Consider the following 57671-nt stretch of genomic DNA (forward strand, 5'->3'; position numbering starts at 1 on the left):
ACCAGATCATGGTGCTCATTATATTCATGGTGCACTTCAAAGCCATCCGGGAATTTTTCCCGGATGCTTCTTCCATAGGCATCATACTCCCACTCTTTCCGGCTGCCCAGGCGGCTGATTTCTCCCACCTTTAAGTTGTCATCCGAATACTGATAGGTCTGAAACGAACCATCCTCATAAATTACCCGTTCCTTCAGGAACCGGTTGTTGTATTCATAGATCTCCGTCTTGCCCGTTTCGCTGTAATAAATGGTATTCCTGTGATGAATATCATCATAAGTAAAGGTCTGGTACACACCGCTTGAAAAATTCTGACGGGTGATCCGGCCCTTCACATCATACTCATTCTCCAGATAACAACTTCCGTTCTGATCCGTAACGGAAGAAATATGTCCGTTTTCATCATATTCGTAGTGGGTAATCCCCTCGTCCGTATGCACCACATCCACCAGAAGATCGCCCTCATAGCGATACTGGGTCCTGCGTCCGATCTCATCCGTAATCTGCAGAATACGCCCACCCCGGCACTCTACCTGAAGTACATTGCCCAAGGGCGTAACGATCCGTTCCAGCCCCTCTTCTCCATAGGCAAAGCTTAAGCGCTGCTGATTTGGATATTCCACAGACTGAAGCAGTCCTCTGGCATCATAAACACTCAGGGTATGGTCCACCACATCCGTAAGCACATACCGCTCCTGTCCGGTTATCTCTGCCTCCTGTACTTCCATCAGGAATCTGGATGCTCCCTTGCTCTGGTTCACCCAACGGCCATCCTGCTCCTCGTAGCACACAGAATGACCCGTGATGGTCTCCAGATGAACCCGGGTATGCTCCACATCCCTTGTATCCCGATATATCCTGCTGGCATATGGGAATTTCCATCCCAGCCCCAGTACAGAGACCGTATTATTGGTAGAATAATAGGACCGTTCCAGTTTCAGGGCAAAGGGCACGCTGGCCAGCAGGAAATCCGTAGCCTGAATGACATAGATTCCCGTGACTGCGTCCACAGGATCGCTGATAAAAGCGTCCAGTCCATTAAAGAAAAGATTCTGGATAAGGCTGCTCTTCAGATCAAAGTCCTGTTCACTCAGAGCAGAACCCACCCCATCTATGCCGGTGTCAATAAAACCGCCCAGAAATGTCTTAATGAGATGGTTTCCGAAGGAACATCCTTCAATACCTAATTTACTCAATAGTCCGTCACGGATGCCACTGCCGGTACTGCCCTGTGCAAATCCTATCCCGATATTCCATAGTGTCCTGGCAGGATTGATCTCTCCTGTCCGTGCCAGATCATCAAAAATACCATCCAGGACATTTCCCCCTATCTGCATGACTGCCTTCAGACATTTTGCTTCCTTAGCAAGATGTATGAATTTTTTTGCTGTCATCAATTTATTAAATGCACTACCTATTGCACAGCCGGATACAACACCGAAGGCAATCTCCGTACCCGCTCTCACCAGTTCATACAGGAGCTCGTTTCCACCGAATACGTCATCCCGCATGAAATTGTGTCCCTGACTTAAATCACCGCTTTGGGCCTTTTTGTAATTGTCTATTCCTTCTCCCACATCTGCTACAGCATATGCAGCCGTAGCTGCTCCCAACACCACGGTTGCAATAATAACTGCCGCAGCACCGCCGGTGGCTGCGGTCAGTGCTACCGCTACCGCCACAGTTGCAACTGTGGCAGCCACTTTTACGATCCCTTTCAGAATACTGGTTCTGCCTTCCTCGAATTTCTCCACCAGTTCATTGCTGACATCTTCATTGATATTTTTTCTGTTGGTCTCATCATTTGCTGTTACAGATGATCTGAGTTCTTCCAGAGACGGATTTGCAGCAGGCGACCGGTCCGATGCATCCATCTTTACAAAGGCTGCTATAATCCGTGCCTCATCCGTTAAGTTGATCTGAGAACCGTTCCCTCCGACCTGAACCGTCAGTTCCTCCGCCTCCAGCACCATTTGTCTGGAAGCCTGTCCGTCTTCCTCTGCAGGATCGCCCACAATCAGGTTCTTTTCCGCATGAAGACAAATCTTCTTCCCTGTGATAAGGGCATTTCCATCCGTATCCAAATAGACACAGGTCTGCTTTTCCTGATCGGCAGATACGATAGCCTTAGATGGAGTCATCAAAAGTTCCGCACCATTTACATTGGAAAAAGATTTGTTGTCCGGTATCTGTGCATAACCGGATGCGGAGGAACCGCCGGATGTCCGGATGGCATGAACTGCAATAGCATCTTTCTCATCATCCCCGGGGAAGTAAATATGTACCTGACTTCCCACCTCCGGCATACAGTAGATAAAGCTGCTCTCGATCGCATAAGTAAAGTATTTTACATTAGGGGAATTATCATATTCCGGATCAATATGGAAATGCACCCTGACACAATTTCCCGAACGCTCTTTTACCGTAGCGGGGATGCTCATACCGAAAATATGAGGATTCTTTTCAGGGGCACATAACACACCCTTTCTCCGGCTCAGTTCATAAGTCCGTACAAGTTCTCCTTCTACCGTCTGATACTGTATCCTTGTGACAATGGCACTGATCCCCCGGAAGCGTACCTTCTGTGCCAGACAGAAATCCTGCCTGGCAGTCACTTTCCATTTAAGGGTTTCCTGCGGAAGGATTTTCTGTTCTCTGCCCAGACGATAATACTGGTCCATATCCTTGATCTCTGTAAACTCTTCATCGCTCAGGACATATTCTTCCCCCAGATCCGGAATTCCAAAATAGGCCCGTCCATGCGCCGCACGGCAGTCCGGTACCATAAAGGTATGAAAATGACTGGCAAGACGCACGAGGAAATTCCAGTCGCTCTCCTCATACTGAAGCAGGAAATCAGGAATCACAGCTCCTTTGGTAGCACAGTCCAGAATTTCCGCATCCTTCTGATTCTTAAGGACCTTGTCCATAACCTGCCTGTATGTTGTGTCTAAGTTCAGAAAGCTCTGGCTTACCGGTGCAAGCCCCCATTCCATGGTATAAGAAGCTGCTTCCAGCTGCAAAAGGTGCAGGCTGCGATCCTGCTCCATTTTAGCGTCTGTAATCTTTCCGGCATATAAAAGCCCATCAGCCTCCGCCTTATATACCTCTATATCATCCCCATCCCCAATACCATGAATGAGAGCTTCTATCTTTTCTTCTTCCACCAGAAGTAACAGCCTTAATGTGACATGGTCATTAAATGACGCATTCATTTCAAATGCTTCTACTCCAACCGCACCTTCAAAGGGAAGTCGAATGAAAAGACCCTGATAAGCAAGCTCCATACCTTTTTCCTCCTATTCCGGCTGTCCCGAAAGCAAGATCGTTACACATCCTCCGTAACTGCACATGATACTGCATCTGCGCAACAGCAACGGTTCCCCATTAATAAATACCTTTTCATGCCCTTCCAGCCATTCTCCGTCCGCGGGGAACTGGGCCTTGCACTCACCAACAAAATCTGAACTCATTTCTTCCAGCTTTTCTTCTTCGGTCTTTTCTTTCTTTTTCATCCCTAATAGTTTTTTTGCAAGACCGATCCCTGCTTTTATGATTGTTACACGCTCATTCCATTTCTTTGTGAAATAGCCCACCACATCGTCCCGCCAGTCTTTTTTGGATTCTATGATGGCGTTGGTTTTTTCAATCTCCGCCTGAACATCAGGGTTCTCCCTGCTGTGGCATCCACCGAAGTTAATGATATTTGTATTCAGAATCATATCTTTTACCGTCATCTGCGGTATCTGGTGCGTCAGTACCCCATGGGTAGCATCCAGTGCCAGATAGCTTTCACGCATACCAAAAGGGCACTCGATCCGGGCACAATGTACCACATAAGCGGTGTCATTTACACGGCTGTCACGAAGTTCCTGTTTTTTGGCCTCCACCGCTTCCGCTGCCGCCTGCGCCCCCGCTGCCGCAGCTTCATAGTTCTCATTTGCCGCTGTCTCAGCCACTTGTGCATCGCTTAATTCCTGTAACGTTGCCTCCCACTCTTCCACACTGATTTCACTGTTCATATACTTTTTCTCTGCCAGACATACCGCTTCATCGGCGGCAGCAACTCTTTCCCCAGCCGCCGTAACAGCATCCCGCGCTGTGAAGAAATTCTCATAGGCAGTATTCTGTGCATCCTCCAGTTCTCCCAGACTTGGCTGTATCTCACTCATTTACTGCACCTCCACTTCTTCAAAGTGTATTCCCATCGGCCTGCGCCGCAGCAGGCTCTCTGCCAGAGGCAGACTGACAATCGGATCCTTTCTCTGGTTCCCTTTCAGCAGGAACAGGTTATGCTGTCCAATTTTCCCGCTGTCTAAAACCAGACGCTTTACCGTCCCGTTGGGATAATATTCCGTCTGACTTCCCACCGCATCCAGCTGATCCATTAACGTATGTACATACCGGTACTGCCGGGAACTCTCCTTGTGGATTAGAACTACCTCCTGGAAGAACAATCCCGGTTCATACGCATCCAGAATATTCCGGAATCTTCTGGAGAACATGGTTACCGGATGCTGTAGAAAATCCCATCTGGCCTCGTTGCCATCCCCTGCCAGATACAATGCCACAACACTGTCCAACTGGCTGCTGTCCTCTTTAGAAAACACATGACGGCTCCCATTGATATCAAAATCACGATACTGAATAGATCCCGGCAGATTTTTGTCCTGCGTAATAAAGAAATACCTCATGATTCTTCCTCCCTGTCCAGACGGATTACCTGAAGCTGCTCTGCACTGATTTCCAGAAACGGAACACTTTCTGCGGGGAACACAGCGGCAGTAAGTTCAGCTCCGGCAAAAGATGTCTGTTCAAACGTGCACTCCCGAAAATCTGCCCCCCACAGATTACACCCTTCAAAGCTGCATCCCGTCAGTCTGGTTCCGGGGAAACGGCTTCCTTCCAGATTGCAGTTCTGAAATACAATGTTTTGTACGGTGCTTTCCTCAAACGTAATAAAGCGCATATCCATGTCCCGGATCGTTCTGTCTGCATAGGTGCCTTTATACCAATAACTGAACACCATCTTTTCCGGCTCTCTGGCTGCCTTTGACAGTTCGGTCTTCCAGACGCCGGGATCCTTTTCCACCCGGTCCGTCTGAACCAGTATTTCGGTCTGATCACGATATTCCCCCCACCTCAGGACCCAATAGGGAGAACGGGTAACAGGCTCAAAGATTCCCTTTTTCTCCCAGTCCCGCAGACGATAGCGAAGCACCTGACAGATCATATTGTCCATAATGGTCAGTTCATCAAACAGCAGATTCTGAATGTCATATTCATTGACAGAGACACCATATCCCTGATTGGCACAAACTAACTCATTCCAAAGTTCATCCAAAGGTGTAAGCAATTCCTTTACATCCACATACACCTCAACCGGTTCCTTATCCATATACCAGCTCATATCGAGACCGTGAAGCTGAACCCGATAGTTTCTGTTGATCGTATCTGACTTCAACAGAGAAAAATACAAAAAACATACATACTCCTTTCCCTGTTTTTCCATCTGCTCTCCCAGAAGCTTCATGGCTTTTTCTACCACAGCCTCCCAATCCTCGGCATGTTCCAGAACAGAATCCCCCATATGGCTGCGGAATGCTGCTATTTTTCTCGATACCGCTTCTCTGTAATTCTGCAAAGCCGTTTCTCTGTCCATCTGTCTCTCCTTCAAAACATGTTAATCCACGATTACTTCTGTTCCCTGCATAATAACGTTGCCTTTGCTGGATACAATCTGTCCGCCGCTCAGACTATGCATAATAAATTGTTCCGATACATGAAGCGTCACCTGCTCCTCCGCATGAATCGCAATCTCTTCCTGTGCCATTGCCTTCACCATAGACTGAGATTGTATTTTGACCTTTCCATCCGTCTGAATTGTCACTGCGGATGCTGCTTTTCCACAGGAAAGCTTTATATACCCCGGGGCCAGTGCAAGCTCCTGCCCGGATTTGGTGCGCAGATACCGGTTGTCCGGATCGCTCATCCGATCTTCTCCACTCTGCGGTGCATCGTAATTACTTACAGCACTCAGTGCAATTGCCTCAGATTCTGCCTTGGAAGGAAAATATATCCGCACATCATCTCCCACCTCCGGCATGCAATACCATCCGCTGCCATCTGAGGATGCAGACAGGGTGGAATAGGGGAACCAGTACAATGCACGTTTCCTGCTGTTTCCATCAATTGCCATTGCTACCTGCACTTTTGTACCTGATACGTTCACCACATTGCCATTCAGCGCTACCCCGATCAAATGCATGGGATAGATCACAGGCCTTGTAAGCCCCTTTGCACTTTGTAATTTATAAGTTCCCTGCATCTCCTGATCTTCAAAGGAATATCTGCATGCATAAACCACAAAAGGATTTCCCTGTATCCGGACCGGATCAAAGATTCCCATAAGCTGTTCTGAAACGACCGTATAGCGGGTAAAATCCGATGCATGCACCTCTCTGCCGTTTGCCTTCAGCTCATAATATCCGTCCATATCCTTTTCCATATCCAGAATATGACAGGGAAATGCTGACTCCATAAGCTCCGGAACTCCCGCATATAATTTTAAGCCGGGCTGTCGGCAGTCCGGAGTGATCATAATACCTTCCCTGGAAAGCACTCTCTGCAGGAATTCCCAATCCGTCTCCTCATACTGAACGATCAGACTTCCAACCGCCTTTCCCGCAGCAGCATAGATCAGATCAGCATCCTTATAATTTGCCAGTATTTCCTGTGCTAACTCCTGAAAAGTCATCTTAGCGTTCTGGAAAGAACGGGAATGTTTCTCCCGATCCATAAGCCAGCTGCGGCTCTTTCCTTCTATTCGTACAGTCTTCACCTGACCGCTTTCCGTTATCTGAATATCCGTCAGGATGCCGGAGAACAGGATCTTCCTGCCTTCTCCTTCGCGCAGAAGTACTTCAAGATCCTGACAATCTGAGATTTCAAATACAAACTCTTCTTCTGTCACACGGGCAAGGATCACCAGCGTACTATGCTCTCCTGCCCGGGATTCTATTTCACACTCCAACACCTCTGCCAGATCCAGCCCGTTTACTTCTATATCATGCAAACTGTACATAATATCCCTCCGCTAATTGTTGATAATCATAGCAGCATCGATTTTCACTGTTTCGTCTGTTACGGTAATATTTCCCCCCGCATCATTGATAAACTGTATCCGGGATCCCGCTGTCACACTCATCATTCCATCCGTGCTGAAACACACTGCCTCCGCCGCGCTGATTTCAATGTCATCATCGGTAACAATTTCGGCGTTTCCATCATTTGTCAGAGTGACAGTTCCTTTATTTCCGCCAACGGCCAGTTGTATTCCGCCTTCTATAAACCGGACAGCCTTTCCATCCGGCATGGTAATATCCTTCAGATCAGGCCTGCTCATCGGACTGTCAGATGCAGGCGACGAATCTCCCTGAATATTTGCAATCGCATAGCTTTCCTTCTCATCTGCGGTGGGGAAGAAAATCCTTACCTGATCCCCCGGTCTGGGCATGCAATACCATCCACTTCCATCCGGAGATGCTGCCACTGTAGAAAAGGGGAAAAAATACTTTTTCCTGTAATTTGCCAAAGCATCCGTCTCTAATTGTGCCTGAAGCCGATTCCTGCTGGCGGCCGTAACCACCCCGTTTATGGATACTCCACCGAGGAACGGATTGTAATATTTCAGTTTCCTCAGTCCCTCTGCAAAATACAGATAATATCTGCTGACAAAAAGTCCCTGCCGGAAAAATCTTTCGATTTTTCCGATATACAGTTCTTTCCCTTTGAAAAGCACTTTTTCTCCCAATGGAAGAATGTCATATGTCTCTATCTGATAGCAGATCTGCCCTTTCAGTCCTTTTTTTGTCTCTCTGGGCGCAGCATTACGATGCAGAACATAGGGAAGCAGATCCCAGTCTGCATCCTCCTCTGTATCCATCAATCCTACTCTCAGATAAATCCCCGGTTCATTGCCTGCAATATACGCACTGGCACCATACGCGGAAAGAACACGGTTCAGAAATTCCCAATCCGTTTCCTGATACTGCACCATAATCTGCCCTAATGCCTTATCTTCTATGGAGAACAGAATCTGACTTTGCGAATAAGGCTCCAATATCTTTTGAATTAACTGGTGGGAGGTCATGGCTACGTCCTGAAAAGATCGGTTCCTTACTGTAAGATCCATCTGATAGCTTTCCGTCAGTGCCTCCAGATGCAGCACACACCTTCCTCCCTGAGCCTTTACTTCCATACAGGTCACCGTGCCGTAAAACAACGGTTTTATGGTCTCTCCGAGCATTACAAATAATCCGATATGACCATCTTCCTCGTACAGAAGATAATCCTTCAGTTCCTCCTGCGTCTCTGCATCTGCGGAAAGAAATCCGTGCTTCCCGGGATTTTCACTGATGCAGCATGTCAAAACCGACAGACGCGTACTTCCCAGTATCAGAAAAAGACTCCCATAGGTAATCGCATCCATACGCTGCTCCCTCCCTTCTAACGGTTCATTTCCTCAATCACATGCACCATTGCCTCCAGCAACAGTCCCATGCCTTTTTGCTCTTCCTCCGGGCAATTCAGGTTTCCCGCATATATCCTGCCGCCTTTTTTCAACCGAAAGACGATGTTAAAAAGACGTCCTCTGGATGTAGGCGCCGTATAGCAGAAATATTCCATATTTCCTACCACCGCCTTTTTCCCGGGCTTAATATATATGTGCATATCCTTCATGGCTTCTTTGGTCTGCTCGATCCATTTATTCAGAGGCATCTTCACTTTTGTGCAAGGTGCATCAGATACATTAAAAACAACCTTGCGTGCATTGCTTGCCAAAAGAATCATTCCGGCTTCATTTTGCTCCACATCATAGAAATTTTTAATAAAAGGAACCGTCAACCGTCCTTCCAACAGGTCCTTCGGTTCAAACTCCAGCAACAATGTATAGAGATACTGTCGTCCGCTTCGTATCCCCTCTATCATCTCCTCCAGCGTATAAGTAATCCGCTCCCTGGGATCATACTGTTTCCGCAGGCGTTCTCTTTCCTCCTGTTCTTCCCGTTCCCGCTGCTCTCTGATAAACCGTGCTATGGACAAATCCATTTCGTTTTCCATGCCTGCCGCCTCCTTTTCCCTCACACCGTTAAAGCATGAGCAATGTTCCCTCTTTCTTTCGGGTCTGTCCGGGAATCTCTTCCCTTCCGCCCGCTTCACCCAGAATTCTCTTCAATGCGCCATACATCTGCATATTTGTGTATTCCTTATTCTGCCCCAGCCTTGCATGAAGATAGGCACGGACCGCCTCATAAGGCATGGCTTCCTTCCTTTGCAGACATTGGAGACAGAATGCACAATCCCACGGATCTGTCACAGCATACTTTAATAATTCTCTTGCAAAACTCTTTAAAATCTGCGGCCAGATGCCGGGATGATCCAGTGCGGCATAAGGCACGTAAATACGATTCACCGTATCAAATTCGGTCTCGTAATCATAAAAGTCCACATAGTCTGAGCGAAGTCTTGCTCCCGCCTGAAGTTTAAACCGTGCCAGCTCCAGTTCCTGTTCTGCATCCGGCTCCTGTTCATCCACAATGATTTGTGACAAATACTCTTCACCGCCGCTGCCGATGGTCTTATCCCAGAAATGTACCTTTACATATGCCATTTTTCCTTCTGCTTTACACGTAACAGGATATGGTCTCTCCAGAAAATAGGGCACACCTTTGTAACACAATATTCCCGGCAGAAGAATCATCCCTGTCTCCGTTCCCGTAATGTCACATCCATACAGAATTCCATCGCTGTAATTCTGATACTGCAATCCAAACAGGCTTCTGGGAAAATCCCTGAGATTTTCCAACATCTCTTTTTTTAAAAGTCTTTTGGGTTCAAACACAGGATAAATATTCTGAAACATTTTCTCTCCCTTCAGCAGATCGCGATCTCCCCGATCCGCATCGTCTCCTCTACTCCGATTATCCCGAAATGATATTCATAAAAGATTTCCACCCGATACCGGATGTCCAGAAACGTATCGATCAGGAATCGGATCCTCTGCTCCAGGTTCCGCTCTCTCTTCCATCCGGTATAGATCAGAATCTCATCCGGATAGGCGTTGTTGTGATAGACGATGCTATCCGCCACCAGACCATGAACCATATCCAGAAAAACCGGCAGGACACTGCCTGTCCGGAAGCTGTTCAGCCATCCGCCCAGCAATATCTCCTGCTCTTTGCTGCTCATTGACCGGAATACGTTTCCTGCTATTTCTCCGAAGTTTCCGTCCAGAATCTCTTTTGCAAGAAGTCTCTTGTGGTAATCTTCCCTTGTCATGCCCATCCTGATATCATTCTGTGCCAGCATATGCAGGCATAAATTTGTCAGACTTTCCCGCAGTGAGGGGAACTCTGCCTCATCCGGTGGAAACATTTCACAGAATATGTCATAAAAGCGATAATAGGTATTCACCTCTATGTTGATGTCTTCCGGCTGCTCCTCTTCTCCCAGCCAGGTCTGGTTGAGACAGGGCAGGGACAGTTCCATATACCCGCTGCCCTGTGGCGCATGGACAAACCGAAGTCTCTCTTCCGGAATCTGTTCCTTTTTCGCTTCCAATAGTACTTCCCAGAGGTACCTCATACCAATATTCCCCCACAGTCATATTCCGGATAGATCCGCTGTACCTCAGATACCAGAAAACTCAGAATATCTCTCTGCAGCCACCTCTCCTGTTTTCCCGGTTGGAAATAGAGAACCAGTTTCTTCTGCGTTGATCTGAGCCGGATCTCATCCGGAATAAAGCAGTTCACCGCGTATGTCTCCCTATTGCCCGGAAAGTCGTCCTCTACCTGACAGTCCTGATAACGTACATAATCCTCCAGCCCGAATCCCTTTATGAAATGCGCCAGCTCTGTTTTGGTCCTGATCTGCTGGTTCCACTTTCTCTGGTATTTCTCTGCAAAGTTTTCTTCCCGGCCGTTTCCCATGATGGGAAAGGTATAGCGGTCTATCTTCTGCTCCTGGGAAGAACGGATCTGATAGATCCCCCATTTTTTTGCTTCACCGGTTTTGCATACGATTCTTAATCTTTCCCCTTCCTGACTGACACTCTGCACATTCCTGTCATCCTCCACCAGATATGCATGATTTATTCCATGCTTCTTCAGGGAAACGCTGTGTTCATAATTCTGATGGTCTCCGCAGGGTATGGGGAAACCGATGCTGTCCAGCTCAAGTCTCTGAATATTCCATACCGGAATGACATCTTCTTGAATCATACTGCTGTATTCTCCAAACTGGATGGTTACCCGCCTGATTTTCTCTTTGCCGGTAATTCCTTCCGGGAGCCCGGTCACGATCATGTCCGCCATCTTATACAGATAGGGTGCATTGGCGGTCTGCCAGGGTATGCCGTTTCTGGTAAACAACAGATACAGGTATTCTATTTTTTTCAGATACTCCCGATTTTCCCGCAGACGGATCTCCACCTTCCATTCCTTCTCCGGTTCTTCGGTCTCGATGACGCCTTCAAACACAGGCTGCAATGCCAGCAGTTTCTGCTGTTCCAGAAAATCGCAGCGTAACATGACTTTCATCAGCCGGAACGCTCCCTCTTCTTCCACCGCCCGCAGAATTTCCTTCATATCATACAGTTTTTCTGCCAGATCACTTTCATCCATTGGTGACAGCAGATGGTGGGAGGCATCGAAAAATTCCCTCTCCACAATGCCTGTCTTTACATAATAGCGGTTTTTGTCATAGTCCAATTCTTCTTTGATGCGGCGCTCCAATCCCTCGTACATCTCCCGATTCGTGTCATACAGGGATAAAAAGACTCCTTCCATCAGATTCTTGAAGATCACCCTTTCTTCCAGACTGCTTATGGATTGTATCTCCTTCTGGATTATCTCTTTCATTACGTCCATGCCGTCTTCCTGACCTGACCACCCCATAATGCACACCTACTTCCTTCCGTCAAAGAAATTCAGTTCCCAGGTATCGTCTTCAAAATCGAAGAAGGTTTCTGCACCTTTATATAGTTCCTCTTGATCTCTCAGGATGGGCAGCACCACAAATCCCCAACGTTCCTTGGAAACCCATACAAAGAACTTCATCTCTCCCTCTAAAATGATATCTGTTTCTTCCTGAATCACCGTACCCGCATAATCCTCGTCGATCTCCTTCTGGGTAGTCTTCTCAAATTTAGAAGTGTCATAGGCAAAATGGTATGTCCTGAGCCATTCCCCCTGTTCATCATTAAGATACAGATCCAATTGATTTCCGATGTGGAAACGGGAAATGTATCCGATCACATTCTGCGTATCCTGACTCTTAATCAGGGTTTTCTCTTCCTTTTCATGGGTATACGCCATAATCTCATAGGGCAGGCTGCCTACTCTATAGTTCTCGTTTACCTTCATGTATCCCAGCTTGCAGTTCATAAAGTAAGCAAGTGCTCCCTCCAGACAGCACATTTTCAGTTCCGTCCCTGCATCGTCCCGCCGGACACCCTGTATCCGCTTTCCCGGAACATACTGTTTGAGCGCTTCCAGAAACAGTCTCGATTTGCAGGACTGCCCCGTCAGCTTGATCATCTCATATTCCGCAAGCTGTCCTTTTTCAAATTTCTGATCGAGAAAACGCTCCATCAGTCCATATATTTCCGGTCTCAATAGTTCCTCTATTTCATGTAAATACAGACAGATTTCCAAAGGTCCGGAAATCGTTTCCAGCTGCTCTGCAGCGGATCCGCCATCTCCTTTTCCACAGAAGGAAAGCTTCCATTTATCTAAGAAGAGATCCTCTCCCTTATTCGTGGATATTTTCAGCCTGTAACAGAATCCAGCTTGAAAAAACAGCTTTTTCACCTGTTCTGCCAGTTCAAAAAGGTAGTAGTAATTATTCTTGACGTAGAAATACTGCTCCCTGCTCCTGCCCTCATACTCCTTAAACCGGGTAGGCAGCCACTTTTCTGCCTGAAGGTATCGTCTCTCCAGTTCCTCGTAAGCGGATTTGCCTTCCTCTGCGCCCCCTATGAATAAGGCTTCTTTCGTCTGAAATCCCAGTTCTTCCGTCAGACGCAGCTTTAAAAGCTGAAGAATACGGTAGGTCAGGTTATTTCCGCCCAGATTTGTGTCGCCGTTTTCATAGCGTGTTTCCAGATCAATGATATAGGACACCCTGTTATTCTCAATCCGGAACCGCCCGGAAGTTAAATCTGTGGTTCCGCCGCCACAGTCAATCACAAGGGCGTGATACCATCTGCGTTCCTCATATGCCTTTGCCCGGATCATGCTGTGAATGCTGTGGAACAATACGGCCATTCCCTCGTCCAGCTCGCAGTTCACGGTATATTCCGGAAGCAGTTCCTTGAACACCCGCCGGAACTTCTCTTTCTGCCGGATCGGTGCCAATAGCTGAATATTGGTAAAGCTGCACTTAAACTGCTGACGCGCCATTTCCAGAAGATGATCCAGATAGGCACGGAGCATCTCTTTTCTCGGAAACTGGTATTTATATCCACTCTTTAATATGACGCTCTCCACCCGGTCTGCATCGCTGATCCACCGCTTGATATCATAAAATACAGCTGCATCCTCATCCCGATAGTTCTGCCTGTTCATCTCCTGTGCATCATAGCCAAACAAAAATTCCGTTTCTCCGCCCGCTTTTTCCTGCACACCGATCACACTGGGAATAATCGTTTTTCCCTTCGCCGTCGCGATCCGCATACTTCCATCCGACAGACAGATTCCCATGGTGGTATTGGAGCTTCCAAAGTCGATCACCAGCGGCAGATCGGCCTGGGGAATCTGTCTTTCCTGAACATCCAGAAGCGGAATGCGAACAGCCTCCGTATGTCCGGGCGTGAAGACATGATTTCCGTAATAACAGTCATACAGAAATTCCGAGATTGCTTCATTCGGGAAATACAGAATGGAATACTGATGCTTCTCCAACGGACATACCGGCATCCCTTTTCCCTTAAACAGATACGCCACATCCTCTATTTCCTCTATGTAGAAACAGGTATATATTTTAAATGCCTCATCCACCAGCAGGAGATTTCCGGCGAAAAGCTTTTCCTCAGATTTGATCCGGTAGCCGTCCAGTTCATTCATTTCCGTATCATGGAAAATCGTAATGGTACCGGGTATATCCACTTCCGGAGTCTCCAGAAAACGGATGACCTGATGCTTCAAAAACTCCTGTATGCGTTCCATTCCGCCTTCACAGAATTCTCTGATATGTCGGTATTCCTTCTGTCCCCTGAACCGCATAATCAAACGGATCAGCCCATCCTTGTCGTCATTTTTGGCAGAAGAAACCACCAGACGCTCTTTTCTGCATATTTCACGCAGGTGAAATGTCGTCATCTTTTCCAGTTCACTCTGTCTGTAGGTATGTTTCTCCGTCACTCCCTGACTGGGATTCAGGGTATAAGTATACCGGCTCATGCTTTCTCCCATCTGTTTCCCCTTCCACACATCCTTATTCTGATTTCTGCTTCTCCGCCTCTGCCGCCTGCGCTTCCTTTGCTGCAATTCCGGCCTGGGCAGCTTCCATCTTTTTATCAATTCCGTCGGCCAGCTCCGTCAGACCCAGCTGCTTATAGGAGGCCTGGGCCACACGATAAAAGGTAATGGCACTTTCATAACTGCCTTGGGCCAACAGTTCATTTCCCTGATTCTCCATATTTATGGCGTTCTGCTGGTCATTTGTCTTCTGATCCTGATCCAGTGCCCGGCTGACCGCCTCTGCTTCGATCTGTTCCTGCAGGCGTTTCTCCGCCGCTAACTGTTCCTTTTCCAGCGTTTCTTCCGCTGCCATCTGTAACTCCAGTGCTTCCTTCTTTCCATCCATGAAGTAAAGCGCTGCAGCCTTTTCCTTTGCTTCCTGATAGAGTGCAATGGCGCCTGTCAGATTGTCATACTCCTCTTTTCTCTCTCCCTGAGCAATCAGATCAAACACTTCTATGTACCCTTCCGTCCGGTTAAGCTGTCCCTCAATATAGGAAAGTCCCACATTTCCGTTTTCCACCGCCATCTGTCTGGCTGCAAGATACAGTTCCTGTGCTTTCTGATATTCCGCTGCGCTCAATGCTTCATCCGCTAAGATCACCTGCTCTGCCAGTTTCGTATAGGAATCGGCCTCCCGATATTCCTGCTCCTTATGCAGGCTGTCGGCCAGCTTTTTCGCTGCCTCATATTCTTCCGCCACTTTCTGGAAGTTACTGCAGGCAAGGTACTCCTCACCGCTTTCCATATACTGCAACAGGGACTGCGTTTTGTTCTGAATACTGCGGTACCGCAGAAACAGGGTCACGCCGACGGTAATCACCACCAACAGAACAGGCAGGACGATCATCAGAACCTTTTTGACGGAAACCGGTTTTTTCGGAGACTGATACACCTTGTTTACAGCAGTCACAGCCATGGAGTAATTGTCGATACTTCTACTGTTCTGCTCCATCAGGATACAGTCTTCCACCTGATCCAGAATATCCTTTGTCTCTTTGGCGTCATTGACGATCCGCAGGAGTTCCTGCTCTCCACACTGTTCCCATACGCCTCTGGTAAGCTGTATCAGGAGATCTCCTGCTTCCAGCTTCTTTTTCCGGGAAATCTGTATCTCCGGCTTTCCTCTTTCCCCCAGAAAGGAATAAAGATTGTTGCGCTCTTCATGCCTTGCGGCCTCATCCAGCAGGATCCGTTCCTGTTCCAGCAGATTCTGCGTCAGCGACTGGTCCTTCGTCTGTTCCAGAATCCGGGCGTTCCGGATCAGGTACAGACGGCTGTTGCCCACATGACAATAGCGAAGCGTCCGGTAGTCGGTCACTGCCACCACCACAGCAACCTTTAAATGCATTCCCGCTCTTTGCTTCAGGAGCTCTGTATGTGCTCTGAGCAGATATCGCCGGAGAGTGCCCTTTCCCATCGTGGGTGCTTCCGTAAAGTCACGGATAATACTGTCTACTACCAATCTTGCACTGTTAACGGCCGGTTCGTCATCCAGACTGTCCGCCAATACATAGCAGGCAAAATCATCCATCTCCACATAACCGAAATAGTCTCGGTTAGAGAGCTTCTGTCCCTCTTCTGATATATGAAGCGTCTGAAAATCAGAATTGATTCGTCTCATTTAAGCCTCCAACCTTTGTATCAGTATGACACTTCCATTGTCCCTCTGGGGATTTCCCTTCTGCTCTGCTGCACGGATCAGGCAGTCTGCGGATTTCTGGGAATCATCCGTGTCGATCAGGATATCCTCTATTTCTCTCCAGGAAAGTTCCTCAAAGATCCCTTTGCTCATCAATAACACTTTATCTTCCGGCTTTAGCAGCACAGGCTTTTCACATACCTCTATCTCATGGAAGCCATCCTGTCCCAGATAACTCCAGACCTTTTTCTCCTCCATGCTCCAAAGCGTATCCTGTCTGGATATTTTACCGTCTTCATAGGCCTGCGCCGCCAGAACATCCAGCGTCTGCCCCTTGCTCAGCGGAATCATCTCCCCGCCCCGCATGACTGCGACACGGATATCTCCTGCCACCGCATAATACAGGTGGCTGCGATTTATAAACACTGCGCCGGTGCTGGCACCGCCTCTGCGCTCTCCTATCGTTCTCTGGATACGCTGGCTTGCCTCCAGAAACGATGTCCTGAAAAAATATATCGGATCGTTTAGCTCGCAATATGGCTCATAACGATCCAGAATCGCATCCGCTGCCACCTGTGCACACACTTTACCCGTATTGGCACTGCCGATTCCATCCGCTATGACCGCCATCAGCCCGGCACTGCTGTCCCATATCTGGGCAACGTCCGCCTGTACCTGCCGGCTGCCGGTAGTCTGCGCAATACCGATCCCCGGCCGCTTATCAGTTCCGCAGGATCCATCTCCCCATTTCAAAATGCAGCGGCAGAAGATCAAAATGATGTATACAAGCCCCAGACCTGACAACGCCTGCATACCCATCGTCATTTCAGATCCCCCCACGAGAAATTATTTCCGCACAGAGGAACAAACAGAAAACGGCTCTGCCCCAGATTGATGATATCGTAGGGATTCAGTTCTAGCGGTACATATACAGGCTTATCGTTCAAGTACGCAATACCGGAAGAATCTCCCGGAAGTATCATGGTATTTAGGTTCTTAGGATCATATACAATGATAGCGTGATTTCTGCGGTTGATCTCATTATCCCCCAGAATCTGGATATCCATTTCATCCCCCCGGCCTACAAAATTCTTACCTTCATGAATCTTGTAATCCATACCTACCTTTGCACCCTCAATGCAGATGATCCAGCCGCACACAGGACGCACCGTCTCCTCCAGTATTTCCACGGGAGGCTCAAATCCCAGCGGTTTTTCCGCAAATGCCTCGTCCTGCGTTTTCATATTGCAGTACGGGCAGATCTTCCCATAACGTCTGGGGTTATAAATGTGTCCATTCGGACATTTCGCCAAACCCATTTTCTCCCATCTCCTATCCTTTTTATCTCTACTTCACATTACGTCAGAAGCAGCTTCGTATTCGCAATGTAAAGAACATCTCCTGCCACAACCTTACAGGGGCGGTGGATCACCCTGTAGCATTCCCCGTCTTCCACCTTTCCTACTTTTACACCGTTCTGAGACCCAAGATCCTCCACATACCATTGATCCAGACAGAAATTCAGCACAGCATGCTGAAAGTCAATAAAGCTGCTGTACTCACAGTCTGACAGATCAATATCCAGCTCCTGATCCCGCCCGGCTTTTCCGATGATCAGGGAAATCTTTCCCTGCAAGTCCCATGATTTAATGGGCTTTCCTTCCTCATCCAGCAGAATCAGCCTTTGTATCCCCTGTATTCTTTCCGCCTCTGGCATGATCTCTTCCGTATTCTTGCTGCCGCTGAGCCGGAAAAGATCATATATCGCCGCTGCCATTCCGATAACAATGACAAAATAAACCGCAGGTGCAAAGCGCCATGTCCCTATTTCCTTAAAGACAAGGAAAACAGCACCTGCTCCGCATAAAATAATCAGAACATCCAGCGTCTGTTTAACTCTTTTTCCTTTTGCTTCCCGCCGCATTTCTTTTTTCTGCCTCCTGCATGCTTCCTCTTCCGAAAAAGGCTGCAAACATTTCCTCGGGTTTGATAGGCCCCTCCGGCTTTGAGATTCTATGGTCCTGATAAGTTTCCATCCCCCTGCCGGGTTGAAATCCGAAAAACCGTTCGAACTGTCCCATATCCGGACTCTTCTCTCCAAAAGAGGTTCTGCCGTTTTTCACTTTCTCCCCTGCGTTCACAGTGTTTCGGGGGCTTTTCAGACACTCTGCATCATATTTCTTACGGCGTTCTTCATTTTCCAGACATGCATAGGCTTCCTGAATTTCATACATGCGCTCTTGCTTTGCCTTATCATCCTTTACCACATCCGGATGATATTTCTTAGCCAGACTGCGATATGCCTTCTTTATTTGTTCCGTTGATGCCTGTCTGTCTACGCCCAATATTTTATAGTAATCTTTCATGTACTGCCGCCTGTCAGTAGATTTATCAATGGGGACCACCCGCAAGCAGGCAGCCCCCTTTTATGTCTTTCCGCCAAAGCTGCATGCGGAATTTTCCTGTTTAATTAATGCTGTACCCACCTTCTACGGATACCTGCGCCATCTTATCCTTCTTCTGCTTCATGATCAGCTTAAAAGTGCCGATGCCTTCCACATCGCCGTAATCTTCCTTGTAATCCACAACAAAAGCGTTGGGATAGGAATACTTACGGACCACCTGTGAAGCAGCAATCACTTCCACAGTGACCTTACGGTAGCAGTCAGAGTTTTCTGCAGGAACCAGTGCCCATAAGCCCAGCTGTCTGGTTGCGTCAAACGGATCTCCGTCCACGGCGGTCAGAATCTTTCCCGTAACAGTGATCGTGCTGCCCAGATCTGTGGATCTGGCGTTGCTGTCCTGCGGAATGTCAGTGCTGACCTTTACTCCGGTAATGCTTGTGGTTCCCAGTTCAATCGTGGTGTTTCCCTCCACCTTTAATGTAAATCCCATAATTGGTCTCCTTTCATCTGCTATGCGCTATCTATGTATTATTTTACCGGCCTGCCGATTACTCCTCACCGAAGCCGCCCTCAAATTTAAGATTGCTCATCTTATCCTTCTTCTGCTTGATCAGAAGGCGGAAAGTGCCTGCTCCGTTCTCATCCGTAAAATCCTCTTCGTATCCCACCACGAACGCATTGGGAATGGTGATCTGACGCACAATCTGAGATGCACTCACCACATTGATCTGCACCTTACGGTAACAGTCGGATTTCTCAGCAGGAACCAAAGACCACTTTGCAAGCTTGCTGGTGTCATCCGCTGTTTCTCCGTCTACGGCTGCCAGAATCTTCCCCGTGATCAATACCGTTGACCCCAGATCCGTAGATCTTGCATTGGAATCATGAGGGATATCCGCTCCAAACTCAATGCCGGTGATGCTGGTCTCTTGTAACTTGATAGACTCGCTTCCTTCGATACTCAATCGTACTCCCATTTTTGTTTCCTCCTATTTTTTATCTGTACGGCATGTACAAGATTATTCATTTCCAGCTTTTCTCGTAAGCTGTACTTTCAGATTTTTAGTGGTATTCGCAAAGGTCACTAATACATCGCAGACACCGTTTTTCTCGTCAATACTGAAATCCAGTTCATCCCCGTCCTGAAGAATAGAATTAACATACTGACGGTCTGCATCCCATCTGCTCTTCTGGCTGTTGGGATTATTGCTGAAAAATGTCAGAATCTTATCCTGCTTAAAATCGCCACTGTAGAATCGCAGCATACGCTCAATATATGTAACGACCAGCGTCTTATAGATGGGTTCAAACTCATTGCCGTTACTTAACAGGTTGCGTGCCTTGTAAACCGTTATGTTCTTGACATTCCGGCCCTTGTATTGCGCATTGTCAGAAGAGAATACAAAGCCGAAGCCGGTGCGGTTGATGGCATTCTTGATGGTATTGGTAAAGCCGGAGATCTCTTTGGTCATGCTGGTGGTCGCCAGAAGCGCATTGTCATTGGCTTCCACATCAAACCGCACACCGGGATATTCCATGCTTGTATTTCTGAAACGCTGCTTCAGATACTCCGGACACTGCCATGCTGCCACAATGCCTGCCGCTTCATAGGCCGCACCCACATAGACTCCTTCCAGCCACATCTTCATCACATCATCCTTCTCCGCAGAGAGAGAAACATTTCCATCCTCATCCATGACCATCCGCTTATCGAGAACCAATCCGGACTTGTCCTTGGGAATGATGGTTGCGTTGGGAATGCACGGCACGGCAAACTCACTGTAGGCCTTCTTCATTAGAGGCGCACACTTTTCCTTATAGATGTTGACACCTTCTGTAGCAATATAACTGAAGGTGGACTCTTCGCCGGAACAAAAGCTGAAGAAGGTTGTAATGCGGTAGGGCTGCAACGCATTCATCAGCGTTGCCACGTTCTCCATGGTATTATTACCGCTCTTCTCCTCCCGCTTGTTGCCTGCAAAACGAACTCTCTGAAGTCTGCCTCCTTCTGTCTGATTCAACTCCACATCAGGTACGATTCCAAACCAGATTGTATTGTCAAATTCATTCTTGTCGTTAGTGGTATTCAGGTATGTGATCAGGCGGGGCAGATTGCTGGCCTTTACCATCATCTCAAGGGGCAGGTTCGTAATCAGAAGCTTCGGCTGCATCCCCCTTTCCTTGACCTGATACTGGTCAAAAAAGGTCTTCACTCCCAATATTTTTTCCATCAGGGGCTTGACAACTTTTATAAAATCATCCTTACTTTTTTTGTAAAACTCCAGATAGCTGTTATAATTGCGTACTTCCAACTCCCTGTCGATGCTGCTCTCCATTGTGGAGTTTAACGGGCAGAATGTCCGCACCACCAGATCCCTCACATAGTCGGACGGATTATCATTTAATGCATCATAATCCTCCCGGAAGGTCTCCATAAGACTTGTGTTAACCTGATCATCCACCACCGCAAGCTGGGTACTCTCCTCCTGCTTCATCTCCAGAATCTTTAGTTCTCCATCATCTCCCATACTCAGAAGTCCGGCCTTGAATTCAGACTGTCCCTGCCCTGCTTCACTGTCTCCAAGCAGCAACCGGGTCTTAATGTCTTCTATCGCCAACGGCAGCATGGCCAGAACATTGTTGTAGTTCTGACTTGCCTGTTCAAACTGATAGTTCAGTTTATCACCCAGATCCAGACGTTTGGGATCTTCCTCATCCAGTTCTACATATTTACTGTAGGTATACTGGATTTCCCTGCGGACCTGCCGGATGTCATCCATGATTTTCTTAGGGGAGATCATCTCCAGAATATTGCTGAACTGGAAATCTGCATTGGCTACGCCCTGCGCATCTCTTGCGCTCATCAGTGTCGTCAACATATTTAAAAGATCATTGGATTCATTCAGCGGTATTTCCGTGATACAGTTCTGGGGAATATTTTCCGGCTTTGTCAGACTGTACTGAATGGTTCCTGTGGCTGCGTCGCACCAGGAATATACCACCGGAGTAAACTTTTCCAGAAATTCCTCAAAGCTTGAGACCAACAGCTCTTCGTTGATCTCTTTGATCTTGTCGTCATCCAGACTGCTCTTTCCCCGCACATCCCCTACTAAAGTCAGCAGATTGAGTCGTTCCGGATTGATTTCGGCAAACAGTATTGTTCTGTTTGTCTGTGTGATTGTCTCCATGGCTATCACATCCTCCTTTTACTTTGATTTATTGAAAAGTTGTGAGCAATTTTTGTCCACAACTGATGTCTACAATTGCTTCTCGGTACAATAAATGCCGTAATATTATAAATATCATTCAAATACTGCAACATAGTGGATCTCCAGATCATATCTCCCATCGGATGAAGTAATGTAGATGATATCTCCAAAACTAATACTGTACTGTATCTGCATACATGCAATTGCATTTCCCACCATGACACCGGATTTTGATCTGTGGTATAAGATTATGTTGCGGTTTTCATCAGCAATCAGAAAAATATCTTCCAACTGGAGTGCTTTTGCCTGTTCCGGATAAGTACCAAAAAGCGCTCCCAATGATACCCTGCCGTCCTTCACCTTATTCATGGAAAAAGAAAGTGGTGGAATCTCCTCCTCATCTTCCGGCTGCAATACAAAATAGGCATCCAATTTCCCACAGAAATGGTATTGCTTTTTCTCTTCCGTCAGGCGCTCCAATTCAGGCCTGGGTTTATGTAAAATCTTCCACAAAACAAATATGCCGACTATAAGAATAAGTGCAACCACCCACCAATATGCCTGCCATATCGGAATTACCTTTATCCGATAGGCATACTGTATCGCATCTTCACCGTCACTGACCTGCAATGTGACAATATGTGTCCCTGCACTCCTTGGAGTAATCGTCAGGAGATTCCCCTCCAGGCCAACTTCAACACCTTCCTGCACACCTGTAACAGAATAGGTCAATATATCCCCGTTAGGATCTGTGAAAAATTCATCCAGATTAAGAATTCTTTCACCGTCTAAAACCGTACAATCTTCTTCCGGTATGCTCCCGTTTGGAATCTCATTTATCACTTTGACCTGAGCTGAAAATGAATAGTTTCCAAAATCATCCGAAAGTGTTCCTCTCAACATATAAATACCGGAATGAGGAAATTGCAGACTCCCCTTCAGGACACCCTCTGACACATTCACATATTCCTGTACCATGTCCGCATCATCGTCGGCAAGTTTCCAAAGAAAGCTGTTATAAAACTCTGTGTTCTTTATAATGTTTTCATTGCGGTCTTTAAAGTAAACCCAATATTCCAGATGCTGATTTCTTTCGGCATCCGTTGTCATCTCCAATACCGGTGTAAGCCCCCGGTAGCTGATAACATATACCTGAAGATCCTGTCCTTCCTCTGTTTTCGAGTGAATAATCAGTTCTTTTCCTGTCTGATTCTCTCCGACATTTTCAATCTTTCCTACGGCATAATGGGACAGCCCTGTCAGCAGGATTTCCTCCCCGCCATATTGAACGGTTGCTTCTCCTATAGGTTTTGAGGAAATCAATACTATGTTAATTTCATCCAGATAGAGTGCATCCAGCACACACCTGATTTCCTGACTTCCTCCCGCATAAGTTCCACTGGAAAATTTTTGTATTTGGTATATAAGATTGTCCTGAAAAATTCCATACAATATTTCTATCAGGTCTTCCGGCCCTTGTGCAGAATAGCTTTCTGCTTCTGTCTGCATTGCTATTTCTTCTAAGACCGTTTTGCTACCGTCATATTGACCAAAAGCCACTGTATAGATCTGTATGCCTTCTTCCTGACACTGACAGACGCACTGTTCCAGTTCCTGATTGGACTGTTCCTCCGTACGTTCCTTACCCTGCGGCAGATCTGTTTCTCCATCCGAGATCAACACCATGATTTTTCTGGTGTTTTTCTCCGCAGACAGCAGCTCACAGGCGTAGGAGACTCCTAATCCAATATCCGTATCCCGGGAATAAGTTATTGCTCCTATTTCTTCCTTCAAGGCTTCTCTTTCTTCAGCCAATGCTATGGATTTCGGTGCAGAATAAGATAAAATGCTGTCATTGTAAGCCACATATCCAATACGGATATCTTCAGCCTGTACTGTATCCACAAATGCCTGTACCATACTCAGGCCCATTCGTGATACATCATTGGTTTTCATGGACCCGCTGCAATCAATAACAAAAATAATATCAACAGGTTCCTTTTCGGAGACTATCTCTTCTGCATGCACCTTTTCTGGAAAGAGCAGACACAGGACAATACAGCAGAGCAATATCCCTATTCTTTTCATCTCCGTCCTCCCCTTCTCTTACCTTACTTATTACTTCTGTTTTTTAGGCTTCTTAGGCTGAAAAAGACCAAATTCTGATACAGTGTAATCTGCCCTTTTCGCTGCATCCAAGGCTGCCTTAGCAGGCAAAACATTTATGAACAGCATAAGCAGTAAACAGACAGGTAAACATCTCTTTTTATATCCTTTAATGCTTTTCATCTCTTGCCTCTATTTTTCTTTCCAGATACCATGCTATATATCCCACTCCACTCCACACAATTGCGCTCCATACTGTATAGGCGGCAGGAGGGCTGACAAGCAGTAGCAGTCCCCCTGTGATCCACTCCAGACACACAACTATTCTGGCTCGTTTCCTTATACACTTTCTCTCCTGACCTTCCAGCGGTCTGTTTTTACTGTCCAAAGGTGCAAACAGAAAAATTAATAATAATGAGCCCAATGCAAGTGCTGATACGATGGCAAGTTGAAATACACTTGTCTCTTTTGCCCAAAACATTGTCAAAATCAAGGATGCAAAAGAAAGTAAATAACAGATAAACAAGTTAGGAGCATGATATCCGCCTGCATCTGATCTTAGGGGAACAAGCATACACAGAAACAATACACAGTATCCCGGCATTCCCATACAAACTCCTATCATCAGACTCAGAAGAATATTTCCTCCTAATATCAGCATACTTTTCAGGGCGTACTGATATACTTCCTCTTCTTCCTCACGGATATTACCGTTCTCAACCAATGCCCTGGTTATCTTTTCAAAAAATCGTTCCATTGCTTACTTATTTTTTGAAAAGTTTTTCAGATTTTCGGGTACCTCAGGCTGATAGTACACAAAATAGCATCCTCTTGTTGCTACTCCGGCCAACACTCCCGTCAACAAAATTGCTGATGCATTACATGCGTACTTCTTGAAAAATTCTTTGAATTTCTTCATATGTGTTTCCTCCTTATTTTTTGCAGATTATAACACATATCGACAAGTCATAACCGTAGATGTCAAAAACGACCGGGTTATATGTAACTTTTGGATAAAAATACCCGGGTTAAAATATGCTTCGAAACGTTTCTCTTGAAAAGCATATCTTAATCCGGGTATTCACATATTCCGTATTCTTTTTATGTTAAAAAATCATACATTAATATCATTACATCAAAAACATTATCTTCCTCCCGTATCTCCATCTCACCGGCATATTGATCCACGATCTGTCTGACGATCGAAAGACCGATTCCATGCATCCTGTCGTCTTCCTTGCTTGTCAGATATCGTCCCCCGCTTTTATGCAATGCATTTTTATACCGGTTTTTAATACTGATGGCTATATTATTACCGTCTGTGGTGATCCATAGCCTGATCACCCTATCTTCGGTCAGTTCCTTTACAGCTTCTATGGCATTATCCAATAGATTGCCCAGACAAATGCTGATATCCTCTGCATTCATCTCCGCATCCTGCGGCACTTCCGTATTGGCTGTCACCTTTATTCCTGCCTTTTCCGCCATATCTGCCTTGTAATTAACCACACTGTCAATATAAAGATTTCCGCTATTGGAAATAAAATCTTTTTTGTCTAAAAACTTCAGATTTTCACTGCAGTATCTTTTCAGGGCTTCATAATCTTCCTTTTCCAAATAAGTATTTTCCAATATGTAATGCTGCTTCATATTGTGACGCAGCTTCCTTAATTCTTCCCACCATTCCTTACTTTCCCGGTTCTGGCGAATATAGTACTCACACTGATTTTTCAGGATTTCTTCCCGCATTTGTTTTTCCATATTTTCTTTTGCTTTATCATACAGATAGTAGGTAAAGACGTTGATCAGCAGGATCATGAATACTACAATAAATCCCCAGAAATAGTTTTCAAGGGTTCCTGTGATAAAAACGGAAATCAGGATCCATATACTACAGACCGGAACGATAAATACTTCCAACCAATCCTGAAGATTCAGTTCCGCTTTTCTGTTCAGTTTTATAATGAGAGAGGTAAATTTAATAATCAAATACCAGACAATTTTAGATAACACTGTGCACAGCAAGGTTACTTCTGCATCATCTGTCCATGCCAGAAATTCTTTTCCGTAATACACGAGCAATTCTGCACACATGCCGCTCATATACATAAATATAGTCGTCGCCATCAATGTTCTGACTGAATCAGTATATAGGATTCTGATCGTCACAAAAAAAATACATACAAAAAGTAATATATTCAGCCAGATATTACTCGTGCCATCTCCCAGATACGTTAAAACATATGTAACACCGTTGAAGACCGCAAAATATCCTCCCCATACCAGATAGTCTGTATACCTGCGAATTTTCTTCTTTTTCAATGTACTGTCACAAAAAATACGCTGCAGTATTACAGAAAAAATCTCCACAATAGCCAGAACAAGCATCATTCCCATCTTCTCCCCTTTAACATTGAAATATAATGCTGTCTTACATGATCTCTGTAATTTTTACTGATTTCTACTTCCCGTCCATTATCCAGAACAACCCTGTCCGCAGAATACTCCTTAATAAAACGAGTATTCACGAGCAACGATTTTCTGATTCTCAGGAATTTTACATTTGCTTTCCGCAGATTCCTTTCCACTTCTTCCAATTTTCCATAAAATAAGTATTCCAATTCAGGCATATCCAGCTGTACTGCATTGATCTGTACGATTCTTTTATCACTTTGGAAAAACCGGATCTGATTCAGTGGAATATTGTATTGCCTTTTATTATAAGAAAAGCAATAACTGTCATCGGAATTCAAATGTGTTTCAAACACCCGTTTCAGGATCTTCTCCAATTTTTCTTCAGACACCGGCTTATCTATAAATGCATATGGCTGCACTTCAATCATTTCCTTGCAGTACTGGTTATGACAGGATACAAAAATCAGAATTACCCTGCTGTCTCTTTCCCTAAGGATACGCGCGGTTTCAATTCCGCTGATACCAAGCATTTCCACATCTAAAAAAACGATGTCCATATTTCCCGTGGTGTCTGTTTCCATTAATAATTCTTCCCCACTCCGGAAGCAAAAAAATTTCACATTTTTGGATAGCCTTGCCATGATGGATTGTATGATCTGTGTTTGCTTCTGCAACTCAGATAAAACATCCTCACATATAGCAACTCTTAACATTGAGAATTCCCCTTTCTCCTTCGCATGCTATAATACGATGCCAGTATGCAACTGTTCAGCCCAATATAGTTTCCTCCTTTCAAGACTTTCCGCAAAAACACTGGCAACATCAGCAACTATTCTTATTTTTTTGATATTATTACTATACAAACGATTTCCCCTGTTTTACGTAAACAATTCCCTCTTCCTCTTGATCATCTCATCAATCTTCTCAATATACAGTCCCACATCCTTCACATTGTCACACCGCTCGATTCTTCCGTCGGGGAAGACTCTCTTGGTGATGCTTCCGGCTCCCAAAGCCACGATGGTCTGTTTCTCCTCCATGATGAGGATGTTATACAGGCCGTATTTTCCGGGGCGGGCGTAGCCGGTGTTCTCGAAGTTGCCGGACATGTTCTTCTGTCGGTAGAGGTAATAAGGTTTCATTCCAAGCTTCTCAGCTCCCGCCGCCGCGATCTTCATGGTTTCGTCGGTGTTGTGAAGCATGGAGACGCCGTTCTCCTGGATCCACTGGTTCAGGCGGGATGCACGCTTGATGGCCAGGGAATGAACGGTCAGGCTGTCCGGGGCCAGCTCCACGATCTTTTCGATGGTGCGCTGTACATCCGCCTCCAGTTCTCCCGGCAGTCCCAGGATCAGATCCATATTGATATTGTCGAAGCCGACCTCTCTCGCCAGCTTATATGCCGTAAGCACTTGTTCCACGCTGGCTTTTCTGCCGATGATATCCAGTGTCTCCTGCTTCATAGTCTGGGGATTCACGGAGATACGGCTGACCTGGTGACGATGCAGTACCTCCAGCTTCTCTCTGGTGATGCTGTCGGCACGACCGGCTTCCACAGTGAATTCCTTCACGGTAGAGAAATCAAACTTGGACTTTAATGCCGTGATCAGACGGTCCAGCTGCTCCGGTTCCAGTGTGGTGGGCGTACCACCGCCGATATAGACGGTATCCAGTACCTTATCTTTAAAATTCTCCGCCACATAATCCATCTCTTTGATCACAGCGTCCACATAGGCATCCACCTGCCTGCGGAATGCAGCGATCGGATAAGAGGTAAAGGAACAATAGAGACAGGTTGTAGGGCAGAACGGAATCCCAATGTACAGGCTGTAACCACCTTCGTAATGAATCTCTTTTAACAGATCCCGCTCTCTCTTCGCAATATCGATTCCCAAAAGTGCCTTCTCTTCGCTGACATAATGGCTCTGCTCCATGAATTCTAAAATCTCTGCATCGCTTCTGCCCTCATCCAGCATACCGTAGGCGATCTTCGTGGGACGGATGCCGGTAAGGTTTCCCCATGGGAGTTTCTGCCCGGTCACCTTGCTTAAGGTGCGGTACAGGAAACGTTTCAGACCGTTCTTATACCCATCTGCAAGGTTTTCTGTCTCTGCATCCCACAGAAAATCCTCTTCTCCCACACGGATCTTCGCTCCGGTCTCGGCCAGTTCGATTTCCAGACTGACCTGCGGTTCCAGCTCTGCCAGCTTCTCCGGTTTTGTCTCCGGGGTGATGACCGTGACCTGGTCCTCCGCATAAAAAGCCTTCACCAGAGAATGTACATCATATTCATAGTTAGGATGGGATAATTTCACTACTTTCATTGTAATCTCCATTCCGCAGACGATTCCTTTCGTCGGAGGAATCGCGAATCAAACAGGCACAGAGATAACTCTTTCTGTGCCCGAATATATTTCAGTATTGTAACTATTCAGAACCCTATTAGCAAAACGGATTATATTTCTTCTCATGTCCGATGGTGGTGCTGTCGCCGTGTCCCGGATAGACTACCGTATCCTCCGGCAGAGTAAACAGCTTCTCCTTCACCGAACGCACCAGCGTACTCATACTGCCGGTGGGGAAATCGGTTCTTCCCACGGATTCCTGGAACAGGGTATCCCCGCAGATTAAGAACCCTCCCTCTGGGAAATAATAGCTGACACCGCCTGCGGTATGTCCGGGCGTTGCCAGAACTTTGATCCGGATGCCATCCAGATCCAGTTCCTCGCCATCCTTCAGATACACATCCGCGGTGACCGTTACCGGGCGTCCCATATCTTTCGACAGGTTGCTCTTCGTATCCAGAAGAAACTTTTTCTCCGCCTCCCCGGCATATATTTTCACGGGGTTCTCTCCATGATCCCCGGCATAGGCATCCGCTGCCGCCTTCAATTCCTCACAGCCACCGATATGGTCGAAATGTCCATGGGTCAGAAGGATCGCTGCTGTATGTAGTCCGTGCTGCCCAAGCGCCTCCTCAATTTTCTCTCCATGATCCGCGGGGTCGAATACCAGCACTTTATCACTGTTCTCTCTGTATACAAAGTAACAGTTGGTCTGATAGATTCCCAGCGTCATATGTCCGATACGGATATTGCTCATAATAATCTCACTTTCTGTTTCCCGACAGGTTCCGCCGTTTTCCGGACATCACCTTATCAGCCTGTGGTTCTCTCGATGTCAATGACGCTCTCGATGCCCCGGATCTTGTCAATGATACGGTTCAGTTCCTCTCTGCCGCTGATCTCGAAGGTCGTCTGCAGCGTTGCCAGTCCCTGTCTGTTGGTTCTGGTGTTCATGGACATAATATCAATATTTTTCTCCGTCAGCGCCTTGGAAATATCCGCTAACAATCCGTTACGGTTGTTGGCATAGATCTTGATCTCCGCCAGATATTTCTCCGCATGTGCCTCCTCCGGCTGCCATTCCGCATCGATCAATCTCGCCCTCTCCATCTCCGGCAGATTGATGATGTTGATACAGTCGGTACGGTGAATAGAGATACCTCTTCCACGGGTCACATAACCCACGATCTCATCCCCCGGCACAGGAGAACAGCACTTGGAAAAACGCACCGACAGATCCGCGATGCCCTTTACTACGATACCGCTCTTGGACTTCATGAGGATCGGCTTGTTCACACCACTTTGCGCATTTGCTGCATTGTTCTCCGCAATGCTTGCCAGAACTTCCTCGTTGGTCATCTCTTTCTTATGGTCACGGTCGTACAACTCCTGCATCTTGTTGACGATCTGACCCTCTTTCAGAGCACCGTGTCCTATGGCCGCCAGTACAGAATCCCAGTCCCGGAATCCATACTTGCGCATAATGGCATCCATATACTCCTGCTTCTGCAGGCTGGCAAGATTGATGCCTCTGGCTTTGCAGTAGCCGGAAAGCAGATCCTTGCCCTTTAAAATATTGTCTTCCTTTAACTCATTCTTGAACCACTGGTTAATCTTGTTCTTGGCCTGGGTACTTTTTACCACATTCAGCCAGTCACGGCTGGGACCCTTGGAGTTCTGCGAAGTGATGATCTCGATCCGGTCTCCGTTGTTGATCTTATAATCAATGGTCACAAGCTTCCCGTTGACTCTCGCTCCCACCATCTTGTTACCAACAGCAGAATGAATGCTGTAAGCAAAGTCAATCGGGGTAGATCCTGCCGGAAGGTTCTTGACCTCACCGGTAGGAGTAAAGCAGTATACGCTGTCGGAGAACAGATCCAGATCGTTCTTCAGCAGGTTCATGAATTCCTTGTTATCCGACATGTCCCGCTGCCACTCCAGGATCTGTCGCAGCCATACCAGCTTCTCTTCTTCCTGTACCTCCGGCTTCTTGCCGTCGGAAGCCTCCTTGTATTTCCAATGGGCGGCAATACCGTATTCCGCCACGCGGTGCATCTCAAAGGTACGGATCTGGATCTCGAAAGGCTGTCCGTTGCTGCCGATCAGCGTCGTATGCAGGGACTGGTACATATTTGCTTTGGGCATGGCAATATAATCCTTGAAGCGCCCCGGAATGGGTTTATACATTTCATGGATCACACCCAGTGCCGCATAACAGTCCTTCACCGTCTCCACGATGATACGCACCGCGAAGAGATCATAGATCTGATCCAGCGTCTTGTGCTGGTTCTTCATCTTCTTATAAATACTGAAAAAATGCTTTACACGGCCATCGACTTTGGCTTCGATGCCGGCATTCTTAATATGTTCACTGACTTCATCCACAATACCCTGGATATATTTTTCACGGACGCTCTTACGGACAGCGATCTTATCCACCAGATCATAATAGATATCCGGCTCCAGATACTTCAGCGACAAGTCATCCAGTTCGATCTTCAGTTTGCTGATACCAAGTCTCTGGGCGATGGGGCAATAAATCTCCAGCGTCTCCTTGGCAATCCTCTGCTGGCTCTCCGGCGTCTTGTACTTCAACGTGCGCATATTGTGCAGACGATCCGCCAGTTTGATCATAATGACGCGGATATCCTTCGCCATGGCGAGGAACATCTTACGCAGATTCTCTGCCTGCATCTCCAACTTGGCATCTGACTGTTCTCCGTTGCTGCCGGACAGCGGAATTTTCTCTAGTTTGGTCACTCCGTCTACCAGAAGTGCTACATCATCACCGAATTCTCTCCTAAGATCCTCCTCCGTCATCACGGTATCTTCCACCACATCGTGCAGGATACCTGCCACGATGGTCTCTTTATCCAGTTTCAGATCCGCCAGAATGATTGCCACATTCAATGGATGGATGATATAAGGTTCTCCGGACTTCCGGAACTGATTTTTGTGAGCCTCGCTGGCGACCTTATAGGCCTTCTCGATCATGGAAATATCATCACTGGGATGATATTTTTGCACACATTGAATAAGCTCCTGATATAATTCATCCGGATTCACGAATTCTTCTGATTTACTTATCTTGTCATCATCAAAAATGACTTCGTTCTTCTCTTCTGTCATAGACGAAACAGCTCCATATTATTTTTATCGATGTCTTATTTTCCCTCGTAGCAGATGGCTGACTCCAGACGATATTTGTTAATGCGCTCACGGCCTTTCAGTCCTGCCAGTTCGATCAGCACTACCACGCCGGCTACTTCACCACCCAGAGACTCGATCAGTTTGATCATAGCCTCGGTGGTACCTCCGGTAGCGATCAGGTCATCCACGATCAGAACTTTCTGACCGGGTTTGATACTGTCCTTGTGCATCTCGATGGTAGCGGAACCATATTCCAGATCATACGTGGCAGATACGGTCTCTCTGGGAAGCTTTCCCTTTTTACGGATCAATACAAAGGGCTTATGATTATTGTATGCGATCGGTGTTCCGAAGATAAATCCGCGGGACTCGGGACCTACTACCACATCATAATCCAGATCCTTGATCTTCTCCTGCATGGTATCGATCGCCAGGTGCAGTCCGTCCGCATCCTGCAGTACACTTGTGACATCACGGAAAATGATACCCTTCTCCGGGAAATCGGGAATGCTCTTTACATATTCTTCCAACTTTTTCATGATTCTACACACCTTTCTCTTATTTAACGAATTATAGCTGCTTTTCTGCTACTTCAATCTGTTTTTTAATAAAATATTTGATGATCTCGCTTCTGGTAATAATTCCGATGAATACATTTCTATCATCGATCACCGGTACAAAGTTCTGCATCTGCGCCTGTCCCAGCAGTTCTTCCATGTTGGTATCGATACATACCGGCCGGATCTTGCCACTCTGTATGATATCCCTCACGGACAGCTTTTCCAGACTCTTCATGGTAATAGTATCCAGCTCACTATTGTGGTTCAAGATATTCCACAGAAAATCTCCCTCACTGACTACGCCCACATACCGGTCCTCGGCATCGATCACCGGTACCGCTGTGTAACCGTAGCGTTTCATCTTCTCCAGCCCCTGTCTGATAGTCATATCGTCCCGAAGAAAAGTAACCTCCTCCTTCGGGGACAAAAAAGATGCAATATTCACAATGTTCCTCCTGCTTGTTCTTTTGTGTCCGTTAATTTTGATCCTTAGGGTCGACCTCTTCGAAGGTACTGTCCAAGGCATCCTGCTCCTGTTTGAATCTCCGGAGCTTGCGCGCAAAATAAATCGTAGAAAAGCAATCGCCGGCACCACTGAGGATCAGTACCACTCCCAGAACACGGAACAACAGAATCGCTGCTTTGAACGGATTGTAGATCAGTACCACTCCGAGAATGATGTTGATTGCCGCCACAATAAGAAGTCCCAGCCAGCTGCCGTAATCCAGTCTTTTCAGGTCAATGGCATCCTGCAGTTTGCTGCATCCGCTACACAGAACCAGTACTCCCAGAATAAAGGGAATCAGGGAGATGACGATCTCTACCTTGTACAGGACTACTGCTCCCAACACGATTCCGAGAATACCGAATACAAACTCATTGTGATAATAGTTCTCTCTGGCATCCCTGAGCAGATAGCAGATAATAGATACCAGTCCTGCCACAATCAATACGATACCGATCAGATACCCCAGTGTCTTCTGCATGGTCTCCGGGATCACCAGTGCCACGATTCCTAAGAGAATATACAGCACACCGGTAAGAATTGCTTCCCATTTCAATTCTTTCAGCATTTTCATATGTAACCCTTCCTTTCCTGTAAAACAATGTTAAACTCAGGGAAAACGAAAAAGGGGCTCTCTGCAAACCTGCGGAAAACCCCCTTTATGTTCAATTTACTTTCTGCCGCAGCACTTCTTGTACTTCTTGCCGCTTCCGCAGGGACAGGGATCATTGGGATAAACCTTCTGCTCCTTCACAATGGTAGTGGAAGACTTCTGCTCTTTGTAGAGTTCCTTACGGGTCTCTTCGTCAAAGATATCGTTCCACTCTTCCAGATTGTACAGCCAGTCGGCTTCTGCTGCTACCATGTTCTTGTACAGAAGAGCCTTATCGAAGCCTAAGTTTACCTGAGTATCCTCTTCCAGATCATCAATAGGGTTCTGCTCTACCAGGCTGTCGTTGATGCCATCCAGAAATCCGGTCATGGTCATCAGAGATACTTTGAACTTGTCAGCCAGTTCCTTCACGGTACCCTTTACTACTTCATCGGGATTCTTCAGAAGCTGTGCGTAGATTTCCTTCTCCTCCTGGAAATAAGCTGCCCAGAGTTGCTGCAGCTTCTCTTTGCCGGTTGCCTCATTATATGCTACTGATCTCCACTGTTCCATTAAATTCATAATTGTAATACCATCCTTACATAATAATTAAATATTTAATAATACGATTTCTCCGCCCTTCGGGCTCTCGAAATCGTCACATCCATTCGCATTTCGGACTGGCGTCCTCCATGCTCATGTCTGTTTATCCGCTCAATAGGTGAACTGCCTTGCCTGCAAGCAGTCAGGCAGTTCACCTATTGGCAGAATTATTAATCATAGTATATAACAACTCGTCCTCAAAAACAACAAAAAAATATCAATCGGGGATGTATAAACCCACAAATCCGGGACAGACTACTACTATCATCGGATCCCCTCCTTTGATCTTACGAAAGATACGATAATACTTAATCCTCCCCTTTTGAAAAGAGGCACCCGTGGGTGCCTCTTTTTTTGCTATCAGTTCCTACAGGGGAACTTTTCCTTCTTTGATCAGTTCAATAAAAGCATCTGCCACCTCCGGATCAAACTGGGTTCCTTTATTTTTCTCCAGTTCCCCCATAGCGTATTCCACACTCAGGGGCTCCTTATATGCTCTCTTGGAGATCATGGCATCAAAGCTGTCGCACACCGCCAGGATCCTACCAAGAAACGGAATCTCTTCTCCCTTGATTCCTCTGGGATAACCCTTGCCGTCATATCTCTCGTGATGGGAAACGACCGCGGGGATCACATAGTTCATATTCGGCAGATAGTGGATCATTTCGATGGATTTCTCCACATGGCTCTTCATGATCTCATATTCTTCATTCGTAAGCTTTCCAGCCTTTTTCAGGATGCTCTCCGGGATACCGATCTTACCGATATCATGCAAAAGGCCTGCCACCTTTACGGTCTGGATATCGTTTCTGGACAAGCCCAGCTTCTGGGCCAGCAATACCGCATACTGGGATACATTGGTGGAGTGCTGGAAAGTAAAGGAATCCTTCGCATCAATAGCCGCCACCAGTGCATACACCGTAGGCGCCACCTGCTCGTAACCGGTCTCCTTATCCTGGCTCTCCTCATTGATACCGCCTTCATATACCTGGATCCGGTCCTTACCATTACGCTTCGCATAAAAGGCCGCCCGCTTGGACTGCTGGAACAATTCCAGCGCATCCGCTGCCAGACCGGGATACCATGCCACACCAACGCTGAATGTAATGGGCTGCATGACCTGTGGTTTATTTGTAGCATTCTCCTGTACTGCCCGGGTCAGTTTCTCCGCCAGTGCCACCAGTGGTTCCCTGCCGGTCTCCGGCACAGAGACCAGAAACTCATTGGATCCTACCCGGAATACCTCTCCGTTCTCCACATTATCCAAAAATCTCTTCGCGCACCATTGCAGAATCCGGTCGCCGGTCTGTTCTCCGTACAGGTCATTGTATAACTTAAAATTATCCATGTCCATGTATAAAAAGCCCCGTTCTTCTCCCAAGGCACCATCGCGGCGCAGATACACTCCACAATAGCTGCGGTTATACAGGCCGGTCAGTTCGTCATGAATGGATACCTGATATACCTTTTCATAAGCATCAATGTTTTTCAGACTGCCGGAAGCAATATTTGCCATCTGCCGGATGCAGTCCGCCTCGCGGTAATTGAGCTTACTCTCCCGCAGACGCTCCATATATACAAATCCACAGACCATATTATCATATTTTAACAGGGCGATCTCCGGTGTCTCTTTTGTCTCTTCCTGCTCTACGATGCCACAGACTCTCTCCACCTCATCTTCGCCCAGCGGGATATGTCCGCTCTGTACCACCTCACGGTAACCGTCATCATTTATATTTTTCTCAAAGATTCTGGATTTCCAGCCCGGAATTGCATCATCCAGAATGTCATGCATATTGGCAAACAATTCCTTACGGTTTAAAATGGATGCCGCTCTGTCCTGGAATTTCCGCAGTCCCTCCAGCATATGCTTCTGCTTCTGGTTCAGGATATCCTCCAGACGCTTTCTGGCAAAAGCTACCACCAGCACCGTCCAGGCACATTGCAGAACGATATAGATCAGCAGTTTCTGCGTTACCGCCCGCTCCAGACTTCCCAGCACATTTTCCAGATTATGAGACAGGATGACCAACGGCAGGGATGCCACCACAACTGCCAGAAAATATACTGCACCTACCGTTACACGATAGGAAAAATCAAACAGATACTGCTTGTACATGATATAGACCATGCACACCGCCATACCAACGCAGCCCAGCATATCATACGGAAAGACGCTTCCCGGAATCAGGCAGAGCAGATTTCCCATCAAAACAAACAGGGTTCCCAGTAACAGCGGCTGTAGTTTTTTACGCAACTGTAGGTCTCCACCGATCTTGCAATGAGCCAGATAAGTGGCATAGACCAATACCGAGACCTCCAATACCGTCAACACCCAGATTCCGGATGTTGCATGATACATATAGACATAAGTTCCATCGGCACGGGTCGTCACTTCCGGTGCCGGCAGGATCGCGCCACTCCAGGCATTGCCCAGAACCAGAGCTGTCGTCAGGACTCCATAGATATAGATCAGCGCGTCATGCTCCGTAATTTCCAGAAAACCAAATAGAAATGCATACATAAACACTGGAATCACCAGCAGACCAAACAGTGCAAAATTATGCCAGAAACGAATTCCCGGAAATACCTGTAGCCGCATGAGAATCACCCCACCGGTCCACACCAGGCAGGAAGTCAGCACTGCCCTCAGACTACGGACTGTCCGGCTCTTCATGGTATTGAAAAAGCAGAATAACAGAAAAAGGGAGCACAAAAAGGCTCCCACCGGAACACCGATGTAGAGATTTCTATCTAATGTCATATCCAGAAAGCTCTCCATACTTGTATTACTCCCTCACACTTTTGTTTTTATTTTCGAACCGATATCCCTTTTTCGACCCGAATCCTCTTATGTATGTAAAATTATACCACATTTTTCCTTTAAAGACAATGGTACATCCAAAATCCGCTGATTCTCAGATCCGCGAAAAGGCAGACGTAAATTACGGCACTCTTCCTTGTATTCTCCGTCCACGATAACATCCAGAAGCGGTAAAAGTTTCGTGATCACCGGATCTCCCGCTTCCATCCAGGCCAGAAGATCCTTATCAAAATCATAGCCGGTATAGCACCAGATCGTCTTCCGGGGATAAATTTCCCTTACTTTCTTTACCAGAGAAAGCACCGTTGCACGGTTCTGCGGTTCCATAGGTTCGCCGCCCAATAAGCTTAAGCCCCGGATATAGTCCGGGGCCAGTGCCTGTAAGATCTCCTGTTCTGTTTCCAGCGTGTAAGCCTGTCCGTACTGAAAATCCCAGGCCACACTGTTAAAGCATCCCTTGCAATGATGGGTACAACCGCTGACAAACAGCGATACTCTCACGCCGGGACCGTTTGCCACGTCCGTTTTCTTGATCGTCGCATAATTCATAGGACATTTCCTTCCCTTTTACTATCTGCATATTACAGATGAAGAACTCTTGCCTTGATCTCCTTGGTCTTGCCGGCATTCCAGAAGTTCTCTCCAAGATAACCGCAGGTTCTTCTGGTGACATTCATTTTCGCATGATCCTTGTTGTGACACTGAGGGCACTCCCATTCCATATTATCATTGATCATGATCTCACCGTCATAGCCACAGACGTGGCAATAATCGGATTTGGTGTTGAACTCACCGTACTGGATATTATCGTAAATAAAACGGATCACTTCCTCGATGGCTTCCACATTATTCGTCAGATTAGGTACCTCCACATAAGAGATCGCGCCTCCCAAAGATTTATTCTGGAATTCACTCTCGATCTTAAATTTGGTAAATGCGTCGATCTTCTCCCGTACATCCACATGATAAGAATTTGTATAGTATCCTTTATCGGTGACATTGGAAATATCACCGTATTTTTCCCGGTCGATCCTTGCGAAACGATAACACAGTGTCTCAGCAGGAGTTCCGTAGAGGCTGAATGCAATACCGGTCTCCTCTTTCCATTTTGCGCAGCGATCCTTCATATAATCCATGACACGCAGGGCGAATTCCTTGCCGGGTTCCACGGTCTGGCTGCATCCTTTCATCAGATACGTGGTCTCATACAGTCCGATATATCCCAGAGACATGGTGGAATAACCATTGTGCAAGTATTTGTCGATGGTCTCGCCCTTCTTCAGACGGGCGATGGCTCCGTATTGCCAGTGGATGGGGCTCACATCGGATACCACACCTTCCAGTGCCTTGTGACGGCACATCAATGCTTCATAACACAGTTCCAGACGCTCGTCCAGCAGTTTCCAGAATTTCTCTTCATTTCCTTTTGCCAGAATACCGATCTGCGGAAGATTGATGCTGACAACGCCCTGATTGAAGCGTCCTTCCCATTTGTACTCTCCGTTTTCATCCTTCCAGGGAGACAGAAAAGAACGACAGCCCATGCAGGAAAATACATTTCCCTCGTAATTCTCGCGCATCTTCTTCGCGGAGATATAGTCGGGATACATTCTCTTGGCAGAGCACTGTGCGGCCAGTTTGGTCACATAGTCATATTTTCCGCCCTTTAAGCAGTTGTTTTCATCCAATACATAGACCAGCTTCGGGAAAGCAGGAGTCACATAGACGCCCTTCTCATTCTTGGTCCCCTCGATCCGCTGACGCAGGATCTCCATGATGATCTGCACGGTCTCTTCCACATATTCGTCATTCTCATCGATATGCAGGAAAAGTGTGACAAAAGGAGACTGTCCGTTGGTGGTCATCAGAGTATTGATCTGATACTGGATGGTCTGCACACCGGATTTCAGTTCGTCATGCACACGCATCTGCACGATCTTGTCCTTGGCTGCCTGATCCAGAGTATCCCCGAATTCTTCCTCCAGCTGTTTTGCAAATTTTTCCTTACTCTTACGCAGATATTTCCCCAGATGCTTGATATTGACGCTCTGGCCGCCGTACTGGTTGCTGGCCACTGCCGCAATGATCTGGGTGGTCACGGTACATGCCACCTGAAAGCTCTTGGGAGACTCGATCATCTTGCCGTTAATGGAAGTGCCGTTGTCCAGCATGTCCTTGATATTGATCAGACAACAGTTGAAGATCGGCTGGATGAAATAATCCGCATCATGGAAATGCAGCACACCGTTGTCGTGCGCCATGGCAATATGCTCCGGCAAAAGCAGACGTCTGGTAACGTCACGGGACACTTCACCCGCAATATAGTCTCTCTGAGTGGAAGCCAGACGGGTATTCTTGTTGGAATTTTCCTCCGCCAGCTCCTTATTCTCATTCCGGATCAGTTTTAAAATAGATTCATCCGTAGTATTGGACTTTCTAAGCAGACTTCTCTGGTAACGGTATACAATATACTTCTTTGCCAGAGTATATTTATTGTGCTCTACCAGATGCTCTTCGATCATATCCTGGATATGCTCCACGGTCTGGGTCTGTCTGCCCTCCTGCTGTACATCCTCCAGAATCTCCTCGATCAGTCCCTCACTGGCACGATACCGCTCCTCCACTTCATTGTTGGCCTTATGGATTGCTTCCCGGATCTTCTCCTCTTCATAGGGCACTACTCTGCCGTCTCTCTTCTGAATCTTCATTGCTGTTTCCCTCACTTTATATCATTCCCATAAGATACGAATTCCTGCATAAGCCGAAAGAAAAGCCGCATCGGAAGCAAGTTCCCGACACGACTTTTTCTGCAAATCATAGTGTCTCACTAGATTTTGTGTTTTCCAAGTAATTTCGTATCTACATCTTGTATCTAATATTATAGTGAGGATACATGGAAAAAGCAAGTATCTTTTTTAAAACATTCCTCTTCCACCATAACCGCCGAAGCATAAACCGCCACCGCCACAGCAAAGGTTGCAGAACAGATTGGCCAGACAAATTTTCAGGCACAGGTCGTTGCCACCCACATGGGGATAGCCATAGGCTGCCTGTCTGCTCTCATACCACTGTCCCCCGCTCTGTAGTCTCTGCAGGAGCATCTGGTATTCCATATTCTGGGGATCCAGCGCCACCGCCTTGTTTGCATGTTCCAGCGCCGCTACATTATTTCCAAGGCCCATGTGTGCCATGGCACTGTAGTAATACCATCTGGCCGTCTTCTCATGCTCTCCCATGCCGTCCAACGTATTTCTGGCCTCTCTGTAATAGCCGTTTCTGAGATAATTACCGGCTGCCCGCAGTCTGGGCTCTTCTTCATAGCCAGAAGTCTGCTGTTGCCAGCCTGCCTGCTGCCAGAAGTCTCCAAATCCCTGACCGTAGCCGCCATATCCCTGGCTTCCACCGTAGCCGCTTCCGCTACCACCATAGGTCTGCCTGCCATATCCGCCACCGTAACTGTAGCCTTCGGTCCGCTCCTTCATGATCTGCTGGTAGGCTGCCTGGATCTCCTTGAACTTTTCTTCCGCCTGATCCTTATTGGGATTGTTGATATTGGCATCGGGATGGTATTTCCGGCTCAGTGCCTTATATGCTTTTTTTATTTCCTCCTCGGAGGCATCTCTGCTCACTCCCAGAACACTGTATGGATCATAAGTCATTTCCCGTTACCTCTTTTGCACTGTCTTTCATCCGTTTCTTCCGCACGATCTCATAACGGCACCATACACCGGAATACAGAATATTCCGCAGAATATCCACATTCTGTAAAATAGGAAGCTGTTCGAACTCCTTACAGCACTCCGACATCATCATGGTCAGGATCTGCCGGCATTCCTCCTCAAAGCCCGGTTCCTCATACCGTTTCTTTAACGGATTATAGGTTCCTTTTTTGAGGTCCTGCTCGATATCCTCATAGGCATCCAACAGATAAATGAATTTTCCCAGGAAAAATCCAAGTCTCTCCAGATTGTCCTTCCACTCATCCTCACGACAGGATACAATCTGTGCCATGACTCTGCCAAACAATCCCGCCATGGTATCAATATCCGCATTGCCCTGCTTTTCCGCATCCGCAAAATCCTGCATGGCCAGTGAGATATTTCTTACTTTTTCCTGATATAATAACGGTTTTTTACGGAATTTTCTTCCCAACAGATAACTGTACACCAGTCCCTTCAGACTATGCTCGTCCTCCCAGTCGTCCTCCGCTTTATAGCAGGAAAAAAGTACCGTCATATCTGCCACATAATCCGTAAACAGATTTCTTCTTGTGGGATGTTTTTCCAAAGGATGGGCCACACATCTGCACTGGGCCTCCTGCTCCTCCGGTTCATATAAGCCGGTGAGCAGCATCAGGATAAAAGTCATATCGTAATTCAGAGAAAGCTGCCCCAGGACACCGTAACGTTCCTTCAGGCTCTGACACAATCCGCAATAATAGGATCGATAAACATCATACTCCTTAAATTTCATTTCCGACTGATTGATCACAATATATCCGAACATCTGGCTCACCACCCTTTCCTATATTTCTGTATTCCAATTTTCATTTCCCGTGATCCTGCCACAGGATTTTCCCGTCAGGTCTTGCGGATAAATTCTTCACCGCATTTTCTGCACCGGATTGCGATCTTCCCCTTATGTCTGGGTACCCGAATCTTCTGTCCGCATTTCGGGCATTTATAGATCTTGTACTCCTTACGACCGGCAATAGCCTTTTTCTTTCGCTGCCACCATCCGCGAACCTTCATTTCTTTCTTCAGATACCACTGGTTCTCGGCACTCCTCTTACTCAGGTCTTTAGAAAACATCCGGTAATACGCATAGACTAACAGGGCCAGAGCCAGCACATAAAATATTCTCAGACCAAAAAAAGAGAGCGTCAGGCAGACCAGAGCCACAATCATCAAAAACTGATTGAAGCGGTCGTTGCCATAACGCCCCCACATGAAACGCTGTAACTTCTCTTTCATGAAGTACCACCTTTCGTCCGCCACCATACAGGGGACACATTATCCAAATCTTTCAGAGTCTCCTTCGCGAAGTCTCCTCTGAATGTTACCTACATTATGGTATGCCGAAAGGCAAAAAGCAATTAACTAAGTATAAACTTTTGTAAAAGAACTATTATTTATTCCACAGTTCCTGGGCCCGTTCATCCCAGTTTTTCGCGTATTCTGCGCACTTTCCGCACAGATGCTCCACAGACTCCGGTGACTGTAAATCAGTGGAATGTGCTCCGGTCTCATGCACCATATGCTGTAAGATTTCCGGATTTTCCAGCATCGGGCAGGGCTTTAAGTGATTGCAGTTGAAAGGCTGGTTCGCACGGTATGCCATAAACAGTGGCTGCTTCAACGCAGTCAGCAGATCTACTTCCTTGATATTGGCACCGGAATAATGGATGAATACACAGGGCTCCACATCGCCGTTTGGATTGATATGGCAGTAGTTTCTGCCGCCTGCGATACATCCGCCCACATATTCTCCATCGTTCTGGAAATCGAAGGCAAAGATAGGTTTTCCGCCCTTCATGGCACGGATTTCACGAATACGGTGATACATATATTCTCTCTGGTCCGGATCTAAGAGCAATTCGGTAGATGCATCATTGCCTACGGGCATATAATGGAAATACCAGCTGAATCTGGCACCTTTTTCAATGATCATATCCAGGAATTCATCACTGGTGACTACTTTATAGTTCTTGCTGGTATAGCAGATGGAAGTTCCGAAGATCAGACCGTACTGCTTCATCAGATCCATGGCATGCATTACTTTATCAAACACGCCCTTGCCGCGGCGTAAGTCGTTCACTTCGTCGAAGCCTTCCAGACTGATAGCTACGGAGAAGTTGCCTACCCGCTTCATCTCCTGGCAGAATTTTTCATCGATCAGCGTGCCGTTGGTAAATGCATGGAAGCCACAGTCATCGTGTTTCTCGCACAGACGGATGATGTCATCCTTTCTGACCAGAGGTTCGCCACCGGTGAAGAAATACAGATAGATACCAAGTTCCTTACCCTGGGTAACGATGCGATCCATATCTTCAAAGCTTAAGTTCAGACGATTGCCGTACTCTGCCGCCCAGCAGCCGGTACAATGCAGGTTGCAGGCACTGGTGGGATCCATCAGGATCAGCCAGGGGATATTGCACTGATGTTTCACACGCATCTCGTTGATCTCTTTTTTACCGCAGAACGCCGCCTCAAAACCATAGTCCAGTGCGGACATTTTGATGACATGGGGATCCACTTCGTTTAAGATCCGGTTCACATACTGCATCCATTTGCTGTCCGGATCCTGGATCATACGTCTTGCCGCATCATAGCTTTCCTTGCGGAAGGTATCTCCCATAAATTTTTCCGACAGATCTACCAGCTTTAAGAATGCCTTTTCTCTGTCTGTTTCGTCCTTATTCACATACTTCAGAATTCCGTCGATTGCTGCGCCAAATGCAGCTCTCTCAACTTTGTGTTTTGCGTCTGCCATACGATTTACCTCACTTTTGTCTATTTATTCTATGAATCACGGTATTTCAGATGTAATATCGAAACAATACATCCACGCCGGCAAGCAGGAAGATCAGCGCTCCACTGATCAGTACACGGTTTCTTCCATGACACCCGATCCGATATCCCGCATAGATGCCGGCGATGACCGCCAGCGCAGCCATAATTGCCAGCTGAATGATCTGCACCGTTACTCTGGTGTCTAAAAAGCCCATGCCAATTCCCGTCAGAAAACTGTCCACACTGGTAAGCATGGCCCAAATGCATAGCTGTCTCCAGGCGAAGGCATCTTCCCTTCGTTCCAGCGGGTCCCGCATATGTAGTGCCCGGACGATCAGCCATATCCCGATCAGGAAAAAAATAACTGCCGATGCCGCCCTGAACAGTCTTTCTGTCCGCTGATAGTTCATTGCAATGTACGGAAGTTCCGAAATCAGGCTTCCTAAAAGCATTGCACCGCTCTGCCATCCTGTGAACAGCAGGATCATTTTCAGGATCTGCTTTTTGTCCAGTCTGGAAAGCATAGCGCCTTTGTATAATGCATAGGTAAAGACATCCAGGGATAGTCCCACCGATACAATGAAAATTTCATACCATGCCATCCATGCAACCCCTTTCTCCCGTTATAATGTTTTTATCTCTTTTCATTTTTTACTTTAAACAATTTTCCGGCATATGGTAAGATACAACCCTTGCACAGCGTTTTTCCTGCTCTTACATTTTTTCGATAACTGTAAATATTCCGCGACATTTTGGCAAAAGTGTCGTTTAAAGTTGAGAAAAGAAAGTTTTTTGGTTATAATATTTCTATCCCGGTTCTTTTATAGGAAAAGGAGTCCTGTGATGAAGACAAAAGAATTATTGGCAGACAGTTTTCGTTCTCTTGTGCTTACCATGCCTTTTCAGAAGATTTCCATCAAAATGATCACGGATGGTGCACATGTGATCCGCCCTACTTTCTATAACTATTTTCAGGATAAATACGAAGTGATTGAGTTTCTGTTCGACCAGGACATCGGCAGCAAAGTCGAAGTCATGATCGAAAACGATATGGAACAGGAAGCCATCAAGCTGATGTTTATCTGTTTTGAAAAAAATAAGGAATATTATCATCGACTTTTTGAAACCACAGGCCAGAATTGCTTCGGAGAATTTTTTTCACACTACTGTGAACAGACCTTTTTCCGGATTCTGTCCAGACATCCTATGAGGAAAATGCCCTGCGAACTTATCACACCGCAGTCACTGGCACATTATAATGCCCTCTTATTAATTGAAATTCTAAAGTTATGGCTCTCCTCTCCGAAAGAAGTCCCTGCGGAGAAAATTTTTGAGGCCTACCAATATATTATACGAACTCCGATACTGGATATGATCCAATATCCGGAACCATAAAAAGACAGGTCGAACTGACCTGTCTTTTTATATCTGATAAACTTATAATCTTGTGATCACAAAGATATCATAGATTGCCTGAATTGCAGTCTCAAAATCTTCATTTGCCACACCGATGATGATGTTCAGCTCGGAAGATCCCTGGTCGATCATCTTAACATTGATATTTTTGTGTGCCAGTGCGGAGAAGATTCTGCCTGCAGTGCCGCGGGTGGACTTCATGCCACGGCCTACGACAGCGATCAATGCCAGGTCGGATTCGATGTCAATGGCGTCGGGATTGGCCAGTCTGTGGATGCCTGCCACTACCTTCTGTTCCTTGTGCATGAACTCATCCTGATGTACGAATACCGTCATGGTATCAATGCCGGAGGGAACATGCTCGAAAGAAATACCATTTTCTTCAAATGCCTGCAATACCTTTCTGCCGAAACCGATCTCGGAGTTCATCATATCTTTTTCAATATTGACGGAGCAGAAGCCCTTCTTGCCGGCGATACCGGTGATCACGTATTTGGACTTCTGACAGGTGCTTCCCACGATCCAGGTACCATTGTCCTCGGGAGCGTTTGTATTGCGGATATTGATAGGGATACCTTCCTGACGTACCGGGAAAATGGCATCCTCATGAAGAACGGTAGCACCCATATAGGCCAGCTCGCGAAGTTCACGATAGGTGATAGTCTCAATAGCCTCGGGATGATCAATGATGCGGGGATCCGCAATCAGGAAACCGGATACATCGGTCCAGTTCTCATAGACATCCGCTTTGGCAGCCTTGGCCACGATGGAACCGGTGATGTCGGAACCGCCTCTGGAGAAAGTCTTCACCGTTCCGTCGGGCATGGCACCGTAGAAGCCGGGTACAACTGCTTCCTTGCTCTCTGCCAGTCTGGCACGCAGTACTTCATTGGTCTTTGCTGCGTCAAATTCGCCGTTCTCATCGAAGAAGATGACGGTTGCCGCATCAATGAAATCATAGCCCAGATAATTTGCCATGATAATACCGTTCAGATATTCACCACGGGAAGCCGCGTAATTGCTGCCGGCCTTTGCCTTAAAGTTCTTCTCAATAGTCTTGAACTCATCGACAAGATCCAGATCCAGCTGCAGTCCGTCGATGATCTCCTGATAACGGGCTTTGATAGCATCCAGCTCTGCCTTGAAGCTCTTGCCCTGATCTGCCAGATCATAGCAGGCATACAACATATCCGTTACCTTGGTGTCATCGGAAAATCTTTTCCCCGGTGCGGAAGGTACCACATATTTTCTCTCCTTATCTGCCCGGATGATGTTTCCTACTTTTTTGAACTGCTCTGCGCTCGCCAGAGAACTTCCACCGAATTTCACTACTTTTGACATAACATTTTCTCCTCAACTCTATCTAATAATAGTATATCCTTTTTATACCAGACGGATCCTGCCGAGCATGTGCTCGCCCAGTGCCTCGTATTTTGCCTGAAAATCTTTTTCCTTCATACTCTGTGTGAAGTATCCGAAGTCTTCCTTCCGGTCCTTAAGATGTACCACCCGGCCTCCGGGGAACGCTGCTGTAACCGCATCTTCCGCTCCGGCCTTTGCCCGGATGAAGAAACTTCTCTCGGCCTCGCCGATGTCTGCCAGCTTTACTTCCTCTTTGTCCCAGAAGCACATGATCACCTTGCCCTGATGTCTTGCACAGTCGATGACATCCGATACTACCGCGCTGGCGGTGGGAAGCTTACCTGCGCCCCGTCCGTAATACATGGAATCTCCCAGCATTTTGCCGGTGACAAATACAGCATTGAATACACCATGTACCATGGCAAGCGGATGTTCTTTGGAAAGTAAAAACGGTGCTACCATAACCTCTGCGGTATTATCATCAATGGCCCTGCTTCTGCCCAATAGCTTGATGGTATGATCTGTGGCATTGGCATATTCGAAATCCGCTGCTGTGATCTTAGTGATACCTTCGGTGGGAACCTTCTCGGAATCCACATTTTTACTGAACATCAGGGAAGACAGAATTGCAATCTTACGGCAGGCATCATAACCTTCCACATCCGCTTCCGGATTGCGCTCCGCATAGCCTTTGTCCTGCGCTTCCTTCAGAACCGCAGCAAAGTCCGCACCCTCTTTTTCCATTTTACTTAAGATATAATTCGTAGTACCATTTAAGATACCGTTGATAGCCTCGATCTTCTCTGCTGTCAGGGAATAATTCAACGGACGGATAATGGGAATACCGCCGCCCACACTGGCTTCGAACAGATAGTTGCAATTATGTTCTCTGGCGATCTGCAGCAGTTCGGGACCGTGCTTGGCTACCAGCTCCTTGTTGGAGGTGCAGACGCTCTTGCCCCGTTCCAGAGCCTGCTTCGTGAACTGATAAGCGGCTCCGACACCGCCCATGGTCTCACAGACAATGGTCACACTGTCGTCATGTAAGATCGTATTGAAATCATGAATGACTTTGTCCTCGTAAGGATCTCCGGGGAAATCTCTCAGATCCAGGATGTATTTTACCTCCAGTTCCTGTGCGGACTTCTTGTTCACCATGTCCTTGTTTTTCTCGATAACTTCCACCACACCGCTGCCCACGGTGCCGTAGCCTAATACTGCAACGTTGATCATATCATAACCCTTGCCTTTCTCATAGCCTGCAAACTTTCAGGTACTTTAGTACCTTGCGCAGGCACAAATTGCATGTGAAAAATTTTATTCTTTTGCCAGTATTTTTACATGATGTACACTGGGCTGTCCCTCCAGCTGCTCAATCATCCGGGAAATGTCCCCCGTGGTCTGCAATACCTGAATACTCAATGTCAGAGAAGCGATTCCGTTGATGGGAATACTCTGATGGATCGTCAGGATATTGGCCCGGTACTCTGCGATGATCTTCAGCACATCCGACAATATACCCGGTTCATCATCCATCTGAAAGGTAAGAGTGATGGTCGTTCCCTGGGAATTGTCATGAAAGGGAAAAATATCATCTTTGTACTTATAAAAAGAACTGCGGCTGATACCTACCGCATCAACCGCTTCCTGTATGGTCAGAACCTTCTCTGACTCCAGAAGCCGCTTTGCTTCCACTACCTTTAACAGTACTTCGGGGATCGCCTTCTGCTTCACCACAAAATACTTGGTCGTTTCTCCCATATGTTATCCTTTCTTCCGGTTCGTATCTGTAGTGCGGACACTTGTTTTTCACCGAGGGATATTCTAGCACAGTAAAGCATGAAAGACAACCCCCATTTTTAACCTTTTGCTGTAAATTCCAAAAAGTTCAAAACAGGGGTTGTCTCTAATTCTTGCGGGGATATTTGTTCCCCGTCTCACGATATGCGTTAAAATCCCATGCCGGTCCCGTCTGTAACCATTCATACATGACGTGTTCTGTATTCTCATAAAAAATGTACCGGCGTTCTCTTTTTTCTCCCTCCTGATATGGGAAAATCGCATCTCCCGCCGCTCCGTCCATCAGTCTCACATATGCATCCTGAAGATCCTCGTAAGCTGCAGGAACAAGCGATGTCTGTAACGGATGGCTCTCTCCCACACCTTTTACCAGGAACAGAGGATTCTGTCTGTCATATGCCGAGACCTCATTCTGAGGATCAAAGCCATGATCTGCCATAACGATAATAACCGAATTGTCATACAGATCTGACTGTTTCAGCTTATCAAGAAACTGACCGATCACCCTGATATTGGCCTCCAGCGTCTCCGTATACGAAGAATCTCCTACCGCATTCAGATCCGCATCATACAGGAAAGGAACATGCCCTCCCTGCAAATGATAATACCGGAAACACTTTCCCTCCTGATACGTCACCTCTTCTTCCTGCATATGTGTGGCAAATTCTTTGAGATCCCAGGTATACAGAGGATTGCTCTCGTCCACAAAGGCATTGTGCTGCCCCTGCGTCTGTACAATGGCCCGATAACAGTATTCCTTTAGGAAAAACGGTGCGTAGCGGATGCCGCCCAGCTTGCAGATTGCCCGCCTGAAATACTTCCAGACATACGCCTCATGCTGCAGTTCCACCATATTGGAAAACTGATAGGTATACGAAGTCACCCACGGATCAGACTCATACAATGCGATGTCATAATCCCTCTCAGACAGTTCCCGGAACAATCCTGATTCATCCACAGCTGCCGCCGCGTAATCCAGATAATATTCTTCTCCTTCATACCATTTGCCCGATAAGATATACGGAACAGAAAACGCCGTCCAGGGATATGCTCCCACCATATCCGGATAATAAGTAAAATCAGCAAATGTCTCTGTATAGGCCGGATCCGAATCCATCACTTCTTCAAAAGTCTTCGCATCCACCGCATCCAACAGCAATACCAGGAAATTCTGATCCTGTGACAGACGGTACTGTCCGTTCTCCAGTGCATAATAAGTGGTTCTCTCCCGGTAAGCCCCTGTGGTCACAGTCATCGTCACAAGCGTTATCATGAGAATTCCCGAAAGTCCCGCACTCACAGCCATACAGATTCCCTGAAATCTCTTTGCACCAAGCAGCTTTGCCACGGTCACGACCGCTGCCGCTATGAGAATACACACTATCGCTGTCTTTATATTTTCTCCCCGGTAGTCCTCCCATACGATTTCCGTGCCGTCGAAAGGCGGCATATGATTCACCAGAAAATTGCCCTGCACATATAAAGTAAGCAAAACCACCAGTTCCGCTGCCGTAACGAACCGGCAAAAAACTTTGGAGATACAGGCTGCCAAAAGGATTCCCAACACATTCAGTCCAAAAAAAAGTGCAAAATTCTGCAGAACCGCTTTTAATATCTTATAAAAATCAAACCAGAATTCTGTCTGGTTCGTAACATACAATTCCAACGGTGCATAAATAAAAAAAATAAAACAGACAGCAAAAGCTGCCAGCAGTCCCGGCGCTGCCACCTTCCACCTGTCCGTCACAAAGGTTTTCCATTTCTCTTTTTTCATCTGTTCCCTCTATCTGCTGTTCTTTTGTATTCCGTCCAACATTTTAACACGACGCCTGTATAAACTCAACTCCAACATAAATAAAGGCCAGCCTGCACATTTGCATGTACGGGCTGACCTTTGCAAACAGCTTCTGCCTAGATCAGAGGATATTTATCTGTTAATTTCTGAACGATGGCTCTGGCTGCGGGAACCTGTTCCTCGCCGCCCTTGATGACCATGGCAATGGCCTCTGCCACCTGATCCATATCCTCGGTGTTCAGACCTCTGGAAGTTACCGCAGGGGTTCCCAGACGGATACCACTGGTCACGAACGGAGACTGGGGATCGTTGGGGATGGTGTTCTTGTTGGCGGTGATGTGAGCTGCATCCAACAGCTTCTCCACTGCCTTACCGGTCAGCCCGTAAGGGGTCAGGTCTACCAGCATCAGATGATTGTCGGTACCGCCGGAGACAATCTTAATGTCACGGCTCATCAGGCCCTTGCACAATGCCTGTGCGTTGTCCACAATGTTCTTCTGATATACCTTAAAGTCGTCGCTTAATGCTTCCTCGAAGCAGACAGCCTTGGCTGCGATGACATGCATCAGCGGGCCGCCCTGAATGCCGGGGAAAATAGCTTTATTAAAATTGAATTTCTCGTTGGCTTCCTTGTTGCAGAGGATCATACCGCCTCTGGGTCCGCGCAGTGTCTTGTGGGTGGTGGTGGTCACTACATCCGCATAGGGAATGGGACTGGGATGAAGGCCTGCTGCCACAAGGCCTGCGATATGTGCCATATCTACCATCAGTACCGCACCGACTTCATCCGCCACTTCACGGAACTTTTTGAAATCAATGGTACGTGCATATGCAGAAGCACCTGCAATGATCATCTTGGGTCTGCATTCCAGGGCCAGCTCCCTCATTCTGTCATAATCCAGGAAACCGTTGTCATCCACGCCGTAAGGTACTACATGGAAATATTTACCGGACATATTGACGGGTGAACCATGGGTCAGATGTCCGCCGTGATCCAGATTCATACCCATAATGGTATCGCCGGGCTTCAGCACAGCGAACTGCACTGCCATATTTGCCTGTGCTCCGGAATGGGGCTGTACATTGGCATAATCACATCCAAACAGCTTCTTGGCACGTTCGATCGCCAGATTCTCGATGACATCCACGCACTCACAACCACCGTAATATCTCTTGCCGGGATATCCTTCCGCATATTTATTGGTCAGTGGACTTCCCATAGCTGCCATAACAGCCTTACTTACCCAGTTTTCAGATGCGATCAGCTCGATGTGACTGTTCTGACGATTCTCCTCGTCAATAATGGCCTGTGCCACTTCGGGATCTACTTTTTTTACTTCATCCAATGAATACATGCCTCATTCCTCCTTATGTTACGTTAATTCGCTAAACTTATGGTTTAGTATAGCATAGAACCTTTTATTTGCAAAGATAGAAAATGAACAATGTTGGCAGAAGCCCCCTGGTGTGTTAGAATAAACTTTAACATAACTATTCAGAGCCTCATTCGCCATAAAAATTTTCAAAATTATGCTCATTCATGCAAGCAGGATTCGCGAATTTATGCAATTTTTCCCGGCTCTGAATAGTTACAACTTTACGAAAGATGGGGAATTCTCATGTATCATATTATTATCAATCCCGCCTCCCGCTCCGGAAGAGGGGCAAAGATCTGGGCCGAACAGGTGGAGCCGGCTCTGAAAGCAGGCAATACCGAATATCAGACCTATTTTTCCGGGAAAGCCGGAGAAGTCCGACAGCTGGCCGCACAGATCACCGCAGAGCATGCTGCAGAGCCTGACTTAACGCTCATCGTTCTGGGGGGGGACGGCACGATAAACGAGACCCTTCAGGGCATTGCAGATCCTTCCAAAGTCATCCTCGGCTACATTCCCACCGGCTCCAGCAATGATCTGGCCCGAGATCTGGGAATTTCCAAGGATCCAAAGGCTGCTCTCAATCTGATCCTTCATAATAATACTCCCAGAGCCATGGATCTGGGGAGACTGACCTATCTGGACGAAGACCAGCCGGAAGAACCCAGGCTTTTTGCCGTCAGCTGCGGGATCGGCTTTGATGCCGCCGTCTGTGCGGAAGCCATGAGTTCCCGGATCAAGGATACCATGAACCGGATCGGCTTAGGAAAGCTGACCTATCTGGGTATCGCCTTAAAACAGCTGATCACTGCCCGCAAGGTCTCCTGCACGCTGACACTGGAGGACAAGGTACATGACAAAAAGGAATCCGTAGAACTCCCCCGTTTTCTGTTCGTGACCTGTATGAGTCACCGTTACGAGGGCGGCGGTTTCATGTTCTGCCCTCCCGCTGTCGATCATGACGGGGTATTGGATCTCTGTTCCGTAGGCAATATTTCCAAGGGATTGGTTCTGCTGGCCCTGCCCACTGCCTTTTTCGGCAAACATTATTTTGTCAAAGGCATCAATGCCCATACCGCCACACAGATGTCCATAACAGCTTCCGCTCCTCTGTGGGTGCATACAGACGGAGAAGTGACAAGAAAGAGCCGCGGTTTCCGGGTGGAATGTCTCCCCGGTGCCATCCGGATGATCACACCTTAAACAGATTTAACACACTCTAAAGATTTTCTTAAGAATGCTTAAGTATTCCAAAAAAGCCTTGATTTTTTTGTTCCGATAGCTATACTAAAATTGATTTTAGAACATAGGTTTTTAGAGAAATGAGGTTTTTATGGAAAAATTACGGATCTTCTATTTGAAATATAAACATGCCATTCCTCTTATTATATATGGCATTATTTACATGGCCTGGTTCGCCTGGCTGGAGAAAAATACTACCGGACATTACCGGATCATACATATGGCGGCGGATGATTATATTCCTTTTTGTGAAGTGTTCGTCATCCCTTACTTTTTGTGGTTTGCCTATGTATCGGCTGTGGTCATTTATTTCTTTTTCAAGAACAAAGAGGATTATTACCGCACCTGTATCTTCCTCTTCACGGGCATGACGATTTTCCTGATCGTATCCACCCTGTGGCCCAACGGACAGCACCTTCGTCCCGCTGTTATGCCGAGAGACAATATCTTCACCCGTATGGTAGCCGCTCTGTATCGGACAGACACTCCTACCAACCTGTGGCCCAGCATTCATGTATATAATTCTCTGGGTGCACACTTTGCCATTATCCGCAGCAAATGCTTTGAGAAGAAAAAAGGCATCCGCATCGGTTCCCTGATCCTGGCTGTCTCCATTATTATGGCAACCATGTTCATCAAACAGCATTCCGTATTTGATGTGCTTACCGCATTCGTCATGGCGGCTGTGATGTACACACTGGTATATCGTTATGATCTGCTGATCGCTGTCAGAGAGTTCCGAAATAAGAGAAAAGCAAAACCGCAGATCGGCTAAAGGTTGTTTCAAAACGTGCGCCGACGGCGCAGCTATAAAAAATGCAGTGACGTTACCTACGCCACTGCATTTCTTTTGCCCTCATTTATGATCTGTTACATTACAATACTTCTTCGCTCTTCTTCAATGCCGAGGCAATGACCGCATCCATATCATAGTAGCGGTATTCCGCCAGTCTTCCGCCGAAGATCACGTTCTTTTCCGTATCTGCCAGCCTTTTATACTCTGCATACAAAGCGCCGTTCTTTTCATCATTGACTGGATAATAAGGCTCATCTCCCGGCTTCCATTCGGAACTGTACTCTCTGCTGATGACCGTCTTCGGGAGATCCTGTCCCTGTTCGTCCTTGCCAAACTCGAACCATTTGTGCTCGATGATCCGGGTCCAGGGAGTCTCACGATCCGTGTAATTCACCGCAGCATTTCCCTGGAAGTTGGGAATATCCAGCACCTCTGTCTCGAACCTGACGGAACGATATTCCAGTGCTCCCAGAGAGTAGCCGAAATAGGCATCGATGGGGCCGGTATAGACAACAGTCTCTGCCAGTTTATCCAGTTCCTCTTTCTGCTCCAGATAATCTGTGTTCAGGCGTACCTCAATGCCCTCTAACAGATGTTCCACCAGCTTCGTGTAACCGCCAATGGGAATGCCCTGATACAACGCATTGAAATAGTTGTTGTCAAAAGTCAGACGCACCGGCAGACGTTTGATAATGAAGGCCGGAAGATCTTTACAGTCACGTCCCCACTGCTTCTCGGTATAGCCCTTTACCAGTTTTTCAAAAATATCCTTACCCACCAGAGAGATGGCCTGTTCCTCCAGATTTTTCGGTTCCGTGATCCCGGCAGCTTGCCGCTGCTCTTCAATCTTGGCCGTAGCTTCTTCGGGAGTCACCACGCCCCACATTTTATTAAAAGTGTACATGTTAAAAGGCAGTGAGTACAACTCTCCGTGATAATTGGCTACCGGAGAATTGGTGAAACGGTTGAACTCCGCAAATTGCGTAATGTATTTCCACACCTTCGTATCATTGGTATGAAAAATATGGGCACCGTATTTGTGGACATGAATTCCTTCTACCGTTTCCGTATAAATGTTTCCCGCCACATTAGGGCGTTTGTCAATGACCAGAACCTTTTTCCCTCTGTCGGCCGCTTCTCTTGCGAACACCGCTCCGTACAGGCCGGAACCAACCACCAGATAATCGTATTTCATAAGTTCTACATATTTCCTTTCTCACAGTCGCATTCCTGCGCTTACGTTATTTCCGTACGACAGCCTTCTCTCCGAAGACACGTTTCAGAACCACCAGAGTAGCCAGTGTCAGCAGAATACCGATCACCAGACAGATCACCACATTCTGTACAAAACCGGCAATGGTATAAGTCACAAAAGAGATTGCCGCCACGGTCAGTACATAAGGTACCTGGGTGGATACATGGTTGATATGATTACACTGTGCTCCCGCAGAAGCCATAATAGTCGTATCGGAGATGGGGGAACAATGGTCACCCATAACAGCACCTGCCAGACATGCAGACACACCGATGATGATCAGATGCTCGGCTCCGGGTACGATAGCTCCGGTCGTGGGATCGGTAAATACGCCGGTAACGATAGGGATCAGAATACCGAAGGTTCCCCAGCTGGTACCGGAAGCAAAGGCTAAGAAACATGCTACCAGGAAAATGATGGCCGGAAGCATATTGGTAAGCCCCGTGGATGCTCCCTGCATCAGGCCTGCCACATAGACATCCGCACCTAACAGTCCGGTCATGGTCTTCAGAGTAACGGCAAAGGTCAGGATCAGCATGGCAGGAACCATGGCAATGAAGCCCTGGGTCAGACAGTTCATGGCCTCTTTGAAGGATACCAGTCTTCTGCACATATAGTATACAATGGCAAATAATAATGCGATCAAAGATCCCCAGGGCAGTCCCACGGAAGCGTCCGTTGCGCTGAATGCATCGATAAAGCCCACGCCTTCAAAGAAGCCGCCGACATAGATCATGCCGATGACACAGCAGACAATCAGTACGATCACCGGGATCAACAGATCGTAGACCTTGCCTCTGGTGGAACCTTTGGGTGCATTGTCTGCATTGGCCACACGCTCTCCCTCGGTGAACAGATCACCCTTTTCTCTGGCATTGCGCTCATGCTTTGCCATGGGGCCGTAGTCGAAGCCCATCAGCGCCATACCGACGACGAATACGATGGTCAGCAGAGAATAATAGTTATAAGGAATAGCTCTTACGAACAGTTCAATACCGGAATAAACACCTTCATCCACCATACCGGATACTGCGGCCGCCCAGGAAGAGATCGGTGCAATCATACAGATGGGTGCTGCGGTGGCATCAATAATGTATGCCAGCTTTGCTCGGGAAATCTTATGTCCGTCTGTTACCGGCATCATAACAGAGCCTACAGTCAGACAGTTAAAATAGTCATCCACGAAAATCAGAACACCTAATAAAAAGGTGGAAAGCAACGCTCCCGCTCTGGTCTTTACATGCTTTTTCGCCCATTCGCCGAAGGCTGCAGAGCCTCCTGCCTTGTTCATCAGTGCTACCATGGTCCCCAACAGGATCAGGAACATGAAGATACCGATATTCCATGCATCCGCCACGGAATTGATAAATCCTTCGTTGATCACCGTATCCAGCGTTGCAATAGGAGAAAATCCAGTATAAATCAAAGCTCCCGTAACAATGCCGATAAACAGTGACGAATATACTTCTTTTGTGATCAGTGCCAATACGATTGCCACCACAGGCGGCAGCAATGCCCAAATTGTTCCATACATAATTTTGCCCTCTCTCGTACTTTTTTTGTAACATTTCAGATACATTTTTACTTTATGGCAAACCCGTATACCTGTCAATATAATTTTCCAAATTAACGCTTTAGCACAGCAATTTATCCGTTCCTTTTCTCTTTTTCGCTTTAAATCGCTAAATTTTCTTGCATCCTTGCACGATCTGGGCTATAATGAGCAATGACATTTAGCAGAAAGGACGTGCCCTGCGCACGATGGAATACCATGAGTTTCGAATTTATCAAAAAACTGCCCACTCCTGCGGAGATCCGCAAGGAACTGCCCCTTCCGGCAGAATTAGCCAGGATCAAAGAAGAAAGAGATGCTGAAATCCGTGACGTCCTCACCGGCAAAAGCAATAAGTTTCTGGTGATTATCGGACCCTGCTCCGCTGATAACGAAGATTCCGTATGTGATTACGTCAATCGTCTTGCCAAAGTGAATGAGAAAGTTAAGGACAAGCTGATCCTGGTGCCCAGAATCTACACCAACAAGCCCCGCACCACCGGCGAAGGCTACAAGGGTATCACCAGCCAGCCCGATCCCGAGAAGAAACCGGATTTCCTGGCAGGTCTGATGGCCATGCGTAAAATGCACATCCGCGCCATCAAAGAGACCGGTCTCACTGCCGCAGATGAAATGTTATACCCGGAGAACTGGGGTTATGTATCCGATATCCTCTCCTATGTGGCCATCGGTGCCCGTTCCGTAGAGGATCAGCAGCATCGTCTGACCGTCAGCGGCTTCGATGTAGCTGCCGGTATGAAGAATCCTACCAGCGGAGATTTCTCCGTAATGCTGAACTCCGTATATGCGGCACAGCACCCCCACTCCTTCATCTATACCGGATGGGAGGTGAATACCCACGGCAACGATCTGGCACACACCGTACTGCGCGGTGCTACCAACAAGCACGGTGCCAATATCCCCAACTACCATTACGAGGATCTGATCCGTCTGTGGGATATGTATGAAAAAATGGATCTGAAGAATCCTGCCTGCGTGATCGATGCGAACCACTCCAACTCCAACAAGCAGTTCAGGGAGCAGATCCGTATCACCAAGGAAGTCATGCACAGCCGTAAACTCAGCCCCGATCTGCACAAGCTGGTCAAGGGCGTCATGATCGAGAGCTACATCGAGGAAGGCAACCAGAAGGTGGGTGCCGGCTGCTACGGCAAGTCCATCACCGATCCCTGTCTGGGCTGGGAAGACAGTGAGCGTCTGATCTACGATATCGCTGAGTACGAATAAAAAGAACGATTTTGCAAATGGGGCGCTGAATAGTTAAAACAGTTTCAAAAAAACTGTAGGAATCCTTTTAATAACGCAGGATTCACAAAACATTCCAATAAACATCCGAAGACCAATGCAATCCATATGAGCGCCAGTTTTCCCAATCTGCCGGGCAGGGATTTTTTTCCCTGCCCGGTTGTGTGATGGTAAAAATAAATACTCCGGTGCATATCTTCACACCATCTGAGTAACAGGATCATAGCCGGCAGGTAACACAGATAATGGGGAAAGATGCTCACGATCCCCAGAAGGATCCCCTTGATTCCATACCTAAACACTGCCGTACTCAGAAAAAAGCCCACAGAGAATCCGTATTTTACGGTGACTCCTCCGCAGAAAATCCATCCCAGATAAGTCGTTGCCATGATAATAAGAACCAGAAAATTCCGAC

52 protein-coding genes (1 of these 52 running past the window's edge) are annotated in these 57671 nt (G+C 47.0%); 4 read left to right on the top strand and 48 right to left on the bottom strand.

The genetic code is table 11. From position 1 onward, the window contains the following. From ACLTOH_RS08150 to ACLTOH_RS08345, 40 genes are all read right to left on the bottom strand, one after another. A partial coding sequence (locus ACLTOH_RS08150) for a DUF6531 domain-containing protein (protein ID WP_412223903.1) occupies positions 1–3287 on the bottom strand: 3287 nt, incomplete at its 3' end. A gap of 12 nt (positions 3288–3299) precedes the next feature. Then, positions 3300–4172 carry a DUF4280 domain-containing protein gene (locus ACLTOH_RS08155; RefSeq protein WP_117466260.1) on the bottom strand — a complete coding sequence of 291 codons (873 nt, stop codon included), beginning with the start codon at positions 4170–4172 and terminating at the stop codon, positions 3300–3302. Next, complete coding sequence (locus ACLTOH_RS08160; protein WP_117466261.1) at positions 4173–4694, bottom strand: imm11 family protein; 522 nt, start codon at positions 4692–4694, stop codon at positions 4173–4175. Continuing rightward, positions 4691–5662, bottom strand: coding sequence for a pentapeptide repeat-containing protein (locus tag ACLTOH_RS08165; RefSeq protein WP_118504505.1), 972 nt, complete (start codon positions 5660–5662; stop codon positions 4691–4693). The genes ACLTOH_RS08160 and ACLTOH_RS08165 overlap by 4 nt, the downstream gene beginning before the upstream one ends. Before the next feature lie 21 nt (positions 5663–5683). Beyond that, entirely contained in the window at positions 5684–7084 is a 1401-nt protein-coding gene (locus ACLTOH_RS08170; protein ID WP_118547337.1) for a phage late control D family protein, read from the bottom strand. Positions 7085–7096: 12 nt separating this feature from the next. Then, on the bottom strand, positions 7097–8491 hold the full coding sequence (locus ACLTOH_RS08175; RefSeq protein ID WP_118669017.1) for a contractile injection system protein, VgrG/Pvc8 family: 1395 nt from the start codon (positions 8489–8491) through the stop codon (positions 7097–7099). Positions 8492–8508: 17 nt separating this feature from the next. Beyond that, positions 8509–9123, bottom strand: a complete 615-nt coding sequence (locus ACLTOH_RS08180; protein WP_118547339.1) for a hypothetical protein — start codon at positions 9121–9123, stop codon at positions 8509–8511. Between the two features lie 28 nt (positions 9124–9151). Then, positions 9152–9925 (bottom strand): hypothetical protein, encoded by a 774-nt coding sequence (locus ACLTOH_RS08185; RefSeq protein ID WP_337763175.1) that lies wholly within the window; start codon positions 9923–9925, stop codon positions 9152–9154. 11 nt (positions 9926–9936) lie between these two features. Beyond that, positions 9937–10647, bottom strand: coding sequence for a hypothetical protein (locus tag ACLTOH_RS08190; RefSeq protein WP_117466267.1), 711 nt, complete (start codon positions 10645–10647; stop codon positions 9937–9939). Then, on the bottom strand, positions 10644–11960 hold the full coding sequence (locus ACLTOH_RS08195; RefSeq protein ID WP_118539230.1) for a hypothetical protein: 1317 nt from the start codon (positions 11958–11960) through the stop codon (positions 10644–10646). Before ACLTOH_RS08195 ends, ACLTOH_RS08190 begins: the two co-directional genes overlap by 4 nt. A gap of 9 nt (positions 11961–11969) precedes the next feature. Beyond that, positions 11970–14477 carry a hypothetical protein gene (locus ACLTOH_RS08200; RefSeq protein WP_227733763.1) on the bottom strand — a complete coding sequence of 836 codons (2508 nt, stop codon included), beginning with the start codon at positions 14475–14477 and terminating at the stop codon, positions 11970–11972. Positions 14478–14499: 22 nt separating this feature from the next. Then, complete coding sequence (locus ACLTOH_RS08205) at positions 14500–16149, bottom strand: PP2C family protein-serine/threonine phosphatase (RefSeq protein WP_118693456.1); 1650 nt, start codon at positions 16147–16149, stop codon at positions 14500–14502. Then, complete coding sequence (locus ACLTOH_RS08210) at positions 16150–16992, bottom strand: PP2C family protein-serine/threonine phosphatase (protein WP_227733761.1); 843 nt, start codon at positions 16990–16992, stop codon at positions 16150–16152. Further along, the gene (locus ACLTOH_RS08215) at positions 16989–17486 is read right to left on the bottom strand and encodes an FHA domain-containing protein (RefSeq protein ID WP_117466270.1); all 498 of its coding nucleotides are present in this window, start codon (positions 17484–17486) and stop codon (positions 16989–16991) included. The genes ACLTOH_RS08210 and ACLTOH_RS08215 overlap by 4 nt, the downstream gene beginning before the upstream one ends. 38 nt (positions 17487–17524) lie before the next feature. Then, positions 17525–18091 carry an FHA domain-containing protein gene (locus ACLTOH_RS08220; RefSeq protein WP_117466271.1) on the bottom strand — a complete coding sequence of 189 codons (567 nt, stop codon included), beginning with the start codon at positions 18089–18091 and terminating at the stop codon, positions 17525–17527. Next, positions 18060–18533, bottom strand: coding sequence for a J domain-containing protein (locus ACLTOH_RS08225; RefSeq protein ID WP_118547342.1), 474 nt, complete (start codon positions 18531–18533; stop codon positions 18060–18062). Before ACLTOH_RS08225 ends, ACLTOH_RS08220 begins: the two co-directional genes overlap by 32 nt. Positions 18534–18633: 100 nt before the next feature. Further along, entirely contained in the window at positions 18634–19062 is a 429-nt protein-coding gene (locus ACLTOH_RS08230) for a membrane-associated protease 1 (protein ID WP_117466273.1), read from the bottom strand. A gap of 58 nt (positions 19063–19120) precedes the next feature. Then, positions 19121–19549, bottom strand: coding sequence for a membrane-associated protease 1 (locus ACLTOH_RS08235; RefSeq protein ID WP_117466274.1), 429 nt, complete (start codon positions 19547–19549; stop codon positions 19121–19123). A gap of 42 nt (positions 19550–19591) precedes the next feature. Then, positions 19592–21760: a transcriptional regulator gene (locus ACLTOH_RS08240; protein ID WP_117466275.1), complete on the bottom strand. Its 2169-nt coding sequence runs from the start codon at positions 21758–21760 to the stop codon at positions 19592–19594. A gap of 114 nt (positions 21761–21874) precedes the next feature. Then, positions 21875–23869 (bottom strand): vWA domain-containing protein, encoded by a 1995-nt coding sequence (locus tag ACLTOH_RS08245; protein WP_118539234.1) that lies wholly within the window; start codon positions 23867–23869, stop codon positions 21875–21877. A 30-nt stretch (positions 23870–23899) separates the two neighbouring features. Continuing rightward, positions 23900–24070: a hypothetical protein gene (locus tag ACLTOH_RS08250; RefSeq protein WP_181968706.1), complete on the bottom strand. Its 171-nt coding sequence runs from the start codon at positions 24068–24070 to the stop codon at positions 23900–23902. Then, positions 24057–24644, bottom strand: a complete 588-nt coding sequence (locus tag ACLTOH_RS08255; protein ID WP_117466277.1) for an accessory gene regulator B family protein — start codon at positions 24642–24644, stop codon at positions 24057–24059. Before ACLTOH_RS08255 ends, ACLTOH_RS08250 begins: the two co-directional genes overlap by 14 nt. Before the next feature lie 3 nt (positions 24645–24647). Further along, positions 24648–24806, bottom strand: a complete 159-nt coding sequence (locus ACLTOH_RS08260) for a cyclic lactone autoinducer peptide (RefSeq protein WP_117466278.1) — start codon at positions 24804–24806, stop codon at positions 24648–24650. A 182-nt stretch (positions 24807–24988) separates the two neighbouring features. Further along, positions 24989–26278 (bottom strand): sensor histidine kinase, encoded by a 1290-nt coding sequence (locus ACLTOH_RS08265; RefSeq protein ID WP_172594721.1) that lies wholly within the window; start codon positions 26276–26278, stop codon positions 24989–24991. Then, positions 26275–27015 carry a LytR/AlgR family response regulator transcription factor gene (locus tag ACLTOH_RS08270; RefSeq protein WP_117466280.1) on the bottom strand — a complete coding sequence of 247 codons (741 nt, stop codon included), beginning with the start codon at positions 27013–27015 and terminating at the stop codon, positions 26275–26277. Before ACLTOH_RS08270 ends, ACLTOH_RS08265 begins: the two co-directional genes overlap by 4 nt. A 165-nt stretch (positions 27016–27180) precedes the next feature. Beyond that, positions 27181–28638: a coproporphyrinogen dehydrogenase HemZ gene (gene hemZ / locus ACLTOH_RS08275; protein ID WP_412200493.1), complete on the bottom strand. Its 1458-nt coding sequence runs from the start codon at positions 28636–28638 to the stop codon at positions 27181–27183. Positions 28639–28744: 106 nt separating this feature from the next. Next, complete coding sequence (locus ACLTOH_RS08280) at positions 28745–29404, bottom strand: MBL fold metallo-hydrolase (RefSeq protein ID WP_262593416.1); 660 nt, start codon at positions 29402–29404, stop codon at positions 28745–28747. 56 nt (positions 29405–29460) lie between these two features. Further along, positions 29461–31779, bottom strand: a complete 2319-nt coding sequence (locus ACLTOH_RS08285) for a RelA/SpoT family protein (RefSeq protein ID WP_022313202.1) — start codon at positions 31777–31779, stop codon at positions 29461–29463. Positions 31780–31814: 35 nt separating this feature from the next. Next, positions 31815–32339, bottom strand: coding sequence for an adenine phosphoribosyltransferase (locus ACLTOH_RS08290; protein ID WP_022155162.1), 525 nt, complete (start codon positions 32337–32339; stop codon positions 31815–31817). 31 nt (positions 32340–32370) lie between these two features. Next, the gene (locus tag ACLTOH_RS08295; RefSeq protein WP_022313204.1) at positions 32371–32805 is read right to left on the bottom strand and encodes a CBS domain-containing protein; all 435 of its coding nucleotides are present in this window, start codon (positions 32803–32805) and stop codon (positions 32371–32373) included. A 31-nt stretch (positions 32806–32836) separates the two neighbouring features. Next, a complete protein-coding gene (locus tag ACLTOH_RS08300; RefSeq protein WP_022313205.1) occupies positions 32837–33439 on the bottom strand; it encodes an HdeD family acid-resistance protein in 603 nt (200 codons plus the stop codon). A gap of 96 nt (positions 33440–33535) precedes the next feature. After that, positions 33536–34039 (bottom strand): SEC-C metal-binding domain-containing protein, encoded by a 504-nt coding sequence (locus ACLTOH_RS08305; RefSeq protein WP_022313207.1) that lies wholly within the window; start codon positions 34037–34039, stop codon positions 33536–33538. Between the two features lie 388 nt (positions 34040–34427). Beyond that, positions 34428–36824, bottom strand: a complete 2397-nt coding sequence (locus ACLTOH_RS08310) for an HD domain-containing phosphohydrolase (RefSeq protein ID WP_337545453.1) — start codon at positions 36822–36824, stop codon at positions 34428–34430. Positions 36825–36911: 87 nt separating this feature from the next. Then, positions 36912–37433: an anaerobic ribonucleoside-triphosphate reductase activating protein gene (nrdG, locus tag ACLTOH_RS08315; protein WP_022313209.1), complete on the bottom strand. Its 522-nt coding sequence runs from the start codon at positions 37431–37433 to the stop codon at positions 36912–36914. A gap of 32 nt (positions 37434–37465) precedes the next feature. Continuing rightward, positions 37466–39592, bottom strand: coding sequence for an anaerobic ribonucleoside-triphosphate reductase (nrdD, locus tag ACLTOH_RS08320; RefSeq protein ID WP_022313210.1), 2127 nt, complete (start codon positions 39590–39592; stop codon positions 37466–37468). Between the two features lie 207 nt (positions 39593–39799). After that, the gene (locus tag ACLTOH_RS08325) at positions 39800–40543 is read right to left on the bottom strand and encodes a J domain-containing protein (RefSeq protein WP_337417755.1); all 744 of its coding nucleotides are present in this window, start codon (positions 40541–40543) and stop codon (positions 39800–39802) included. Continuing rightward, the gene (locus ACLTOH_RS08330) at positions 40533–41390 is read right to left on the bottom strand and encodes a DUF5685 family protein (RefSeq protein ID WP_118539252.1); all 858 of its coding nucleotides are present in this window, start codon (positions 41388–41390) and stop codon (positions 40533–40535) included. Before ACLTOH_RS08330 ends, ACLTOH_RS08325 begins: the two co-directional genes overlap by 11 nt. A gap of 74 nt (positions 41391–41464) precedes the next feature. Further along, positions 41465–41857 carry a hypothetical protein gene (locus ACLTOH_RS08335; RefSeq protein WP_118669042.1) on the bottom strand — a complete coding sequence of 131 codons (393 nt, stop codon included), beginning with the start codon at positions 41855–41857 and terminating at the stop codon, positions 41465–41467. A 154-nt stretch (positions 41858–42011) separates the two neighbouring features. Further along, on the bottom strand, positions 42012–43376 hold the full coding sequence (locus ACLTOH_RS08340) for a radical SAM protein (RefSeq protein ID WP_227733627.1): 1365 nt from the start codon (positions 43374–43376) through the stop codon (positions 42012–42014). A 46-nt stretch (positions 43377–43422) separates the two neighbouring features. Further along, positions 43423–43998, bottom strand: coding sequence for a manganese efflux pump MntP family protein (locus tag ACLTOH_RS08345; protein WP_227733626.1), 576 nt, complete (start codon positions 43996–43998; stop codon positions 43423–43425). Between the two features lie 241 nt (positions 43999–44239). Between ACLTOH_RS08345 and ACLTOH_RS08350 the strand changes: the two genes are divergently transcribed. Next, positions 44240–44791: a TetR/AcrR family transcriptional regulator C-terminal domain-containing protein gene (locus tag ACLTOH_RS08350; protein ID WP_022313217.1), complete on the top strand. Its 552-nt coding sequence runs from the start codon at positions 44240–44242 to the stop codon at positions 44789–44791. A 42-nt stretch (positions 44792–44833) separates the two neighbouring features. Here the strand turns inward: ACLTOH_RS08350 and ACLTOH_RS08355 are convergent, their stop codons facing one another. The 5 genes from ACLTOH_RS08355 to glyA all read right to left on the bottom strand — a co-directional run bounded on the left by ACLTOH_RS08355 (position 44834) and on the right by glyA (position 51124). Next, on the bottom strand, positions 44834–46153 hold the full coding sequence (locus tag ACLTOH_RS08355; RefSeq protein WP_117466294.1) for an aspartate kinase: 1320 nt from the start codon (positions 46151–46153) through the stop codon (positions 44834–44836). A 42-nt stretch (positions 46154–46195) separates the two neighbouring features. Beyond that, positions 46196–47407: a homoserine dehydrogenase gene (locus tag ACLTOH_RS08360; protein ID WP_412223907.1), complete on the bottom strand. Its 1212-nt coding sequence runs from the start codon at positions 47405–47407 to the stop codon at positions 46196–46198. 84 nt (positions 47408–47491) lie between these two features. Further along, on the bottom strand, positions 47492–47935 hold the full coding sequence (locus tag ACLTOH_RS08365) for an ACT domain-containing protein (protein ID WP_022313220.1): 444 nt from the start codon (positions 47933–47935) through the stop codon (positions 47492–47494). Positions 47936–48080: 145 nt separating this feature from the next. Continuing rightward, positions 48081–49748, bottom strand: a complete 1668-nt coding sequence (locus tag ACLTOH_RS08370; protein WP_119623530.1) for a sulfatase-like hydrolase/transferase — start codon at positions 49746–49748, stop codon at positions 48081–48083. Between the two features lie 137 nt (positions 49749–49885). Further along, positions 49886–51124 carry a serine hydroxymethyltransferase gene (gene glyA, locus ACLTOH_RS08375; protein ID WP_118504551.1) on the bottom strand — a complete coding sequence of 413 codons (1239 nt, stop codon included), beginning with the start codon at positions 51122–51124 and terminating at the stop codon, positions 49886–49888. A gap of 264 nt (positions 51125–51388) precedes the next feature. Between glyA and ACLTOH_RS08380 the strand changes: the two genes are divergently transcribed. Together ACLTOH_RS08380 and ACLTOH_RS08385 are read left to right on the top strand one after the other, a co-directional pair. Beyond that, the gene (locus ACLTOH_RS08380) at positions 51389–52348 is read left to right on the top strand and encodes a diacylglycerol/lipid kinase family protein (RefSeq protein WP_412223909.1); all 960 of its coding nucleotides are present in this window, start codon (positions 51389–51391) and stop codon (positions 52346–52348) included. 130 nt (positions 52349–52478) lie between these two features. After that, positions 52479–53162 carry a phosphatase PAP2 family protein gene (locus tag ACLTOH_RS08385; RefSeq protein WP_022313224.1) on the top strand — a complete coding sequence of 228 codons (684 nt, stop codon included), beginning with the start codon at positions 52479–52481 and terminating at the stop codon, positions 53160–53162. Positions 53163–53262: 100 nt separating this feature from the next. Here ACLTOH_RS08385 and glf read toward each other — a convergent pair whose 3' ends face one another. Continuing rightward, positions 53263–54378, bottom strand: a complete 1116-nt coding sequence (gene glf / locus ACLTOH_RS08390) for a UDP-galactopyranose mutase (protein WP_412223910.1) — start codon at positions 54376–54378, stop codon at positions 53263–53265. A 46-nt stretch (positions 54379–54424) separates the two neighbouring features. After that, a complete protein-coding gene (locus ACLTOH_RS08395) occupies positions 54425–55972 on the bottom strand; it encodes a Na+/H+ antiporter NhaC family protein (protein ID WP_320443449.1) in 1548 nt (515 codons plus the stop codon). A 237-nt stretch (positions 55973–56209) separates the two neighbouring features. Between ACLTOH_RS08395 and ACLTOH_RS08400 the strand changes: the two genes are divergently transcribed. After that, positions 56210–57238, top strand: coding sequence for a 3-deoxy-7-phosphoheptulonate synthase (locus ACLTOH_RS08400; protein WP_412223912.1), 1029 nt, complete (start codon positions 56210–56212; stop codon positions 57236–57238). A 44-nt stretch (positions 57239–57282) separates the two neighbouring features. Here ACLTOH_RS08400 and ACLTOH_RS08405 read toward each other — a convergent pair whose 3' ends face one another. Continuing rightward, positions 57283–57671 carry the 3' portion of a stage II sporulation protein M gene (locus ACLTOH_RS08405; protein WP_022313228.1) on the bottom strand. It continues 211 nt past the right edge of the window, so only the last 389 of its 600 coding nucleotides appear in the window; the start codon falls outside the window, past its right edge; the stop codon is at positions 57283–57285.

This window comes from Waltera sp., from assembly GCF_046969025.1.
Lineage (GTDB): Bacteria > Bacillota > Clostridia > Lachnospirales > Lachnospiraceae > Acetatifactor > Acetatifactor acetigignens.

What these genes read in the sequence shown, in the direction of transcription:
- ACLTOH_RS08225 (WP_118547342.1), bottom strand. Translation starts at nt 18,533, where the DNA reads ATGAAAGATTACTATAAAATATTGGGCGTAGACAGACAGGCATCAACG.
- ACLTOH_RS08360 (WP_412223907.1), bottom strand. Translation starts at nt 47,407, where the DNA reads ATGATCAACGTTGCAGTATTAGGCTACGGCACCGTGGGCAGCGGTGTG.
- ACLTOH_RS08385 (WP_022313224.1), top strand. Translation starts at nt 52,479, where the DNA reads ATGGAAAAATTACGGATCTTCTATTTGAAATATAAACATGCCATTCCT.
- ACLTOH_RS08340 (WP_227733627.1), bottom strand. Translation starts at nt 43,376, where the DNA reads ATGGCAGACGCAAAACACAAAGTTGAGAGAGCTGCATTTGGCGCAGCA.
- ACLTOH_RS08280 (WP_262593416.1), bottom strand. Translation starts at nt 29,404, where the DNA reads ATGAGCAATATCCGTATCGGACATATGACGCTGGGAATCTATCAGACC.
- ACLTOH_RS08300 (WP_022313205.1), bottom strand. Translation starts at nt 33,439, where the DNA reads ATGAAAATGCTGAAAGAATTGAAATGGGAAGCAATTCTTACCGGTGTG.
- hemZ (WP_412200493.1), bottom strand. Translation starts at nt 28,638, where the DNA reads ATGGAGATTACAATGAAAGTAGTGAAATTATCCCATCCTAACTATGAA.
- ACLTOH_RS08335 (WP_118669042.1), bottom strand. Translation starts at nt 41,857, where the DNA reads ATGAAAGAGAAGTTACAGCGTTTCATGTGGGGGCGTTATGGCAACGAC.
- ACLTOH_RS08230 (WP_117466273.1), bottom strand. Translation starts at nt 19,062, where the DNA reads ATGGGATTTACATTAAAGGTGGAGGGAAACACCACGATTGAACTGGGA.
- ACLTOH_RS08165 (WP_118504505.1), bottom strand. Translation starts at nt 5,662, where the DNA reads ATGGACAGAGAAACGGCTTTGCAGAATTACAGAGAAGCGGTATCGAGA.
- ACLTOH_RS08260 (WP_117466278.1), bottom strand. Translation starts at nt 24,806, where the DNA reads ATGAAGAAATTCAAAGAATTTTTCAAGAAGTACGCATGTAATGCATCA.
- ACLTOH_RS08220 (WP_117466271.1), bottom strand. Translation starts at nt 18,091, where the DNA reads ATGCGGCGGGAAGCAAAAGGAAAAAGAGTTAAACAGACGCTGGATGTT.
- ACLTOH_RS08380 (WP_412223909.1), top strand. Translation starts at nt 51,389, where the DNA reads ATGTATCATATTATTATCAATCCCGCCTCCCGCTCCGGAAGAGGGGCA.
- ACLTOH_RS08270 (WP_117466280.1), bottom strand. Translation starts at nt 27,015, where the DNA reads ATGTTAAGAGTTGCTATATGTGAGGATGTTTTATCTGAGTTGCAGAAG.
- ACLTOH_RS08190 (WP_117466267.1), bottom strand. Translation starts at nt 10,647, where the DNA reads ATGAGGTACCTCTGGGAAGTACTATTGGAAGCGAAAAAGGAACAGATT.
- nrdG (WP_022313209.1), bottom strand. Translation starts at nt 37,433, where the DNA reads ATGAATTATGCGACGATCAAGAAAACGGACGTGGCAAACGGTCCCGGC.
- ACLTOH_RS08310 (WP_337545453.1), bottom strand. Translation starts at nt 36,824, where the DNA reads ATGACATTAGATAGAAATCTCTACATCGGTGTTCCGGTGGGAGCCTTT.
- ACLTOH_RS08195 (WP_118539230.1), bottom strand. Translation starts at nt 11,960, where the DNA reads ATGGGGTGGTCAGGTCAGGAAGACGGCATGGACGTAATGAAAGAGATA.
- ACLTOH_RS08200 (WP_227733763.1), bottom strand. Translation starts at nt 14,477, where the DNA reads ATGGGAGAAAGCATGAGCCGGTATACTTATACCCTGAATCCCAGTCAG.
- ACLTOH_RS08210 (WP_227733761.1), bottom strand. Translation starts at nt 16,992, where the DNA reads ATGACGATGGGTATGCAGGCGTTGTCAGGTCTGGGGCTTGTATACATC.
- glyA (WP_118504551.1), bottom strand. Translation starts at nt 51,124, where the DNA reads ATGTATTCATTGGATGAAGTAAAAAAAGTAGATCCCGAAGTGGCACAG.
- ACLTOH_RS08170 (WP_118547337.1), bottom strand. Translation starts at nt 7,084, where the DNA reads ATGTACAGTTTGCATGATATAGAAGTAAACGGGCTGGATCTGGCAGAG.
- ACLTOH_RS08265 (WP_172594721.1), bottom strand. Translation starts at nt 26,278, where the DNA reads ATGATGCTTGTTCTGGCTATTGTGGAGATTTTTTCTGTAATACTGCAG.
- glf (WP_412223910.1), bottom strand. Translation starts at nt 54,378, where the DNA reads ATGAAATACGATTATCTGGTGGTTGGTTCCGGCCTGTACGGAGCGGTG.
- ACLTOH_RS08395 (WP_320443449.1), bottom strand. Translation starts at nt 55,972, where the DNA reads ATGTATGGAACAATTTGGGCATTGCTGCCGCCTGTGGTGGCAATCGTA.
- ACLTOH_RS08325 (WP_337417755.1), bottom strand. Translation starts at nt 40,543, where the DNA reads ATGACTTATGATCCATACAGTGTTCTGGGAGTGAGCAGAGATGCCTCC.
- ACLTOH_RS08285 (WP_022313202.1), bottom strand. Translation starts at nt 31,779, where the DNA reads ATGACAGAAGAGAAGAACGAAGTCATTTTTGATGATGACAAGATAAGT.
- ACLTOH_RS08250 (WP_181968706.1), bottom strand. Translation starts at nt 24,070, where the DNA reads ATGAAAAGCATTAAAGGATATAAAAAGAGATGTTTACCTGTCTGTTTA.
- ACLTOH_RS08205 (WP_118693456.1), bottom strand. Translation starts at nt 16,149, where the DNA reads ATGAGACGAATCAATTCTGATTTTCAGACGCTTCATATATCAGAAGAG.
- ACLTOH_RS08155 (WP_117466260.1), bottom strand. Translation starts at nt 4,172, where the DNA reads ATGAGTGAGATACAGCCAAGTCTGGGAGAACTGGAGGATGCACAGAAT.
- ACLTOH_RS08400 (WP_412223912.1), top strand. Translation starts at nt 56,210, where the DNA reads ATGAGTTTCGAATTTATCAAAAAACTGCCCACTCCTGCGGAGATCCGC.
- ACLTOH_RS08235 (WP_117466274.1), bottom strand. Translation starts at nt 19,549, where the DNA reads ATGGGAGTACGATTGAGTATCGAAGGAAGCGAGTCTATCAAGTTACAA.
- ACLTOH_RS08245 (WP_118539234.1), bottom strand. Translation starts at nt 23,869, where the DNA reads ATGAAAAGAATAGGGATATTGCTCTGCTGTATTGTCCTGTGTCTGCTC.
- ACLTOH_RS08370 (WP_119623530.1), bottom strand. Translation starts at nt 49,748, where the DNA reads ATGAAAAAAGAGAAATGGAAAACCTTTGTGACGGACAGGTGGAAGGTG.
- ACLTOH_RS08240 (WP_117466275.1), bottom strand. Translation starts at nt 21,760, where the DNA reads ATGGAGACAATCACACAGACAAACAGAACAATACTGTTTGCCGAAATC.
- ACLTOH_RS08350 (WP_022313217.1), top strand. Translation starts at nt 44,240, where the DNA reads ATGAAGACAAAAGAATTATTGGCAGACAGTTTTCGTTCTCTTGTGCTT.
- ACLTOH_RS08185 (WP_337763175.1), bottom strand. Translation starts at nt 9,925, where the DNA reads ATGTTTCAGAATATTTATCCTGTGTTTGAACCCAAAAGACTTTTAAAA.
- ACLTOH_RS08180 (WP_118547339.1), bottom strand. Translation starts at nt 9,123, where the DNA reads ATGGAAAACGAAATGGATTTGTCCATAGCACGGTTTATCAGAGAGCAG.
- ACLTOH_RS08215 (WP_117466270.1), bottom strand. Translation starts at nt 17,486, where the DNA reads ATGGGTTTGGCGAAATGTCCGAATGGACACATTTATAACCCCAGACGT.
- ACLTOH_RS08355 (WP_117466294.1), bottom strand. Translation starts at nt 46,153, where the DNA reads ATGTCAAAAGTAGTGAAATTCGGTGGAAGTTCTCTGGCGAGCGCAGAG.
- ACLTOH_RS08290 (WP_022155162.1), bottom strand. Translation starts at nt 32,339, where the DNA reads ATGAAAAAGTTGGAAGAATATGTAAAGAGCATTCCCGATTTCCCGGAG.
- ACLTOH_RS08345 (WP_227733626.1), bottom strand. Translation starts at nt 43,998, where the DNA reads ATGGCATGGTATGAAATTTTCATTGTATCGGTGGGACTATCCCTGGAT.
- ACLTOH_RS08305 (WP_022313207.1), bottom strand. Translation starts at nt 34,039, where the DNA reads ATGAATTTAATGGAACAGTGGAGATCAGTAGCATATAATGAGGCAACC.
- ACLTOH_RS08330 (WP_118539252.1), bottom strand. Translation starts at nt 41,390, where the DNA reads ATGTTCGGATATATTGTGATCAATCAGTCGGAAATGAAATTTAAGGAG.
- ACLTOH_RS08365 (WP_022313220.1), bottom strand. Translation starts at nt 47,935, where the DNA reads ATGGGAGAAACGACCAAGTATTTTGTGGTGAAGCAGAAGGCGATCCCC.
- ACLTOH_RS08255 (WP_117466277.1), bottom strand. Translation starts at nt 24,644, where the DNA reads ATGGAACGATTTTTTGAAAAGATAACCAGGGCATTGGTTGAGAACGGT.
- ACLTOH_RS08160 (WP_117466261.1), bottom strand. Translation starts at nt 4,694, where the DNA reads ATGAGGTATTTCTTTATTACGCAGGACAAAAATCTGCCGGGATCTATT.
- nrdD (WP_022313210.1), bottom strand. Translation starts at nt 39,592, where the DNA reads ATGAAGATTCAGAAGAGAGACGGCAGAGTAGTGCCCTATGAAGAGGAG.
- ACLTOH_RS08175 (WP_118669017.1), bottom strand. Translation starts at nt 8,491, where the DNA reads ATGGATGCGATTACCTATGGGAGTCTTTTTCTGATACTGGGAAGTACG.